This is a genomic window from Rufibacter ruber, from assembly GCF_001647275.1.
Taxonomy (GTDB): Bacteria; Bacteroidota; Bacteroidia; order Cytophagales; family Hymenobacteraceae; genus Nibribacter; species Nibribacter ruber_C.
In genome coordinates this window covers 1-57,671 of record NZ_LRMM01000006.1, presented here as the reverse complement: position 1 = coordinate 57,671, position 57,671 = coordinate 1, and the positions used below count along the sequence as shown (strand labels likewise).

46 protein-coding genes and 4 pseudogenes (1 of these 50 running past the window's edge) are annotated in these 57,671 nt (G+C 51.2%); 28 read left to right on the top strand and 22 right to left on the bottom strand.

The features are described from left to right. Positions 1-564: the final stretch of a voltage-gated chloride channel family protein gene (locus tag A8O25_RS03970; RefSeq protein WP_082893426.1), read on the top strand. Its footprint begins 744 nt before the window's first position; the window shows 564 of its 1,308 coding nt (coding positions 745-1,308); the start codon falls outside the window, past its left edge; it ends in the stop codon at positions 562-564. 207 nt (positions 565-771) lie between these two features. On the opposite strand, the gene A8O25_RS03965 is transcribed toward A8O25_RS03970, so the two are convergent. From A8O25_RS03965 to A8O25_RS03955, 4 genes are all read right to left on the bottom strand, one after another. Beyond that, complete coding sequence (locus tag A8O25_RS03965; RefSeq protein WP_074987933.1) at positions 772-1,398, bottom strand: OmpH/Skp family outer membrane protein; 627 nt, start codon at positions 1,396-1,398, stop codon at positions 772-774. Between the two features lie 146 nt (positions 1,399-1,544). Beyond that, positions 1,545-3,851 (bottom strand): outer membrane beta-barrel family protein, encoded by a 2,307-nt coding sequence (locus A8O25_RS03960; RefSeq protein WP_241498924.1) that lies wholly within the window; start codon positions 3,849-3,851, stop codon positions 1,545-1,547. A 205-nt stretch (positions 3,852-4,056) separates the two neighbouring features. Further along, positions 4,057-4,206 carry a hypothetical protein gene (locus A8O25_RS23175; protein ID WP_161947689.1) on the bottom strand — a complete coding sequence of 50 codons (150 nt, stop codon included), beginning with the start codon at positions 4,204-4,206 and terminating at the stop codon, positions 4,057-4,059. 333 nt (positions 4,207-4,539) lie between these two features. After that, positions 4,540-6,984, bottom strand: a complete 2,445-nt coding sequence (locus tag A8O25_RS03955; protein WP_066831158.1) for a TonB-dependent receptor — start codon at positions 6,982-6,984, stop codon at positions 4,540-4,542. A 538-nt stretch (positions 6,985-7,522) separates the two neighbouring features. Between A8O25_RS03955 and A8O25_RS03950 the strand changes: the two genes are divergently transcribed. Continuing rightward, entirely contained in the window at positions 7,523-8,578 is a 1,056-nt protein-coding gene (locus A8O25_RS03950; RefSeq protein ID WP_066831155.1) for a bile acid:sodium symporter family protein, read from the top strand. A gap of 101 nt (positions 8,579-8,679) precedes the next feature. Here the strand turns inward: A8O25_RS03950 and mtaB are convergent, their stop codons facing one another. Both mtaB and A8O25_RS03935 read right to left on the bottom strand, forming a co-directional pair. Then, a complete protein-coding gene (mtaB, locus tag A8O25_RS03945; RefSeq protein WP_066831153.1) occupies positions 8,680-9,999 on the bottom strand; it encodes a tRNA (N(6)-L-threonylcarbamoyladenosine(37)-C(2))-methylthiotransferase MtaB in 1,320 nt (439 codons plus the stop codon). Positions 10,000-10,502: 503 nt separating this feature from the next. Then, entirely contained in the window at positions 10,503-12,350 is a 1,848-nt protein-coding gene (locus A8O25_RS03935) for an LTA synthase family protein (RefSeq protein WP_074987938.1), read from the bottom strand. Between the two features lie 247 nt (positions 12,351-12,597). Here A8O25_RS03935 and A8O25_RS03930 point away from each other — a divergent pair, with 247 nt between their 5' ends. Next, positions 12,598-14,790: a glutamine synthetase III family protein gene (locus tag A8O25_RS03930; protein ID WP_066831147.1), complete on the top strand. Its 2,193-nt coding sequence runs from the start codon at positions 12,598-12,600 to the stop codon at positions 14,788-14,790. Between the two features lie 288 nt (positions 14,791-15,078). On the opposite strand, the gene A8O25_RS03925 is transcribed toward A8O25_RS03930, so the two are convergent. Next, positions 15,079-15,564: a hypothetical protein gene (locus tag A8O25_RS03925; protein ID WP_066831144.1), complete on the bottom strand. Its 486-nt coding sequence runs from the start codon at positions 15,562-15,564 to the stop codon at positions 15,079-15,081. Between the two features lie 145 nt (positions 15,565-15,709). Between A8O25_RS03925 and A8O25_RS03920 the strand changes: the two genes are divergently transcribed. Beyond that, entirely contained in the window at positions 15,710-16,102 is a 393-nt protein-coding gene (locus tag A8O25_RS03920) for a hypothetical protein (protein WP_066831141.1), read from the top strand. A gap of 85 nt (positions 16,103-16,187) precedes the next feature. Here A8O25_RS03920 and A8O25_RS03915 read toward each other — a convergent pair whose 3' ends face one another. Then, positions 16,188-16,682: a hypothetical protein gene (locus A8O25_RS03915; protein ID WP_153042575.1), complete on the bottom strand. Its 495-nt coding sequence runs from the start codon at positions 16,680-16,682 to the stop codon at positions 16,188-16,190. 303 nt (positions 16,683-16,985) lie between these two features. Here A8O25_RS03915 and ispG point away from each other — a divergent pair, with 303 nt between their 5' ends. From ispG to A8O25_RS03890, 8 genes are all read left to right on the top strand, one after another. After that, positions 16,986-19,001: a (E)-4-hydroxy-3-methylbut-2-enyl-diphosphate synthase gene (ispG, locus tag A8O25_RS03910; protein WP_066831131.1), complete on the top strand. Its 2,016-nt coding sequence runs from the start codon at positions 16,986-16,988 to the stop codon at positions 18,999-19,001. Positions 19,002-19,017: 16 nt separating this feature from the next. Beyond that, entirely contained in the window at positions 19,018-19,971 is a 954-nt protein-coding gene (locus A8O25_RS03905) for a DNA cytosine methyltransferase (RefSeq protein WP_066831123.1), read from the top strand. Beyond that, a complete protein-coding gene (locus A8O25_RS22395; RefSeq protein ID WP_206598642.1) occupies positions 19,955-20,557 on the top strand; it encodes an HNH endonuclease in 603 nt (200 codons plus the stop codon). Before A8O25_RS03905 ends, A8O25_RS22395 begins: the two co-directional genes overlap by 17 nt. Positions 20,558-20,564: 7 nt before the next feature. Beyond that, complete coding sequence (locus A8O25_RS23385) at positions 20,565-20,732, top strand: DUF6728 family protein (protein ID WP_169818133.1); 168 nt, start codon at positions 20,565-20,567, stop codon at positions 20,730-20,732. Positions 20,733-20,927: 195 nt separating this feature from the next. Further along, the gene (locus A8O25_RS03900) at positions 20,928-21,977 is read left to right on the top strand and encodes a DUF2167 domain-containing protein (protein ID WP_082893424.1); all 1,050 of its coding nucleotides are present in this window, start codon (positions 20,928-20,930) and stop codon (positions 21,975-21,977) included. Between the two features lie 80 nt (positions 21,978-22,057). Continuing rightward, positions 22,058-22,411 (top strand): MmcQ/YjbR family DNA-binding protein, encoded by a 354-nt coding sequence (locus A8O25_RS03895; RefSeq protein ID WP_066831310.1) that lies wholly within the window; start codon positions 22,058-22,060, stop codon positions 22,409-22,411. Between the two features lie 125 nt (positions 22,412-22,536). Then, positions 22,537-22,713 carry a hypothetical protein gene (locus A8O25_RS23470; protein ID WP_206598641.1) on the top strand — a complete coding sequence of 59 codons (177 nt, stop codon included), beginning with the start codon at positions 22,537-22,539 and terminating at the stop codon, positions 22,711-22,713. Further along, positions 22,698-23,024: a GNAT family N-acetyltransferase gene (locus A8O25_RS03890; RefSeq protein WP_206598644.1), complete on the top strand. Its 327-nt coding sequence runs from the start codon at positions 22,698-22,700 to the stop codon at positions 23,022-23,024. The genes A8O25_RS23470 and A8O25_RS03890 overlap by 16 nt, the downstream gene beginning before the upstream one ends. 30 nt (positions 23,025-23,054) lie before the next feature. Here the strand turns inward: A8O25_RS03890 and A8O25_RS03885 are convergent, their stop codons facing one another. The 4 genes and pseudogenes from A8O25_RS03885 to A8O25_RS03870 all read right to left on the bottom strand — a co-directional run bounded on the left by A8O25_RS03885 (position 23,055) and on the right by A8O25_RS03870 (position 28,424). After that, positions 23,055-23,504, bottom strand: a complete 450-nt coding sequence (locus A8O25_RS03885; protein ID WP_066831116.1) for a CPBP family glutamic-type intramembrane protease — start codon at positions 23,502-23,504, stop codon at positions 23,055-23,057. Positions 23,505-23,673: 169 nt separating this feature from the next. Next, positions 23,674-26,444 (bottom strand): annotated as a pseudogene (gene leuS / locus A8O25_RS03880) (leucine--tRNA ligase). A gap of 627 nt (positions 26,445-27,071) precedes the next feature. Further along, entirely contained in the window at positions 27,072-27,791 is a 720-nt protein-coding gene (locus A8O25_RS03875; RefSeq protein WP_153042574.1) for a spheroidene monooxygenase, read from the bottom strand. A gap of 129 nt (positions 27,792-27,920) precedes the next feature. Continuing rightward, positions 27,921-28,424 (bottom strand): pyridoxamine 5'-phosphate oxidase family protein, encoded by a 504-nt coding sequence (locus tag A8O25_RS03870; protein WP_066831110.1) that lies wholly within the window; start codon positions 28,422-28,424, stop codon positions 27,921-27,923. Positions 28,425-28,745: 321 nt separating this feature from the next. Here A8O25_RS03870 and A8O25_RS03865 point away from each other — a divergent pair, with 321 nt between their 5' ends. Next, the gene (locus tag A8O25_RS03865) at positions 28,746-29,336 is read left to right on the top strand and encodes an acyl carrier protein phosphodiesterase (RefSeq protein WP_066831106.1); all 591 of its coding nucleotides are present in this window, start codon (positions 28,746-28,748) and stop codon (positions 29,334-29,336) included. Between the two features lie 761 nt (positions 29,337-30,097). Here the strand turns inward: A8O25_RS03865 and A8O25_RS03860 are convergent. The 6 genes and pseudogenes from A8O25_RS03860 to A8O25_RS03835 all read right to left on the bottom strand — a co-directional run bounded on the left by A8O25_RS03860 (position 30,098) and on the right by A8O25_RS03835 (position 36,936). Then, a complete protein-coding gene (locus A8O25_RS03860) occupies positions 30,098-30,610 on the bottom strand; it encodes an FKBP-type peptidyl-prolyl cis-trans isomerase (RefSeq protein WP_066831104.1) in 513 nt (170 codons plus the stop codon). A 254-nt stretch (positions 30,611-30,864) separates the two neighbouring features. Beyond that, positions 30,865-32,252, bottom strand: a pseudogene (locus A8O25_RS03855) (AAA domain-containing protein). After that, positions 32,235-32,390 (bottom strand): annotated as a pseudogene (locus A8O25_RS24435) (hypothetical protein); the annotation flags it as partial. The pseudogenes A8O25_RS24435 and A8O25_RS03855, both read right to left, overlap by 18 nt. Positions 32,391-32,925: 535 nt before the next feature. Further along, positions 32,926-33,291, bottom strand: a complete 366-nt coding sequence (locus A8O25_RS03850) for a hypothetical protein (protein ID WP_066831101.1) — start codon at positions 33,289-33,291, stop codon at positions 32,926-32,928. Beyond that, positions 33,288-34,127, bottom strand: coding sequence for a hypothetical protein (locus A8O25_RS03845; RefSeq protein WP_153042573.1), 840 nt, complete (start codon positions 34,125-34,127; stop codon positions 33,288-33,290). Before A8O25_RS03845 ends, A8O25_RS03850 begins: the two co-directional genes overlap by 4 nt. Positions 34,128-35,139: 1,012 nt before the next feature. Continuing rightward, on the bottom strand, positions 35,140-36,936 hold the full coding sequence (locus A8O25_RS03835; protein WP_066831091.1) for a DUF885 domain-containing protein: 1,797 nt from the start codon (positions 36,934-36,936) through the stop codon (positions 35,140-35,142). Positions 36,937-37,376: 440 nt separating this feature from the next. Here A8O25_RS03835 and A8O25_RS03830 point away from each other — a divergent pair, with 440 nt between their 5' ends. From A8O25_RS03830 to A8O25_RS03775, 11 genes and pseudogenes are all read left to right on the top strand, one after another. Further along, positions 37,377-37,805, top strand: coding sequence for a GNAT family N-acetyltransferase (locus tag A8O25_RS03830; protein ID WP_066831090.1), 429 nt, complete (start codon positions 37,377-37,379; stop codon positions 37,803-37,805). 560 nt (positions 37,806-38,365) lie between these two features. Continuing rightward, positions 38,366-39,160, top strand: a complete 795-nt coding sequence (locus tag A8O25_RS03825) for a thymidylate synthase (RefSeq protein ID WP_066831309.1) — start codon at positions 38,366-38,368, stop codon at positions 39,158-39,160. A gap of 64 nt (positions 39,161-39,224) precedes the next feature. Further along, the gene (locus tag A8O25_RS03820) at positions 39,225-40,187 is read left to right on the top strand and encodes a GTP pyrophosphokinase (RefSeq protein ID WP_066831087.1); all 963 of its coding nucleotides are present in this window, start codon (positions 39,225-39,227) and stop codon (positions 40,185-40,187) included. Next, on the top strand, positions 40,181-41,407 hold the full coding sequence (locus A8O25_RS03815; RefSeq protein ID WP_420911788.1) for an MFS transporter: 1,227 nt from the start codon (positions 40,181-40,183) through the stop codon (positions 41,405-41,407). The genes A8O25_RS03820 and A8O25_RS03815 overlap by 7 nt, the downstream gene beginning before the upstream one ends. Before the next feature lie 292 nt (positions 41,408-41,699). Further along, positions 41,700-42,962: a cation:proton antiporter gene (locus tag A8O25_RS03805; RefSeq protein WP_066831079.1), complete on the top strand. Its 1,263-nt coding sequence runs from the start codon at positions 41,700-41,702 to the stop codon at positions 42,960-42,962. A 69-nt stretch (positions 42,963-43,031) separates the two neighbouring features. Continuing rightward, the gene (locus tag A8O25_RS03800) at positions 43,032-43,505 is read left to right on the top strand and encodes a DinB family protein (protein WP_066831307.1); all 474 of its coding nucleotides are present in this window, start codon (positions 43,032-43,034) and stop codon (positions 43,503-43,505) included. Positions 43,506-43,607: 102 nt separating this feature from the next. Continuing rightward, on the top strand, positions 43,608-44,699 hold the full coding sequence (gene proB / locus A8O25_RS03795) for a glutamate 5-kinase (protein ID WP_066831078.1): 1,092 nt from the start codon (positions 43,608-43,610) through the stop codon (positions 44,697-44,699). Between the two features lie 203 nt (positions 44,700-44,902). Next, a pseudogene (locus A8O25_RS03790) lies at positions 44,903-46,156 on the top strand (glutamate-5-semialdehyde dehydrogenase); the annotation flags it as partial. A gap of 262 nt (positions 46,157-46,418) precedes the next feature. Then, a complete protein-coding gene (locus A8O25_RS03785) occupies positions 46,419-47,042 on the top strand; it encodes a peptidoglycan recognition protein family protein (RefSeq protein WP_220483036.1) in 624 nt (207 codons plus the stop codon). Between the two features lie 48 nt (positions 47,043-47,090). Beyond that, a complete protein-coding gene (pncA, locus tag A8O25_RS03780; protein ID WP_066831073.1) occupies positions 47,091-47,699 on the top strand; it encodes a bifunctional nicotinamidase/pyrazinamidase in 609 nt (202 codons plus the stop codon). A gap of 575 nt (positions 47,700-48,274) precedes the next feature. Next, complete coding sequence (locus tag A8O25_RS03775) at positions 48,275-50,278, top strand: tetratricopeptide repeat-containing sensor histidine kinase (protein ID WP_066831071.1); 2,004 nt, start codon at positions 48,275-48,277, stop codon at positions 50,276-50,278. Between the two features lie 77 nt (positions 50,279-50,355). On the opposite strand, the gene A8O25_RS24190 is transcribed toward A8O25_RS03775, so the two are convergent. Both A8O25_RS24190 and A8O25_RS03770 read right to left on the bottom strand, forming a co-directional pair. Continuing rightward, positions 50,356-50,640 carry a hypothetical protein gene (locus tag A8O25_RS24190; protein WP_338152726.1) on the bottom strand — a complete coding sequence of 95 codons (285 nt, stop codon included), beginning with the start codon at positions 50,638-50,640 and terminating at the stop codon, positions 50,356-50,358. After that, positions 50,544-51,836, bottom strand: a complete 1,293-nt coding sequence (locus A8O25_RS03770; RefSeq protein ID WP_338152725.1) for a nicotinate phosphoribosyltransferase — start codon at positions 51,834-51,836, stop codon at positions 50,544-50,546. The genes A8O25_RS24190 and A8O25_RS03770 overlap by 97 nt, the downstream gene beginning before the upstream one ends. Before the next feature lie 299 nt (positions 51,837-52,135). Here A8O25_RS03770 and A8O25_RS03765 point away from each other — a divergent pair, with 299 nt between their 5' ends. From A8O25_RS03765 to A8O25_RS03750, 4 genes are all read left to right on the top strand, one after another. Beyond that, entirely contained in the window at positions 52,136-52,462 is a 327-nt protein-coding gene (locus tag A8O25_RS03765) for a hypothetical protein (RefSeq protein ID WP_153042571.1), read from the top strand. Between the two features lie 517 nt (positions 52,463-52,979). After that, on the top strand, positions 52,980-53,294 hold the full coding sequence (locus A8O25_RS03760; RefSeq protein ID WP_066831065.1) for a hypothetical protein: 315 nt from the start codon (positions 52,980-52,982) through the stop codon (positions 53,292-53,294). 270 nt (positions 53,295-53,564) lie between these two features. Further along, on the top strand, positions 53,565-53,924 hold the full coding sequence (locus A8O25_RS03755) for a cupin domain-containing protein (RefSeq protein ID WP_066831062.1): 360 nt from the start codon (positions 53,565-53,567) through the stop codon (positions 53,922-53,924). Between the two features lie 175 nt (positions 53,925-54,099). Next, on the top strand, positions 54,100-55,305 hold the full coding sequence (locus A8O25_RS03750; RefSeq protein ID WP_153042583.1) for a dipeptidase: 1,206 nt from the start codon (positions 54,100-54,102) through the stop codon (positions 55,303-55,305). Between the two features lie 246 nt (positions 55,306-55,551). On the opposite strand, the gene A8O25_RS03745 is transcribed toward A8O25_RS03750, so the two are convergent. Further along, entirely contained in the window at positions 55,552-56,370 is an 819-nt protein-coding gene (locus A8O25_RS03745) for an aminotransferase class IV (protein WP_066831056.1), read from the bottom strand. 30 nt (positions 56,371-56,400) lie between these two features. Continuing rightward, positions 56,401-57,552 (bottom strand): DNA-processing protein DprA, encoded by a 1,152-nt coding sequence (dprA, locus tag A8O25_RS03740; protein WP_066831054.1) that lies wholly within the window; start codon positions 57,550-57,552, stop codon positions 56,401-56,403. Positions 57,553-57,671: the final 119 nt, after the last annotated feature.

Genomic DNA, 57,671 nt, shown 5'->3' with positions numbered 1-57,671 from the left:
GCGAGAGGGTTTGCCGGTGCTTCTCATGCGGTGGCCGCTATTTTTAAAACCACCATTGCGTACCGCCCTTTGCGGCCTGCCATTGGCGGTGTCTTGCTGCTGCTGGTTCTATGGGCCCTGGGCACCACCAACTATGTGGGATTGGGCATTCCCACCATTGTCGCCTCGTTTGAAACCCCTTTGCCTGGGTATGATTTCGCCCTGAAACTGTTCTTAACGGCGTTGACCCTGGGTTGTGGTTTTAAGGGCGGTGAGGTGACGCCGCTGTTTTTTATTGGTGCCACCCTGGGCAATGCCTTGTTCCCGTGGCTTCCGCTGCCGTTGGAGATGTTGGCCGCCCTTGGCTTTGTGGCAGTTTTTGCCGGTGCCGCCAACACTCCGCTGGCGTGTACCTTTATGGCGGTTGAACTCTTTGGGAGTGGCTGCGGTATGTATGCCGGTTTGGCCTGCGTGGTTGCGTATCTGTTCTCTGGCCATAAAGGGATCTACGGCGGGCAGGTGGTAGGGAGCAGCAAACATTTACTCTGGGGGAGGGACACCGGGAAGTCATTAGAGGAACTGTAATACAAGTAGGGCACCATGTTTCTGCGCTGGGAAGGCAAAACAAGAACGGCCTCCAACCAAGGAAAGAGAGCCCCTTTCTGTTTTGGGGCTGTTTTCTTGAAAACAGCCCCAAAACAGAAAATCTGGATGAAATCACCACCCCACCCCCACAAAAAAAAGCCGACGGTGGCGTCGGCTTTTTTAGATTTAGGAAGAAGTAAGATAAGCTTATTTCTTTTTAGTTTTAGCGTATTCTTCGTTCAGGCCTTTGATTACTTCAGTGGTGATGTCTAATGATTTGTCACCGTATAGAATAGCGCTGTTGCCCCGGGTATAGGTTAAAACCATTTTATAGCCGCGGTCAGCACTTAACTTTTTAAGATAACTCTCTACTTTCTCATAGATCTTCTTCATCTCCTCGTTCTCGTCATTGGCCAACTGGTTGCCGGCACTTTGCTGCTGGGCTGCCAATTGCTGCTGTTTCTGGCCCAGACGCTGCTCGGTAGAGGCGCGTTGTTCCTGGGTCATGCCGGCTGCCTGCTGCTGAAACTGGCCTACCTCGCGCTGAAACGCCTCGCCTTTGCTTCTGAAATCGCTGTCCAGGCGTTTGGCTTTGGCCTCAAGGCGTGATTTCACATCTTTGAAAAACTGGTATTTGGTCAGGAGCGAATCAGAATTGATGTACACTATCTCTGGGTTTGCCTGGGCGGGGGAAAGAGTCTGGCCGGCAGGGTCAGCCGTGGCGGTTGAATCATCTGCGGCCGTTGTTTCTTGGGCAGCTGCTGACGCAGGTTTCTCTGCGGGCGTTTCATTTTTGCAGGCGGCAAAGGTGCTGGCGGCTACTAGAGCCAACATCAAATTTCTTGAAATACTCACTGTCAAGGTCTATAAGGGTTACAAATTAAGCCTGGGCAGCTACGTTGAGTACTGCCCAGGCCGCAGGTTTAGTGGGTCAATTTAAGAAAATATATTGTAAGCCTAAGCAATGTCAGGGGCGAAGGTTAATTTCCGCCGGCCCGGTTTAACTCCTCCAGGCTGGCGTTGCGGCGCTTCACCTCAAATTTCTCGCCTTTAAGAAAGCGGTAGCGCAGGTTCAGGCGCACGCTTTGGCTTGAGTGGTACATGTCAATCTTGTTAGTGTTCCCGTTCACCACAGAGATCCCCTTCATTCTCTGGGTCCGGAAGATATCTGTCACGGCCAGGTTCACATCCAGCTTATCTTTAAAGAAAGAGCGTTTTACAGCCACGTCTACCCAACCCGCCGGATCTGTTTTATACACGTTGAACGCCCCTTTGCCCCGGTACGAACCGTTGACTTCGGCTTTGAAACCTTTAGGCAACAAGATGTTGTGGTTGGTTTGGGCCATGAACATGGTTTGCGCATTCTCAATGACCTTCTCCTTTACCAACGTCTGAAATTTCTGGTATGCCACCGTTACGTTGTTGCTCATGTTCCATTTAGAGGTGACCGTAACCGGCACTGTCAGGGTGGCGTTGGTGGTGGCGCTCTCCACGTTGCTTTGCCGGAAGACCATCACGTTTTGCTCTGGGTAGAAATAAGGCACCTCTGAGATATCATCTTTGGTGTGGGCGTAGCCCAGGGTCAGGTTATAGTTCTTCCTATAGGTCTGGGTTACCTGGAACGAGTTGGTGTACTCCGGTTTCAGGTAGGGGTTGCCCTCTGCGTAGGTGTTGGCGTCAATGTAAAACCGGAACGGGTTCAGGTTGCTGTAGCGGGGCCGGAAGATGCGGCGGCTGTAGTTGTAGCTGACCATATAGTTTCCAGAGACTTTCTGCTGCACAAACACACTGGGGAACCAGTCCAGATAGGAGCGGGGAGTCACTTTATTATTAGGGATGGAATTTCCCTCAGAATTGGTGTATTCGGCCCGCAGACCGGCCTGAAGCGTGAATTTAGGGCTCAGGCTGGCGCTGAAGTTGGTGTACCCGGCCAGAATCTTCTCATCATAAATGAAATGGTCGCCTTTCCGGACACTGTGCTGCACCTGCTCGCCCTTGTCAAGGCTGTAAAAATCTATCTGGTTGTCAGACTCCACGTAGCTGGCCTTGGCGCCCAGTTCCAGTTTTCCTTTCATGGACGGCAGCGGACGTACAAAATCTACCTTGGCCGAATAAATCTGGTACGCAGTTGGGTTAAGCGTTTCAAAATATTCTTGTTCCGAGCCTGGTTTATAGCTGAAGGTTTGGAGGTTCAGGAAATCACTGGGGGTGCTGTCTTTGATGCGCACCACGTCAAGATCTGCCGAAAGGGTAGTGCCCAAAGTGTCGAGTTTGCCGGTATAGTGTGCATTGAAAGAGACGCTGTGGTACCGCTGCCTGTTGTGGGTGGTGGTCTGGTTGTACAGCCGTCCTGCTTGGGTTGGGTCGTCTAAAACTGAATTAGTGGCCACCCCAGAGGTGGAACGAATGCTGGAAAGGCTTACTGTGCCGCCCACGCTATGGTTTTTGTTCAGGTCATAGTCAGTCCCTACGCGCAGGGAAGGGGAGAAGGAACTGCCTTCTTCTTTCCCTGCCTGGGTAAGCAAAGCAGTAGTGCCTTCATTAGCAAAAACACGGTCCATGGTAAAGGTTCTCTTGCGCGGGCGCTGGGCCAGGTCTACGGTGGCAAATGAACTCCATTTACCCTGCTTCAGGTTGAGGTTGAGGCCGCCGTTGCCGCCACTTTTGGTATTGTTCTGGTAACCGCCGTACACGCTGCCGTTCAGCCCGTCCAGGTTGTTTTTCTTCAGGTTGAGGTTGATGATGCCCCCGGTTCCCTCCGCATCATATTTAGCCGATGGGTTGGCGATGATCTCCAAATTCTTCAGGTTGTCTGCGGGCATGCCCTGCAGCATGGTTTGGAGTTGCTTGCCGTCCAGGTAGGTGAGTTTGCCATCAATCATCACTTTTACGCCCTGCTTTCCGTTCAGCTGGATGTTCCCGTCCTGGTCTACAAATACGCCCGGCGACTTGGCCAGCACGTCATAAGCGGTATTGCCGGCAGCCATGGCTGTTCCCTCTACGCTCACCACCATCTTATCGGGCTGTACATCTATGCTGGGCCGAAGGTTCTGCACGGTCACCTCCTTGAGCATTTTGGAATCCTGTTTCAGTACTACTTTCCCAAAATCACGGGTAAAACCTGCCGCGGGAGCATCAAAGGGAGCCAGGTCATGATGGGCAAACCCCATGGCGCTGATGCGCAGCAGGTAAGTTCCTTTGCCGGGAGTTTTCAGAGAGAATGTCCCGTCCAGTTGAATGGACGTGCCGGTGAGAACAGTCTTGTCATCGGCTTTGAGTAAGGCCACGGTGCCGTAGCTGAGGGGTTCGCCTTTTTCATCTACTACCGGCCGGTGAGGGAACCCGTAGATTGGGCCATGGCAGCCTGGCCAGTGAAGGCCAGGGCGACCAGTAAGAAGAGGAATTGAGAAAGCTTTTTCATGTTAGAGAAATTAGTGTTTTTATTTTTCTATAGTACTATGTAATGCAAGGTACATTATCAAAAAAAAAGCCTTAACTAAACCGGAGCGGCTGATTTGATCCTGTACGCACTTTTTTACCCACGTGTGAAGACAGCAGCACATACCCCACCATACCTAAGGTGAAGGTGGCCAAAAAGAGGAATATCTGGGCGAAGAGGTGAAGGAGCTGGTAATTTTCCATAGTAGTAGGGGTTAGAGGAATTATTTCTGTTGATGGAGCAAATATATAATAAGGTACTATGCAACGCAAGGTACTGTACTGTTTTAATAAAAATATTTTCTCTGGAGGAAAGGGAGGGCCTGGTAGAGTAAGCGAGAATTTGCGTTTGGGGCTGTTTTATCAAATCAGCCCCAAAACGCAAATCATTAGTAGCTGCTCCCTCCATGGAGGGTGGCTATCTTAATTTCTGTTTTCGGCCTACTTTTTAAAAATCAGGCCAAAAACAGAAAATACCATTTGTCAGGCAGTAATAGGTATTCTAATGGCAAGGCCATTGCCAGCAGGAAATGACCTCTAGTTGCCTCCGGCGCGGTTGAGTTCCTCCAGGTTGGTGGAACGGCGCTGCATCTCAAACTTCTGGCCTTTGCTGAAGCGGTAGCGCAGGTTCACCCGAAAGCTCTGCGCCGCGAAGTACTGGTCAAAGGCGTTGATGTTGCCGTCAAAGTTGGCAGAGCCCACCACCTTGCGGGTTCTGAAGATATCGGTCACGGTGAGGCTCACGTCCAGGTTGTCTTTCAGGAAAGAACGCTTTACACCGGAGTCCAGCCACCAGGTACGCTCAATGGTGTAGAGCCCATAGGCCTGCGGCCCCTGTAGGCCCAGGTTCAGCTCCATCTTTATCTTGTGCGGCAACTGAAGGGTATGGTTGGAGTTGAGCATGTAGTAGATCTGCTCGTTCAAAATAGGCTGGTTCTCCTGCACATACGTGGTAAAAGACTGAAACCCGAAGCCCAGGTTGTTGCTCGCCTCCCATTTCTTCATGATGCGTACCGGCACCACCAATGTACCGTTCAGGTTCTTGAAGGCATCTACGTTGCGCTGGGAAAAGATAGTGGTGTTGGTTTCATTGTTCTGCACCGGAATCTCTGCAATGAAATCTTTGGTGTGCGCGTAACCTAGCGTGAGAATGTAGTCTTTCTTGAACGTCTGTGACACCTGGAACGAATGCGTGTACTGCGGCCGCAGGGCCGGGTTGCCTTGGGCCCAGGTGAGAGGGTCCAGGTAGAAAATGAACGGGTTCAGGTCATCGTACTGCGGCCGGTTGATGCGGCGGCTGTAGTTGTAGGTCAACTGGTAGTTGTCTGTCACTTTCTGCTGAACAAACAGGCTGGGGAAGAAATCAAGGTAACGGCGGGGCGTGGTATGCTTCAGGGTCACTGACCGGCCTTTAGACACCGTCTGCTCCGCCCGTAGCCCTGCCTGCACGCTCCAACGCTCGCCCAGGTTGGCACTGTAATTGGCGTAGCCCGCGTAAATGTTCTCTCTATATATAAAGTGGTTGCTGCGCTTGGAATCTGGCCGCCGGGAATTCCCCTCTACAAAATAGAACTGCAGCTCGTTGTCAGATTCCACGTAGCTGGCTTTGAGACCCGCCTCCAACTTGCTCTTGTTCTGGAATTTGCGGGTGAAATCGGCCTTGGCCGAGTAGATATGGAAAGTGGTAGGATTGTAGCTGCCCAACTGCTCCAGCCGGAGCTGCGGTGCCTGGTTCACGTACTGGCCGCTGTTGAAGAACCCGGCGTCATTGTTGTCGGTGATTTTCACGTAATCCACGTCGGCGGTGAGGGAACTGCCCAGGGTATCCAGTTTATAGGCGTAGTGCCCGTTTAGGGTGATGTTGAAGTAATCGGCGTCAATCAGGTTCCGGGCGCTGATGAGGGAGTCTTCCAAAGGATTGCTGTTGCGCAGGTACGTCTCCGTCACGAAGGAATTGTCATAGTCTACGGTCATTACATACGCCATCGCCCCAAAGCTGTGTTGGTCGTTCAGCTGGTAATCGGTGCCCAGCCTCACCGACGGAACATTTCTGAAAGTCTCCTCGCGCCCGCGCTGATCAAAGCTGGTGGGCTGGCCTTCGTTCAGGAAAAGCCGGGTCATGGTGTTGGTGCGCAGGTTGGGCCTGCGGCCGAAATCGGCATTCAAAAACGAATTCCATTTGCCGCTCTTATAGTTGATGTTGGTTCCCGCCGAGTAGCCGTGCAGTTTGTTGTACTGGTAGCCGGTGTACACGCTGCCGTTGAGTCCCGTCATCTGATTTTTCTTCAGGTTGATGTTGATGATGCCGGAGTTTCCCTCGGCATCGAATTTAGACGAAGGGTTGGTGATGATCTCCAGGTCCTTGATATTGTCGGCGGGCATGGACTGGAGCATGGTCTGCAGCTGTTTGCCGCTCATGTAGGTCAGCTTGCCGTCAATCATGACCCGTACGCCCGCCTTGCCGTTGAGCTGGATGTTGCCGTCCTGGTCTACCCACACGCCCGGCGATTTTGACAAAACTTCCATGGCGGTGCTGCCGGCGGCCATTACGGTGCCTTCCACGCTCACCACCATTTTGTCTGGGTGGTTGATGATGGTGGGGCGCATTGATTCTACGGTCACTTCCTGCAGCATCTTTGCATCCTGGGCCAGCGCCAGTTTCCCGAACTCTTTCTGAAAGCCCGCCTGGTTCACCACAAACGCCGGAGTCTCCAGCGTGCCATAGCCCATGGCGGTCACTTTCAGGAAATAAGTGCCGGGGGCGGGGCTCTTCAGCTTAAAATGGCCATTCACCTCCACGCCGGCCCCGTCTACCACGGCCGCATCGGCTTTCCGGATCAGGGCCACCGTTCCGTAGCTTAGCGGCTCGCCTTTGGAGTCTACCAACGTTCCGGTAATACCCGTTGAACTTTGGGCCAGGGCCTGAAAGAAACAACAGAGACTGAGACAAGCAAGGAGGAAGAGTTGATAGCTTTTTTTCATAAAGGGGAATGCTAAGGAGTTAGATCAGTTGTAGGAGTAAGGGGTCAAGCGCTTTGAAAGAAAAGATGTAGTTAGTTGGTGTTTGGTTGCTTCACTGAATCATTTTCTTTCTATAGGCTGCTTCCCGTGCTTCTATCGCACAGCAGCTGTATCCCGTTTGGCAAGATTCTGACCAAATGCTTTTAAACATGTCAATTATTTGATATACAATTGTTTGGGAAATTTATCAAAGGCTGCAAGTGTCCGGAATCGGACAGTAAGTGTGTGATAACCGGACAGGGTAAAAGCGGGAAAGAAAGTTTCTATGCGACAGCATAGACTGCTCTAAAAGGTTCGTGCCCTTTGCGTTTTTGACTGTTTTTGGAAAAACAGGCAAAAACAGCGTCTGCTTTTCCGGCCCTTCCTGATAAGGAATTCCCTCTTGTAAAAGAGTAACCTTTGCCCCTACGGGAGGGTATGGGTAGGCGAGGTTTAATTTATTTGACCTTTGTACCTTTGCCTCGCAAAACCATTCTTCGCCGTTCCCAACCAGCCGCACATGAAAGAAGTCACCTCCGCCAGCGCCACAAAGAAAAAAATTAGCCTGCCGGGGCTTTTGCAGCGCGTGGGGCTGGATACCTTTTTGCTGTTTCTGCTGGCCATGATTGTGCTGGCCTATCTGTGGCCGGAGTTGGGGGAAGAAAACGGACCTTTGCCGCTGGAGGAGGTTACCACCTACGGCGTGGCGCTCATCTTTGTCTTCTACGGCCTTCGGCTGAGCCCCGCCAAACTCAAAGCCGGCCTCAGCGACTGGCGACTGCATGTGGTGGTGCAATTGAGCACGTTTCTGCTGTTCCCCCTTTTGGTGTGGGGGAGCCACGCGGTAGCGCCCAACAGTGCCACACCTACGCTTTGGCTGGGCGCATTTTACGTGGCGGCCTTGCCGTCAACGGTGTCTTCGTCGGTGGTGATGGTGTCTATTGCGGGCGGCAACATTCCGGCGGCCATCTTCAACGCCAGCATTTCCAGCCTCATTGGCGTGTTCATGACGCCCGTCTGGATGAGTTTTTTCACCAGCACCAGCTCCGCCGCCGACATGGACCTGACCAGCGTGATCCTGAAACTCATGCTCCAGGTGGTGCTGCCCGTGACCTTGGGTATTCTGCTGAACCGGAAGTTCGGGGCCTTTGCCGAGGCGCAGAAAAGCCGCCTGAGACTCTTCGATCAGACCATTATCCTGCTCATCGTGTACTCGTCCTTCTGCGATTCCTTCGCCCGAAACATGTTTGCGGGGTTCAGCGCGCTGGACATCTTTCTGCTGGGCGGGGCCATGGTGGCGCTGTTCCTGTTGGTGACGGGGCTTACGTCTTTGATCAGTAACCTGCTGGGGTTCAGCCGGGAGAACCGCATCACGGCTATGTTCTGCGGCTCCAAGAAATCACTGGTGCACGGCACGGTCATGTCAAAGGTGCTGTTCCCAGATGCCAACACGGTGGGCATCATTCTGCTGCCACTCATGCTCTACCATGCCCTTCAACTCATCATTGCCAGTATGCTGGCGCAGCGCATGGCCCGGAAAGGAGCTTCGGCGCAGCCGGATACCAATGTTGGGTAGCTGGTTTTGCCCTGATTTCAGAAAAAGAGGCTATAAACGCAATGGCCCGGCCTTCAGAAGAAAGCCGGGCCATTACGTTAGGTAATTTTAGTAGGCGGAAATTAATGCGCCAGAAGTTCGTGATACGTTTCTTCGGCTTCCATGAGGCCGGCCGGGGTGATGTTGGTGAGGCGCACGTGCTTTTCCTCGTTCACCAGCACCGGGTCATATTTGGCCACCACGCGCACGTAGTTTTCGGTGAAGCCTTCCATATACCCATCGGTGATGTCAGCCTCGAAGAGGACTTTGCCTTCGTAACCGATCTGGCTCTCATAGTAAGCGCGCTTCTTCTTCTCTGACAGAATGCGGAGCATGTCGGCGCGGCGGTTGCGCTCTTTCTGGGGCACGGCACCGGGTAAATCAATGGCCAGCGTGTTGGCGCGCTCAGAGTACGGGAACACGTGCAGGTAGCTGATATTAAGTTCGTTCAGGAAGTTGTAGGTTTCCAGGAAATCTTCCTCGGTCTCGCCGGGGAAGCCCACAATCACGTCCACCCCAATGCAGGCGTGCGGCATGGCGGTTTTAATCCAGTCCACACGCTGGGCGTACAGTTCCCGCAGGTAACGGCGGCGCATGAGCTTCAGAATCTTGTTGCTCCCTGACTGCAAGGGCACGTGGAAGTGCGGCATAAACCGCTGAGAACCTGCCACGAACTGAATAATCTCTTCACTTAAAAGATTAGGTTCAATAGACGAAATCCGGAAGCGTTTCACGGTCTCTACCTGATCCAGCGCCTGCACCAATTGGAAGAAATTCTCCACGCGAACGCCTTCCTGCAACCCGAAATCACCGGTATTCACGCCAGTGAGCACAATCTCCTTCACCCCAGATAAACCAATTTCCTGCGCCTCTTTCACCACGTTGGCAATGGTGTTGCTCCGGGACTTGCCGCGGGCCTGCGGAATGGTGCAGAACGTGCAGGAGTAGTCGCAGCCGTCCTGCACTTTCAGGAAGGTGCGGGTACGGTCGCCAAAAGAATAGGCGTTCACGAAGGTATTGGCCTCAGACACCGCGCTAGCATGCACCTGCGGCGCGTCTTTTTTCTCAAAGGTCTCCAGAATGTCTACCAGCTGGAATTTCTCGGCGGCGCCTAGCACCGCGTCTACGCCAGGGATTTCGGAAATTTCCTTCGGCTTTAGCTGAGCGTAGCAGCCCACAATGGTAATAAACGCGTTGGGTGAATGCTTCAAGGCTTCCTTCACCACTTTCCGGCACTTCTTGTCGGCGTTGTCAGTGACGGAGCACGTGTTGATGACGTATATATCGGGCGTGTCGGTGAACTCCACCTTCTCAAACCCGCGCTCCTGGAAGATGCGCGACAGGGTAGAGGTCTCAGAGAAATTCAGCTTACAGCCTAGTGTATAGAAAGCTACCTTTTTCATAATCAGGGGGCAAAGGTACGGAGAATGTACATGAAATGCTTGCCTCAGCCATTGAGTTCCTGTTTTTGCCTGTTTTCAGAAAAACAGGCCAAAAACGCAGCCCAGCGCTAGAGCTTGTCAATGCCAAAGTAATAGGAGGCGGGGATTGGGAGAGGCAGAAACGCTCACACTTCACAACCCATGTTTCACTCAGCCTTTCAGGGAAAACGCCATCTATTTTTTAGCGGCGGCTCCGGCTAGTCCGGAGACCCGCAGCATCCGTTGTCACTGGACAAAGGTCTAGCGCCAGCGCTACTTCCCTTTCAATGTAAGCTAACCTGCTCCTTTAGAAGCCAGTGGGCCCCTCATAAAGCCCACAGAGGCGAGTTTTAACTTGTGACAACAGGTGGTCAGTGTCTCCAGACGGTAAGATTTATATTATACCATGCCTCTGAAGAGCAGGTATCAAAATTATTTGCGTTTTGGAGCTGTTTTTCTGAAAACAGCTCCAAAACGCAAACGGCTTACTTCTTCAGGAAATCAGCAAAGCTGGTTTGCATGTAGGCTTTTCCCTGTTCCACCTGCAGATCAGACACGGCGGAGTCTCTTTGAATGGGTTGTTTGGCCACATTGTCAAAGGTGACAGTGCCCTGCGGTGTGACCATGCCAAACCCATCATTGAAAACATAGAAGGCAAACGGGGTAGCTTTGGCGTCCAGCAGGTTCTTGCTCCAGGCGAAGTGGTCATGGGGTAACCCCAACTGTTGCAACAGGGTGGGCACCAGATCTGTCTGGGAGCCAATGTGCGTGACTACCGTATCTTTCACCGCCAAAGCCCCGCCGGCCAGAACCAACGGAACCCTGAATTTGCTGGGGGCGTCATTTTGATCCCGCCCAGGGAAGGGGTGTCCGTGGTCAGCGATCAAGACCACCAGTGTATTCTGCCACCACGGCTGCTTCTTTGCCTCAGCTATAAACTTGCCTAGCGCCCAATCTGTATAATAAAAGGAGTTTTTAAACTGGGTTTCCTCGTCCCTTCCCCTGAACTTGGCCGGGATGGGAATGTCATAGGGCTCATGGCTGCTGAGCGTGAAAACGGTGGTGAAAAAAGGCTGCCTGGGCTGCTGATGGTCCTGGAGCACCTTCTCAAACAGGATATGGTCATGCACGCCCCATTTTGAATTGTAACTTTCACGGGGGAAATCTGACTTCTCCATCAGGAAATCATACTGCCCGTTGATCAGGTAAGACTTGATGTTGGCAAACGCCAGCTCGCCGCCGTAGTAATAGCTGGTATGGTAGCCGACTTTCTTCAGTTCAGAGGCCAGCTGGGGCAGGCGCTCTGTCTTCTTGGGGGTCTTTATAATAGAAGTGGTAGTCTGCACGGGGTAGCCACTCAGAAGAGCCACCATGCCTTTTTCGCTGCGGTCCCCCGCTGCATAGATATTGGAGAAAAGCACCCCCTCTCTGGCCAGGGCATCTAAATTAGGGGTTACACCAACTGGCCCACCCAATGCGCCCACTAATTTGGCGGTGTAGCTTTCCATGATAATGAACAGGATGTTAGGCTTTTTCACCCGAAGCAGGGAAGGGACAGAATCTGCTTTTGGGGTGTACAGGTCCTGTACCAGCGCTGAAGCCTGGTTTTCCCCCAGGTAAAGGTACGGGTTCCTGGTGCTGTGGTTCTTCTTAATAAGGGAATGCATCACGTTCCAGGGAACATTGACCCCGGCGTGGTTGGCAAAAATCTTCTGGGAGAAATACACGTCGCTTTGGTTCAACGGAATCTGTTGCCAACCGCCCCTAATGGGTAACACCAGCAGCGCCAGCATCAGCAGGCTCAGCACGAGCTCCACCACCAGGTGTTGCCTTTTTTTAGGGGTAGAGAAAATCCAGCGGTTCCTGACAAACATAAAGGCAAAAGCGCCGGCGGCCCATAGCAAAACAAACAGGAGCAGTAAAATAAATACAGGGGCAGACGCCACAGAAGCGGCCATCTCTGCCGGGGTGTTCAGGTACTGCAACGGGGTAGAATCCAGCCTAAACCCCCAGGCCGAATACAGCTCCAGGTCAGAGATGACCAGGAGCACCATCACGGGCAGTAGTATAAGGGTGTAGGCAGAGACAACCTTTAAAAACACCGGCTTTTTAAAAGCTGCTTCGTTCAGGAAGAGCAGAAAGGGAATCACACTCAGGTAGGCCGCAAACGAGGCATCCATCCGGAGGCCATAGAGAAAGGTCTTGCTTAGTTCAGCGGCTGTTAATTCAGCGGCCCTGGCGTGTTGGTAGCTCAGGAACAACGCCCGGCAAATCAGAAAAAAGCCTGTCCAGAAGAGGAAGTAGGCCAAGGATCTGGCTATAATATTTTTCACAAAGCAAATATACTCTTTCTCCGTGTCCATTGGAGTGTCTCCCTGTAAAAGCTAACACCTGTTATTTTTACCCTCTGTGCAGGAAAAAACTATGAAAAATTGATAAAACACTGTCTGGAATAAGGGGTGTTAGTGATCAAACTGTTAATTTGGGTAAAAAACACCCTAAAAACAGAGGTTAATCTATTGTATGTTGTATTTCTTGTGCTACATTTGGTCATCTAAATAAAAAACTACAAACAAATCAATGGCCATTCTTCGTTTTAAGGCGCTTGAGTTGGTAAACCAACGGCCGCCAGTAGAGGTGAAGCAACCTTCTGAGAAAATCTCTGACTATTACGGGTGCAACGTTTTTGGACTGGAGGCCATGAGAGCCACCCTGTCTGGAGACTATTTCAAGCGCCTCCAGTTTGCCATTAGAACCGGCAGCAAAGTAGACCGCCATTTGGCTGATGCCGTGGCAGCTGCCATGAAAACCTGGGCGTTAAGCAAAGGGGCCACCCACTACACCCACTGGTTTCAGCCGTTAACCGGGGAGACCGCTGAAAAACACGATTCGTTCTTTGACCTCAGCTCAGACGGACGCGCTATTGAAAACTTCAAGGGCAGCGCCCTGGTGCAGCAGGAGCCAGATGCTTCCTCATTCCCCAACGGGGGCATTAGAAACACCTTTGAAGCCCGCGGCTATACCGCCTGGGACCCCACTTCGCCCGCCTTCATTATTGAGAGCACCGGTGCCAAGACCCTTTGTATCCCTACTATCTTTGTTTCTTACACCGGTGAGGCACTTGACTACAAGGCGCCCTTGTTGAAAAGCTTAACGCTGGTAGAGAAAGCCGCCGTAGATGTTTGCCAATATTTTGACAAAGACGTTTCTAGGGTAACCGCTACCCTGGGTATAGAGCAGGAGTATTTCCTGGTAGACCGTGCGCTGTATAACGCCCGTCCTGACCTGGTAATGGCCGGCAGAACCGTATTTGGCCATGCCCCGGCCAAAGGTCAGCAGCTGGAAGACCATTACTTTGGTGCTATCCCGTCACGGGTGCATGCCTTCATGGTTGAGTTTGAAGTTGAAGCCCATAAGTTGGGAATTCCGTTGAGAACGCGCCACAATGAAGTGGCTCCCAACCAGTTTGAGTGCGCCCCTACCTTTGAAGAGGCGAACCTGGCCGTAGACCACAATCAGATCCTGATGGATGTGATGGACCGCGTAGCCGAGAAGCACGACCTGAAAGTGTTGCTGCATGAAAAACCGTTTGCCGGCGTAAACGGCAGCGGGAAGCACAACAACTGGGCCCTGAGCACTGACACCGGGGTGAACTTGTTCGCGCCTGGCCGCAGACCAAAGGAGAACCTGCAATTCCTGACCTTCTTCATTACCACCATCAAAGCGGTTCACCGCTATGCAGATTTACTGCGCGCCAGCATTGCCTCTGCCAGCAACGACCACCGCTTAGGAGCCAATGAGGCCCCACCCGCCATCATGTCTGTTTTCATAGGTAAAAAGTTGACCGAGGTGCTAGATGAACTGGAGCGTACCGCCAAAGTTCCTTTAGACAAAGGCGACAACATGTACCTGAAGCTGGGCATTGACAAGATCCCTGAAATTCTGCTGGACAACACAGACCGTAACCGTACCTCCCCGTTTGCCTTCACCGGTAACAAGTTTGAGTTCAGAGCGGTTGGTTCCTCTGCGAACTGTTCTAACGCCATGACCATCCTGAACGCCATTGTAGCCGATCAGCTGATTGAGTTCCGGAACACGGTAGAGGCAGCCATTGCCAAAGGCAAGAAAAAAGAAGTGGCCATCATTGACGTGCTGCGCGAGTACGTCATCTCATCTAAAGACATCCGGTTTGAAGGAAACGGGTATTCTAAGGAGTGGGAGGAGGAAGCAGAGCGCCGCGGGCTGAGCAACATCCGGACTACCCCGTACGCCCTTGACAAACTGGTAGACGAGATGGCCGAGGAGCTGTTCACCAAGCACAACATCTTCAACAAGCGTGAGTTACACGCCCGTCACGAGATTTTATTGGAAGACTACATCAAGCGCGTACAGATTGAGGCCCGTGTGATGGGTGACCTGGCTGCCAACCACGTAATTCCAACTGCTGTGGCGTACCAGACCAAACTGGTGCAGAACATCAAAGGCCTGCGTGAGATTGGACTGGAAGATGATGAATACACCAAATCAACCCTTGACACCATCAAGAACATCTCCCGCCACCTCACCACCATCAAAACCAATGTAGAGGCCATGGTAGAGGCCCGTAAGGTAGCCAACAAGGTAGAAGATACCCGTGAGCGTGCCATTCAGTACAATGAGAACATCAAGAGCTACTTTGACACCATCCGGTACAGCGTAGACAAACTGGAGCTGATTGTAGATGATGAGCAGTGGCCACTGGTGAAATACCGCGAGATGCTTTTCAGCCACTAAGCGCTTGATCAAATTTGGTTTTTGCCGGCGAAATTGGGGGAAGGCTAGGTTCTGGTGAACCGGTTTATTGAGCAGCATAGCAGCGCTATGGTGCGAATAAATGGGGGTGTCAGTCTTTTGTAGTACCTTTTTTCTCAGCGCAAAAAACAAATAAAACATGCTTTAAGCCCTGATCACATTTCTGACAAACAAACAAAAAGGCCTCTACTACGGTAGAGGCCTTTGTTATGTATAGTGAAAGAGACAGCTGTTTTGGGGCTGTTTTCGAAAAAACAGCAAAACAGAACATTAGATAAACAGGGGCTGCTCCTCAGAAGTCCGGTTAGGGGAGAGACGCTGGCTAACCGTTTTGATTTTCTCTTTGATTGATTCTTGGGTGGGCACGTGCCGCTGCCAGCCCTGTTCCTGCCACCAGTTCTGCAGGGCAGGGTTCTGCCGGGTCAGCTCAAGTACCCGCTTCAATACAAACGGAAGCACCAGACCGGCAATAGACCCGGCCAGGGCATTTCTGATTCCTAGGTGAATGATCAGTTTTACCAGGAGTAATTCCTTCAGCTGGTCAAACAAAACTTGCGCGCCTTTCTCCTGCAGCTGTCCTTTCAGCACTTGCATTGCCTGTTGCACATTCCCTTTTTCCAACTCACGGGAGAGCCAGGTCTCTACAGTGGTGCGCGCCACCTCAATGGCCTGTGGTATCTGAGTGACAGTCAATCCCGCTTTGTGCAACAAACGGGCAGCGTACGCATGACTTTTCTGAAGGAAGGGGAGTGACATAAGGTGGGGGTTTAGTTAAAGGGTCGCCTTTTTTTTGGGGCTACGCGCAAAGCAATGACAGGGTTACGGGTTTCGGCAAAAACTAAGAAAAAAAATTTCCGTACGCTCATTTTTTACAGTCACCCCCTTATAACCTACTACCATTATGGATTTTGACATCAGTGACTTTAGACGGAAGCTGGACCAGCACCGGGCAAAAGGCGGCAGCGCCGCCGAATTTATACAACAAGAGATCAGGAAGGCCGAACAAGTAAAGGAAGGCATCTCAGAAGAAACAGACCATGCCGCCGACTTTGTGTCTGAAGCCATTAACCGGGTAGATACCTATGTTTTTCAGCTCCAGGAGATAGAGCAGCAATGCAATCCCGCTGAACTGGGTTTAGACCAGCAGACCAACCTACAGGACCAGGAAATGCGGGACCGGATAGGGGAACGCCTTGACCGCCTGCAAGAGAGGGGAGACGCCAACCTCAGCCTGGAAGATCCTAAGCTACGGGAGGGGAAACCGGAGAGCGGAATTTCGCCGGCCAGTTTTTAGCGCATCCGTTTATTCTAAACAGAAAAGCCACCCCGGGAAAGGTGGCTTTGGTTTTCGTTTTGGGGCTACTTTTCCAAAAACAGGCCTAAAACGCAAATTCAGGCAAAAGCCCGGTTGTCTGAGGAACTGTTGCCGGAGAAGGTCTGCCCAACCTCCTTATTTTGGTTTTAATGACTTCTTTGGTGGGCAGGTGTTTGCGCAGGTCTACATTTTCCCACCACTGTTTGAACTTGGGGTTCTTCTGCATCAGCTCCACCATCCTTTTTAAGATGAAGGGAAGAATCACCGTGGCCGTCTTAGCGGCAGTTTCATAATCCATCTCCTGCCGAATGATGAATTTGGCCACCACCAGGTCTTTCAGTTCATCAAAGAGCAACTGCGAGTCTTTCTCCAGTACATCTCCTTTGACCATCTGGAAAACCAACGGCAGATTTCCTTGCTCCATCTCCTGGTACAACCAGTTCTCAGCCGTTTCACGGGTGATCTGAATAGTATTCGTTATCTGTACGTTATCCATGCCTGCCTTACGCAGTAAAGCGGCCGCCTGACGTTTGCTTTGGGAAAGAAACAGTAATGACATAATGGGATGATGTTAAGGTATAGATAGTACGTAAATGGGAGGCAGGTGTTGCCGCTTTACCTATATCTATGGGCCTAAGGGGGCCTTTTAACCGTCTTTTCTGCCAATTATCGTAAGTTGAATCGTTAGATATCCCTCTAATAGAAGCAGTTATGATGTAAACCAGAGACAGTTGCTGGAGCATAAATTTTAACCTGCCTTAGAAAATCTTCAGGTAGCAACGGCTTGTGCCACCTCAAAAAAACCTCGTACTTTTACAAGCCGGGCGCTGAACAATCTGGTTTGGCCATTGGTTAACGTACTATGGAAACATCATTTCCCTTGAACAAAGATTCTTTTTCGCTGGAAGGCCTTTACTGCCCCAGCCTCACCAACTATACCCGCCGCCTCTCCCGTGAAGTAAAGATAGGCGACCTCGCCATGGGCGGAAACAACCCCATCCGGGTACAGTCCATGACCACCGTAGACACCATGGATACCTTGGGATCAGTGGAGCAGGTGATACGCATGGTGGAGGCCGGTTGCGAGTACGTACGCATCACGGCGCCCAGCGTGAAAGAGGCTGAAAACCTGGGTCTCATCAAGAAAGAACTCCGCGCCCGCGGCTATACCGTGCCTTTGATCGCAGATATCCATTTCACGCCCAACGCCGCCGAGCTGGCCGCCCGCCTGGTGGAGAAGGTGCGCTTGAACCCCGGCAACTACGCCGATAAAAAGAAGTTTCAGGTTATTGACTATACAGATGCCACCTACCAGGCCGAGCTGGACCGGATACGGGAACGCTTCACGCCGCTGGTGACCATCTGCAAGGAATACGGCACCGCCATGCGCATCGGCACGAACCACGGCTCCCTGTCTGACCGCATCCTGAGCCGCTATGGCGATACCCCGCTAGGCATGGTGGAAAGCGCCTTGGAGTTCCTGCGCATCTGCGAAGACCTGAACTACTATGACGTGGTGCTGTCCATGAAAGCCAGCAATACCCAGGTGATGGTGCAGGCCTACCGCTTGCTGGTGCAGAAACTGGAGGAGGAAGGATTACAACCATACCCGCTGCACCTGGGCGTAACCGAGGCCGGCGAAGGCGAAGACGGGCGCGTGAAATCTGCGGTGGGCATTGGCACCTTGCTGGAAGACGGACTAGGCGACACCGTGCGGGTTTCCCTCACCGAGGCTCCGGAACTGGAAGCGCCCGTGGCGAAAATGCTGATTGACCGTTACGCCACCCGCGCCGGCCATACGCCCATCAAACCCATCTGCCATCTGCCGTACAACCCGTTCCAGTACCACCGCCGTGAAACCCGCGAAGTGCTGAACCTGGGCGGCCACAACGTTCCGCGGGTAGTAGCAGACCTGAGCCGGTTGGAAGACATCACGTATGAAGACCTTCGGCCGGTAGGACATATCTATTCAGCTATGCTGGATAAATTCCACATGTCTGACCAGGGCGCAGATTACGTGTATACCGGCAGCTCGCCTATTTCTTTCATGCTACCCAACGGTTTAAAAGAAATTGTAGATTATACTGCTTGGCTGGAAGCCGAAAAAAGGGAGGAACGGTATCCGCTTTACACTGCGGTGCAATTTGAAACCGCCGATTCCTGGCACCCACAGCTCAACTTCGTGCAGGTGTCATTGGGGCAGCTCACCAATGACTTCATTGAAACGCTGCACAACCGCCCAGACGTGGTACTGATTCTGGAAACGGAGAACGAACACGCCATGCCCGAGCAGCGCAAAGCCTTCATCCGGCTCATGAACCAGGGACAGCCCGTGCCGGTCATCATCAAACGTTCCTACGAAGATCTCACCGATGAACAGGTGCAGCTCTACGCCGCCACCGACGTAGGAGGATTGCTTATTGACGGCTTCGGGGATGGTGTCATGCTCAGCACCCAGGACCTGAGCTACCGCAGCAAAGAGGAGTGGGGCTATACGCTGGAAGGGCTGAACAAACTGGCCTTCGGGATTTTGCAAGCCGCCCGCACGCGCATGAGCAAAACCGAATACATCAGCTGCCCCAGCTGCGGCCGTACCTTGTTTGATTTGCAGGAAACCACCGCCATGATCCGGAAACGCACCGACCACCTTAAAGGTGTGAAGATTGGCATCATGGGCTGCATTGTGAACGGTCCCGGTGAGATGGCCGATGCCGATTACGGGTACGTGGGCGTGGGCAAAGGCAAGATTGCGCTGTACCGCGGACAACAGGTGATCAAGAAATCGGTGCCTGAGGAAAGGGCCGTAGATGAACTGATTGAACTGATACGGGAAGACGGCAACTGGATAGAACCGGTGGGCGTGGAGGCGTATAATTAAATTATTTTAAATTAGCATGTCAGAATTTACATCATTAGAGATTTGTGCTGGGGCTGGTGGGCAAGCATTGGGTTTAGAACAAGCTGGATTTGATCATCTTGCTTTAGTTGAAATTGAGAGACTTGCCTGTGAAACTTTACGCCACAACAGGCCTAATTGGAATGTAATCAATTTAGATGTAAAAGAGTTTGATGCGTCCCTTTACAATGGAAAAGTAGATCTTCTTGCCGGGGGGGTCCCATGTCCACCGTTTTCAATTGCTGGAAAACAATTAGGGCACCTTGATGAGAGGGATTTGTTCCCAGAAGCCTTGCGCTTGATGGAGGAATGTAAGCCAAAGGCCATCATGTTAGAAAATGTTAAAGGAATTCTTAGTCCTAAGTTCAAAACTTATAGAAAAGAAATTTTGAGTACATTACGGGCTCATGGTTATAGTTTTGATTGGAAACTTGTAAATTCTTCAGATTATGGAGTATCACAGTTAAGGCCAAGGGCAATTTTGGTGGCTATGAAAGAAAAATATTTTCCATATTTTACATGGCCAAATAAAACTGAAAACAAACCTTTGACAGTTGGTGAATTGCTTTATGAAGAAATGTCACTATTAGGCTGGAGCAATGCTGATCAATGGAAAGAAAAAGCTAATGTAATTGCTCCAACCTTAGTTGGTGGTTCTAAAAAACATGGTGGGGCTGACTTAGGACCAACTAGAGCCAAAAAAGCTTGGGCAGAAATGGGGATTGATGGGCGCGGCCTAGCTGAATCTCCCCCCATCAATGGATTTGACGGTTTGCCAAGGCTTACGTTAAAAATGACCGCTTTAGTACAAGGTTTTCCTAAGGATTGGGAATTTATCGGAAAAAAAACTCCAGCCTATAGACAAGTAGGAAACGCATTTCCGCCACCAGTTGCCAGAGCTATCGGAAATTCAATAAAAGAAGCATTAGAAAAAGGTGAAAAAGAAATCTGAAAGTAAAGGCGCAAGAGCTCTTCTGCGAGAATTCTTCTTTAACCGTGTTGGTGAAGTAATAGATTCTGATACGTTAAGACAGGTAGCAGGCATAAGTGAGTGGGCAAGAAGAGTAAGGGAACTGCGGAATGAGGAAGGCCTAAATATAGTTACCCATAATGACAGGAGTGATTTAAAACCTGGTCAGTATGTTTTGATAAGCTTAAAGCCTTTACCTGCTTTTGAAAGAGGAATATCAAAAGAGACTCGGGCTTTTGTCTTAGATAGGAATGGTTTTACTTGTCAAATGTGCGGGGCTGCTGCTGGGGAACCACATCCAAATGACAATGGACGGAAAACCAGGTTACATATTGGTCATATCATTGATAAATCAATGGGAGGAACTGATGAACCTAACAATTTAAGAGCTATCTGCTCACTTTGTAATGAAGGTGCTTCAAACTTAACTCTAATCAGGCCGCAAGCAATAAAATTAATTGCGCAGATTAGAAGAGCTCCAGGAAAAGACCAGCTTGATGTATTACATTGGCTTATAAGTAAGTATCCTACACAAGCAAAGGTACTTATTGAAGAAGCGAACAGATAAAACTGATATGAAAGGACTATTTGATTTCACGGAAGTGGCCACTTACTTCTTCCGCAAAAAAGACCCCAACCGCAAGACTAATTTCAACTTGCGCACCATGCACACCATCAACAAAATCTCTATGCTGATGTTCCTGTGCGGCTTTATTTACCTAGTCTTAAGATGGCTTAGCTAGGCTCGGTGGTTTTGCCTGCGTTTCTGGCCTATTTTTCTGAAAAAATGCCAAAAGTGCTTCCCAATATTTTCTGCGTACAAAATATAAGAGGCCGGATTTTTCCGGCTTTTTTATTTCAACAGCTCCTGATTTTTTATTACTTTTCTTATCTTAGTAGACACTATTCCTTTATTTAATCTTTAATTAATTTATTACATGAGAAAAATTTACATTCTTGTCTTTCTTCTGTGTTATCTACCGTTCAGCTCATCTGCAGCCGAAACAGATTCGCTCAAAGTGTGGCGTGACAGCGTAAACGCCTCTTACCACTATCAAACAGGCACCATTGTCCTGAAAGAGGGGCTGGCTAAAATTACCGTACCCAAAGGGTACAAATTCTTAGATGGCAGACAAAGCTCCCAAGTCCTGACAGAGCTTTGGGGAAACCCGCCTAGCGAAAGCATGGGCATGCTGTTTCCGGTGGCCGCCGGCCCCGCAGATGCAGACACGTGGGCTATTGACGTGACGTATTCAGAAGATGGGTACATCAAAGACGATGACGCCAAAGACATTGATTATGATGAACTGCTGGAGGAAATGCAGGCAGATACGGAATCTGAAAATGAGGCACGTGAAGCAGAGGGGTACCAGCCTGTGAAGTTGATTGGTTGGGCGGTGCCGCCTTTTTATGATGCCGCCGCCCATAAATTGCATTGGGCAAAAGAACTTCAGTTTGGTGAAGAGCAAACGGGGGTGAACACTCTGAATTACAACATCAGAATATTGGGCCGCAAAGGGTATCTGCAGTTGAATGCCATTGGAGACATGAGTATGGTCAAAGGGATTCAGGCTGATGTTCCAGGCATTTTGGCCAGCGTGGAATTCAATGAAGGCAACCGGTATGCAGACTTTGACCCCGGGGTTGACAAAGTGGCCGCCTACGGCATAGGTGGGTTGATTGCTGGAAAAGTTCTGGCGAAAGTGGGTTTCTTTGCTGTTATCGCTAAATTTTTCAAAGTAATCTTGATAGGGGCTCTGAAATTCTGGAAGCTAATTGCACTGGCTATAGTGGGTTTGTTTTCTGGAATTAAGCGTTTCTTTGGGAAGAAGCGGCAAGAGGCTGCCTCAGAAGAACAAGACTTGGAGGCAGTGTCTATGGTTCAGGACACCAGTTATGAAGATGAAGTGTCAGTGCTGGAAGAAACCTATTCACCACCTGTAGCCGAAGTGGAAAGTGTAGAAAAATCAACCTCAGATGTAAAATAACATTTTTGATAACATTTTTCAATTAAAAGCGGCACCGGTCTTTCTTGGCGGGTGCCGCTTTTTTGATTAGTTTGGCCTTCATGAACATAGAGGAATTCAGAGACTACTGCCTGGCCAAGCCTCACGTAGAGGAAACCCTGCCTTTCGGCGAAGACACCCTGGTTTTTATAGTGGCCGGAAAGATGTTTGCCATGTGCAGCCTGAACAGCTACGCCGAGGGCGTGAACCTGAAATGTGACCCGGAAAGGGCGGTGGAGCTTCGGGAGCAGTACCCGGCCATCCAACCGGGCTACCACATGAACAAGAAATACTGGAACACTATTCTGCCTGAAGCTTTTCTGCCCATGGGATTGCTGCCAGAGCTCATTAACCATTCCTATGAACTGGTGGTGAAGTGCCTCCCGAAGAAAGTGCGGGTGGAGTTGGGGGTTTAGTTTCTGTCTGAAGCTAGCTCTATACAAGAATCAGTGTTTCCTTCCTCAAACTAACTCCTCCCTATAAGCCTAACACTGGGATATAGGGTGGAGGCTGCCTGTCTCTTTCCTCTAATTTTAGCGTCATGCCCATCAGCATCAAGATCTTAGACAACTCACATTCCAAAGAGATCATTGATATCATATTACCGATCCAGCAGCTTGAGTTTGGCGTACCCATCACGCTGGCAGACCAACCACATTTGCTTGATATAGAAGGCTTCTACATCCAAAAGGGAGGGGATTTCTGGGTGCAAGCGTAGAGGGAGAGCTTTGCGGGACCATTGCCCTTTTGCGTTTCAATGAAAAGGCCGGTGCCATCCGGAAAATGTTTGTCAAAAAAGAGTTTAGGGGAAAACATTATGGTGATGCGGCTCTCTTGTTAAAAGAATTGATCTGTTACTGCAAAGAAAATGGCATTGAGGACCTGTATCTTGGCACTGTTGATGTCCTGCAGGCGGCCATCAGGTATTATGAAAAGAAAGGATTTGTGCAGCTCCCTAAAGCGGAGTTACCTATTGATTTCCCGGTTATGGCCTCAGATAATGTCTTTTGTCACTTAGTTTTATACTAGGGGGTGAATTCATTAACAACTTCCTGAAAATCAAAACACCAACATCATCAGGTTCCACAGAAAATGCAGGAGAGCTATCCAGAGAAAAGGGTTGGCCTTTCTTTCCTGAAGCACTAAGAATCCCAGTGCATAGATAATGCCCATAGGGAATTCATAAAGAATATAAAGAGGGTTTTGAAAGTGAGCGAGGGCGAAAATGGCGGCAGAAAGCCAAATGGCCCGGGTTCTGTTGAGACCTATCCTTGGAGAATATTTCAGGACGAGGAACTGGCTGAAGAAAGTTTCAAAAAGAGCCGGAATCACCGCATGTCTCCAGACACTATAAGGACTTACCTCAAACGTGTTGAAATTGATTTTGCCCCCTAAGGCATAAAGGAGCAACCCCAGTAGAACAAAGACTGAGAATTTAATTAATAAAAGGAAACCAATGATGAAAGGAGTAGGCCAAGTGCTAAGCCTACAGATTGCTTTGTCAAACATAGGGGCCAATAAGCTATATTTTGAAATACATTCTCTTAGGTTCTTCCTCCTAATTAGCTCTTATCTCAATAAAAAACTGATTCTGATGTAAACTAAAAGAACAGCCTATAAGGCTGTTCTTTTAGTACATTCGTTTTTGACCTGTTTTCGAGAAAACAGGTCAAAAACGCTAAACTACTACGTTCACAATCTTGCCCGGCACCACAATCACCTTCTTCACCGGTTTACCTTCCAGCAGTTTCTGTACCTGATCAGACGCCAGTACGGCGGTCTCTACTTCCTCTTTAGGGGCTTTCAGGTCAAAGGTCATTTTACTTTTCACTTTCCCGTTGATGGAGATAGGATAGTCAAACGTACTTTCGGTGAGGAATTCCTCTTTCCAGGCGGGGTAGGCGGCGTACGTGATGCTCTCGGTATGACCCAAGCGGCTCCAGAGTTCCTCGGTGATGTGCGGGGTGTAGGAGGCCAGCACCACGGTCAACGGCTCCAGAATGGCGCGCTTCTTCATTTTCAAGGAAGACAACTCGTTCACGCAAATCATGAACTGGCTCACGCTCGTCCCGAAGGAGAAGCGTTCAATGTCTTCCTCTACCTTCTTGATAGTCTTGTGCAGCGACTTCAGCTCGGCGGGAGTGGGTTGCTCCTCAGTCACGGCCCAGTTGCCTTGCTCGTCAAAGAACAGTTTCCAGAAGCGGCGCAGGAACTTGTACACGCCGTCCATGCCGTTAGTGTTCCAGGGCTTGAACTGCTCCAGCGGCCCCAGGAACATCTCGTACATGCGCAGGGTATCGGCACCGTATTCCTCTACCAATTTGTCTGGGTTCACCACGTTGTGCTTGGACTTAGACATTTTCTCCACTTCCACGCCCACGTGATATTTGCCGTCTTCCAAGATAAATTCCGCATTAGCGAAGTCAGGTCTCCAGGCTTTGAACTGTTCTACATCCAGCACATCGTTCTCCACAATGTTCACGTCCACATGCAGAGCGGTGGTTTCGTACTGGTCTTTCAGGCCGAAGGAGACAAACGTGTTGGAGTCTTTGACACGGTACACAAAGTTCGACCGACCTTGGATCATCCCTTGGTTGATGAGCTTCTTGAACGGCTCATCTTGGTTCACCAGCCCGAGGTCAAACAGGAACTTGTTCCAGAAGCGGGAGTAGAGGAGGTGACCAGTAGCGTGCTCTGAGCCACCAATGTATAAGTCAACGGCTTGCCAGTAGTCAATGGCTTCCTTGCTGGCGAAGGCGGTATCATTCTGCGGATCCATGTAGCGGTACCAATACCAGCTGGAACCCGCCCAACCTGGCATGGTGCTCAACTCATACTCAAATTCGCCGCGGTATTTCCAGTCCTGCGCGCGGCCCAGCGGCGGTTCACCGGTCTCAGTAGGCAGGTAGGCATCTACCTCCGGCAACACCAATGGCAGTTCGCTCTCGTCCAGCAAGGCTGGAATTCCGTCTTTGTAGTACACCGGCACCGGCTCACCCCAATACCGCTGCCGACCGAAAACGGCATCACGCATTCTGAAGTTGATGCGGGCTTTGCCCACGCCCAGTTCTTCGGCGCGCTGAATACCGGCTTTGATGGCGTCTTTCACCTCTAGCCCGTTCAGGAAACCGGAGTTGATGATTTTTCCTTCCTTGGCGGCGTGCGCTTCTTTGGTCAAATCGCCACCGGCTACCACTTCCGGAATGGGCAGGTTGAATTTCTTCGCGAAGGCGTAGTCGCGGGTGTCGTGGCCTGGTACGGCCATCACAGCCCCGGTTCCGTAGCCTGCCAGCACGTAGTCGGCGATCCAAACGGGTACTTTTTCGCCGGAGATAGGGTTGATGGCGTAGGCACCCGTGAAAGTGCCGGTCACAGTTTTCACGTCAGACATACGGTCGCGCTCAGAGCGGTTTTTGGCCCAGGTCACGTATTCCTCTACCTCGGCACGTTGCTCCGGGGTGGTAATCTCAGTTACATATTCATGCTCGGGCGCCAGCACCACAAAACTTACCCCGAAGATGGTGTCAATGCGGGTGGTGAACACGGTGATGTGCTTGTGTTCGTGGCCGTCCAGTTGGAACCGCAGTTCCGCGCCCACCGACTTGCCAATCCAGTTGCGCTGCATTTCCTTCACCGGCTCGGGCCAGTCAATGGTATCCAGGCCCTGCAACAATCTTTCGGCGTAAGCGTGATGCGCATCATCCACTGCTTCATGAGCTTGCGCTCTACGGGGTAACCGCCGCGCTCCGATACGCCATCTTTTACCTCGTCATTTGCCAACACAGTCCCTAGCTGCGGACACCAGTTCACCACGGCTTCCGACAGGAACGTGAGGCGGTATTTCAGCAACAGGTCCTGCTGCTCTTTCTCAGAAAGGCGAGCCCAGGCATCAGCGGTCACGTGCGGTGTGTCTTCGTCGCAGGCGGCATTCACCTGGGTGTTGCCGCGCATGGCAAACTCGGCTACCAGCGTGTCAATGGGTTCGGCTTTGTCTGTATTGTAGTTGTACCAGCTGTTGAAGAGCTGCATGAAAATCCACTGGGTCCATTTGTAATAGCTGGGGTCTGAGGTGCGCACCTCGCGGTCCCAGTCGAAGGAGAAGCCCAGGTTGTTCAGCTGCTCAATGTAGCGCTCAATGTTCTGCTTAGTGGTCATGGCCGGGTGCTGCCCGGTCTGAATAGCATACTGCTCGGCCGGCAGGCCGAAGGAGTCAAAGCCCATGGGGTGCAGCACGTTGAAACCTTTGAGGCGCTTGTAGCGGCTCACAATGTCAGAGGCGATGTAGCCCAGCGGGTGCCCTACGTGCAGACCAGCCCCGCTCGGATACGGGAACATATCCAGCGAATAGAACTTGGGTTTGCTAGGGTCAATCTCGGTCTTGAACGTCTTGTTCTCACTCCAGAAGCGCTGCCACTTCTGCTCAATGGATCGGTAGTCGTACTCTGACATGGGTATGGTTTCGGTTGGAATGTGCTGTTACAATGGGCCGAACAAGGCCAAAAGCAAAAGTAAGGGAAATTCCGCAAAAAGGAGGAGTCTCACCTCATACAGGAGGATTGTTTCTGTGGCTGTTTTTGACCTGATTTCAGAAAAAGAGGCTCTAAACGCAATGGCGTAGACGCTCGCAGGTGCTGCGCACGCTACGAGGTCTTTTGAGTGGGCGGTATTGCGGTGGCAAACGGGTAGAATCCACCCCAACCCCTCCCTGGAGGGGAATTATCTGATATGCGTGCTCTTCTGTGTAAACGTACGCCCTAACCTGAGACGGAATCCTGTTTTCCCGTTTTCGGGCTGTTTTGAAAAAATGAGGCCAGAAACGGTATTCCATTTTCCCTAAATACTGGCGCGAGTCTCCAGACTCGTGCCTTGCGGTGGGTGGAGTCTCCAGACTCCTGTGTGTCTTTCCTGCTGATTAGTTAGTGGTTCCCGGCGAGTCTGGAGACTCGCATCATCCTTTGTCACGAGACTTTAGTCTCGCGCCAGCTTACCTCAACTTACTTTATAAACACATGACTCAGGACTCAGGACTCCCAAAGACCTCGTAGCGTCCGGAGGACCTGCGAGCGTCTGCGCCCATTACACCAGCCCCTGCAACGGATCCACACCATTCCAGGTGCCTTCGCTGTGCAGCGGTGTGAACCGGGCGAACAACTCCTCAGAATACCAGCCGCGGGTGCGGGTGTTTTTGATGACTTCGCGGTGGGCTTGCATGCGGTAGGCGTATTCCTTCATGCTGGCTTCGTCTTTCCAGAGGCTGAAGGTGGCTTGCCTCAAAAAAGGAGCTTCGCCTAGGCCAATGGAAGCCAACAATCCGTTCGCATTGTCCAAGCTGGCGCTGGCTTGCGGCACGTACTTCCAGAAATCCAAAGCTTTGGTGAGTTTGATGGAGGCGCGGGTGAGCACGGCAATGGGTTTATTTTCGGGAGCCGGGAGGGTTTGGGTGGTGAACGGGTTTTGTCCGCTCCAGAGGCCGTGCGCCTGCAACGGTTGTAAGGCCAGGTGATATTGCTCAAAGGTATGCTGGCGGTATTCTTCTAGAAGCGGGTGGCCCAGGAAAAAATCTTCGGCGGCGGCGGGGGAGGACCAGGTGGCCATGAGACCGTAGCGGTACCAGTTGGGGTTAAGGCTGAACCCTCGGCCCTGGCCGCTGCCCAACAGTTTGAAGAAGTTCAAGCCTTTCACCTTCTGCAACGGCCGCTGCGAAGTTCCCATTTGCGCCAAGCCCCAGCGCCAGTGACCGGGTTTTACACCAAACAAAGTAAGCGTGGTATGCGCAGGGGAAAGAGGAGTTGCCAAGGTTGATATGAAGTTTCTGTTTTTGAGCTGTTTTCTGAAAAGTAGCCCAAAAACACAAAACGGCCAAATGGCGGCTGCCTGCAAATGGGCAAGAAAAAAGGGAGCGTTAACTCCCTTTCTCTTGTATAACTACAGATTGATCTTTTTGTTTTCGCCGGGGTGGGGCGGCTCACCGGTGAGGGCGGCTTTCACCACGCCGTATAAATGTACTACGGCGCTGCTCGGTGAATCCCAGTACTCAGCCTGGTCAATGGTCACTTTCAGGATGGCGATGTTGGGGTCATCTTTCCCTTCGGGGAACCAGGCTTTCATGAACGGGTTCCAGAGGTCGTCAATCTGCTGCTGGTCGCGGTACACGCTGGCCGTACCGGATACTGACACATACAGTTGGTCACCTGGTTTGGCGTAGCTCAGGTTCACATGGCTTTCGTTCTTGATTTCATCGGCTTTGCCGGAGTGATGCCCGGTAAAGAAATAGATGTCGCCGCTCTCATCTACTTTCAAGTGCCGCATGGGACGTGAACGGATGGTGCCGTCCGGTTCCACGGTGCTGAGCATGGCGGTATTGATGTCGTCGATTTTCTCTATCAGGGCCTTCACATCACCCCGGTTTTGATTTTGTGCGTTTTCCATAGTTTGTGTTTGGATCTTTTTCTTACTGGAACAATACGAACATCTTGGGCCAGGGTTCCTGATGGGAATTAAGAATGGGGAATGGAGAATTAGGAATTGGTAAACGTACGTTTCAGGAGGAAACTGTAAATGGTAATCTGTTAATTTTTTAGGACACAAGCTTTTTCGGGTGTATGCGTTTTAAGGCTACTTTCCTGAAAACAGGCCAAAAACAGGAACTGCGTATGCCGCCAATAGCGCAACCATCAGCCTGAAACGAAGTACAACCCTATTTCCTATTTCCTATTTCCTATTTCCTATTTCCTATTTCCTATTTCCTAATTGAACTACCTGGCCCATTTATTTCTGTCTGGAGACGATGAAGACCTGCGTCTGGGCAACTTCATCGCTGATGGCGTGCGCGGCGCCAAACTGTTGCTGTATCCGGAGCGGGTGCAACAGGGCATTCGGCTGCACCGGCTCATTGACTCGTTCACAGATACGCACCCCATTGTGGCTGAAACCAAAGAACGGCTCCGCCCGAAGTACAGCAAGTACGCCGGGGTGGTGGCAGACATCTTCTATGACCATTTTCTGGCGGCTAATTTCCAGGCCTACAGTTCCATTTCCTTAGCGGCTTTCGCCGAACAGGCGTATGCTTTGGTATTGAGTAGGCCCGAGCTGCTGCCGGAGCGGGTGCAGGGATTTCTGCCGTACATGGTACAACAGAATTGGCTGGTGGGGTATGCGCAAGTGGCCGGTGCAGCCCGGGCATTACACGGTCTAAGCAGACGCACCACCTTCGTCTCAGGCATGGAAACGGCAGGTGAGGAGCTGCAGGTAAATTACACTTTTTATCAGCAGGAATTTGAACGGTTTTTCCCTGAGTTGCAAGCGTTTGTGGAGAAGCAAATTACTTTAATTGAGAATTAAGAATTGATCTACGCGTTGCGTCCCCCTTTGAAGGGGGTAGGGCGATGACAAAGGCCGTTGGAGAACCGTTTGCATTAGCTATAGAAACGGAAAAAATGATTCCCAGGAATGCGGATTCTGTATGCGTACATCTGCACGAGTAATCATCCCCCTACCCCCTTCAAAGGGGGACGGAATACGTAAAATTGCTCGGTGGTGTCAATTCTGTTTTTAACCTAATTTCCGGTAATCAGCCCAAAAACGGGTAAACCAACACCTTTCGCTGGCGTGAATCTCCAGACTCGTGCCATAGGATGCGGGGAGTCTCCAGACTCCCCTCGCTGCGCCGCAGCGACCGACGCATTCCAGAACTGGCTGATTTTTTGCAAATATTTCCCTTGCGAGTCTGGAGACTCGAAGCACTGCATGTCACGAGTCTGAGACTCGCGCCAGAATTGGTTAGAGTTAAAAACAAATAGCGGGATTTTTGAAATGCGTGTATCTACAGGCCTAAACATCTTCCTTTGTTCCCTTTCAATGGGGGAGTATCTGCTGGAATTATAAGTCACGGAAGTAACTTCAGCGCCATAGAAAGGATAAGAAAAGAACTAATGTAAAGGAAGCTGTTTCCTGAGCTTTCCGTTTTTGCCTACTTTCCAGAAAACAGGCCAAAAACGGAAAAAGGTGAGCGACACGGCCCCGCCTCTTTACCAAAAAAGAGAGCCAACCCCGCAGGATTGGCTCTTTCCATTCTGAATTCTTAATTCTGAATTCCCAATTAATTAATGATGGTGACCGCCGGCGCCGTGTACGTGGCCGTGCGCAATTTCCTCAGCAGAGGCGTCCCGCACGTCAATGATCTTGCCTTCAAAGTGCATGTCCATGCCGGCCAGCGGGTGGTTGAAGTCCATGAGCACATGATCAGACTCTACGCTTACAATGCGGCCCTGCATGTGGTTGCCTTCGTTGTCAGACATGGGAATGTAGTTGCCCACCTGCACCATTTCCTCATCAATCTTGCCGTCTACCTCAAACACGTTTTTAGGCACGGGTACAATGGCGCTTTCATCTAGGTCGCCGTAACCGTCTTCAGAAGAGACGGTGAATTTAAAGGTGTCACCGGCCGCCTTGCCAGCCAACTCCTCCTCAAATTTCTCAGGCAGACCGCTCACACCATATAAAAAGACCATGGGGTTTTCTTCTTCGGCGGTCTCTACCAACGTTGCTTCGCCTTCTTCATCTGTTACGCGCAGCTCGTAGGTGAGCGACACCACTTTGTTTTCTTCAATTTTCATCAGGTGTGGTTTTAATTGGTTTAGATGTACAAGTGGTTATGAAAGCTGAACTTCCAATCAAGCGCCTCTTCCCGTCTTAAACACTCTCATTTTTTATGAAAGTAGACAAATTTTTCATGTTTCTAAACCGGCACTTCAATTTTAAGGCTCCTGAAGCCCCCGCGCCGGGTAGAATTGGGAAAGGAAAAAGGCACGGCAGGAAGTAAACTTTACTGCCCTACCATGCCTCTAACGCAGTTTTAAAACGAAAGGATTTATTGAGGGGCTTCAGAAATCAGCTCCCAGGCGCTTCGGTAGGCCTCAATCTGTTCAGCGTATGCTAAGAACTTCTGGTAAAACGCATGCTGCCCCAGGGTGGCGCTGTCACCTACTATCACCATCTTTTTCTTGGCCCTGGTCATGGCCACGTTCATACGGCGCATGTCTGCCAGAAAGCCTATTTCACCCTCTGGGTTGCTGCGTACCATGCTGATGTAAATGATATCCCGCTCCTGCCCCTGAAAGGAATCTACGGTACCTACGCTCAGCTGCCGCCGCGCCATGAGCTGTGACAACTTGGGCTGGTGCTCTACCTGGTCTGTGAGGTAGTTGATCTGGGCCCGGTAGGGGGAGATGACGCCAATTCTGAGTGGCTTTCCGTTCAAAGGCTGGTCTTTGGGGGCAGGCTCATACGGCGTGAGTAGCGTTACCAGGTGCTTGATCAGAATATCGGCTTCCTCAGGGTTGGCGGTACTGCTGCCCTCGCCAATGGTCTGTTCATTGAACCCGCACCCGGCGGTGTCAATAAACTCCACCACCGGCCCCGGCTCAAACGCAGGAAAGGCGTCTGTGAGTGTAGCAGTTTTCACGCTCTCATGGGCCTGTAGTCCCCCCCCATAAAACTGCCCGTTGGAGAAGCCCATGATGTGCTCATGCATGCGGTACTGGGTCTTCAGCATCACAGCCGTCTCTGGTTGCCGCTCAATACATTTTTCAAACAGGGTACGGGAAAAGCCTCCGCGCTCGGCTACAATTGACTTCACCGTTGGTGGTAACTGGTAGTGGTCACCGGCCAGCACCACGCGGTTTGCCCGGGTGATGGGAATCCAGCAGGCGGGTTCCAGCGCCTGGGCGGCCTCATCAATAAACACCGTGTCATACTGCAGGTGCCTAATGGTGCGGTTGGCCGAACCCACCAACGTACAGGTAATCACCTGCACGTTCTCCAGCAGGTCATCTGTGATATAATCTTCAATGTCATCTGCCTGGTTCAGCGCCCGCTTGCTTTCCTCTTTGAGCTGCTGCCGTTGTGCCCGTTCCTGCGGCCCAAAGTTCCGCTTGAACTGGTGCGCCATAGACTTGTATTCCTCAGCGGTTTTGCGCAATTTCTTGAGCATCTTGTAGTCGCGGTGGTGCATAATCTGGGCGTCAAGGGTGTGCTCCAGCAAAACCTCAGACACCCTTGACGGATTCCCGATTCTGATGACATTCACACCCTGCTCGGCCAGTTTCTCAGTGAGCAGATCCACGGCCGTGTTGCTGGGGGCGGTAACCAGTAACCGTTTCTCACCGGCTGCAACGTCTGTAGAATAGCCTGCACCAGCGTAGTGGTTTTCCCGGTTCCCGGAGGACCGTGAATGATGGCCACGTCTTTGGCCTGCATGATGTTGCGCACCGCCTCGTTCTGCGAGTTGTTCAGCACCGGAACCGGGGCATACGGCTTCTCCCTTCTGAAAATAGCGGGTTCAGCGCCCAGCAGAATGTCCCGCAACTGGCCAAGGCGGGTTTTATCGGCCTCCATCACTTTCATGAGGGCAAACTCCATTTCGCGGTAGCTCACCTCATCAAAGGTAAGCTCCACGCCCAGGCGGGAACCGCCTTCCAGCCAATCAGGCAGGTCTTCTTTGGTGGTGGCCAGGCGCAGCTTGTTGCGTTTCACCTCCAGCACCACGCCGTTGAGCGTGCCGCCGTCGCCGTTGGTGAAGAGCGCCGCCGAGGAGCCGGCCTGGAACATGTGCAGCTGGTCACGGCCAGAGGTTCGCTCCAGCTCCACCACCATCTTATTCCCGAAACCCACTTCCTGCTTAGTCACATTCACCGGATACCAGCAGATGCCCAGGCGTTTGCGCTCGGTGATGCTGGTCTGTGCGTTGCGGAGTTGGTATTGTTTGCGTTCTTCTTCCTGCTCCAGCTTGAGCAGCGCCCGAACGTCTAGTAATTCATCTAAGATTTTGTTCATTCTAAATATAGTATCGCGTAACGCGTATCTCGTAGCAAGATTTTTAATTATAAAAGTAAGTCTTGATGCGTGATACGTGCTACGTGATACAATCTTGCTATGCAAAAAATGAATGGTTACAACCGGCACAGCCGTACACGGTGGTGCCAGCATACAGAACCTTTTTCCACCAGGATAAATTCCGGGAAGGAAGCACCTGTACAGACCCGCACCGCGGGCACGTCTGCGCCCGGTGGCTGTTTCCGGCTTGTTTTTCAGAAAACAGGTCTAAAACGGTCTGGGCCGCCGGCAGGTTCTCAGCGGCAATCAGCAACTGGAAATATAAACCCTCGCCAAACGGAAGGCTGGGGGGACCGCTGGACTTGACCAACGCCACCACACCTGCCTCCTTCAGTGCCTGGTAAAGCCCTATGGCTTCTGAATAGGAGAGGTATTGGGCAACCGCGGTCAGACGCTGGTTCATGCGTTGGCATGCTGCTTCTGCTTCTTCAGCTCACTGACCTGTGACCGCAGCCTAACAATAAGCCCAATCAGCACCAGGGAAAACATACCCAGAAATGCCGCAATGCCGTCATGCTCAAACTTGGCATCATTGGCAGCCTCCAGGCGCTCCTCCAGGTCTTTGATCTGCCGGTCGCGCCGGCGGTTCAGGTTTTGGGCATTGGCCAGTGAGGCTTTCAGTTCATAGATATTGTCAGTGACCACCCGTTTGTCGCCCTGCACCTGGCTGTTGAGCTTGCGCGCTTCGGCCTCCAGTTCAGCAGCCCGTTTGGCCACACTGCGGCGGGTTTCCAGGTTGGCCTGCTCCACGGCGTGAATAATCTGCTCGTCTTTCTGCAGCACTTCTTTGAGCGCCTCAATCACCGCCCGCATGTCTTCTTTAGAGGCTTTGCCCCAGAAGTTATTCCCCTGGGTTTTGAGGTAGTCATACTTGAGCACCAGCTGTTCCCGCTCTGTGATCAGGTTGTCAATCTTCACTGCCGAGGCCGACGGGGCCGGTAACTTAGGCGCCTCAGCGGCAGGAGCCTGAGAAGCCGCCGGTTGGGCCGTAGCCTGAACCGGCGGTGCCGCTGCGGCGGAAGCAGGGGAGGCTACAGGTTTGGGACTAGCCGCCGAGGCGGTGGGTTGCCCTTTGATGAGCGCGTTCACTTTGGCCGCCAAGGCAGGTTCGGCCTGCTTCTTTGGGGCTGCCGTTGCCGCTTTGGCCGCGCCTGGTGGCGGGGAGGCCAAGGTTTGGGCAGAAACAGCCAAAGGGAAAGACAAACTCAACACCATTATTCCTGAAACGAACCTCTTCATATGCTCTGTACGCTACTCGTTACTACTGAACTTGACCCAAGCCGCACCTCCTGTTTCCGGCTTGTTTTGGTAAAAATAAGCGAAAAACAGCAAACCTCTTCCTTGCATCCTGATCTTCTTTTTCTTTCTTAGGTCTCTCCATGTAGGCGGAAGGCATTCCCCACCCATGTTCAGCAGGGAAAGGAAACAGAGCACATCGCATAGAAATTAACTGGCTCTTTTCACGCAGGGGCTGCGTTTCTGGGCTGTTTTTCCAAAAACAGCCCAGAAACAGACGAATGGCCAGCGAAAAGACAGGTAAGCTTTTGTCTGGCGGAGCGACGGAAAAACGAGGCGTTTAACGGATAGGCAAAGACCTGGTGGCGTTAGTAGGCACGGAAGTAACTTCCGCGCCATAGTGGGGCAGAAGAAGGAGCCATAGAGGGCAGAGGTAGTGTGAGGCTGCCGCCCCATGTAAGCTTAAAGCTTCCGCCACCATAGGTCCAGGTTGGAAACTTGAACCAGAGAAAGCGACACACCAGCAGCAATAAATAAGTAAGCAAACAAACAACAATGAACACTTCTGCTAGTGGCACCTCTGTTAGATTAGCACTTCTGCCCCTGGCTGATGTGCGCAGCACGGGCTCGTCTCAGGCTAGCGGGACTACAGCACTAACCTGCAAACAATCTACATCAAGAAAAGCAATAGCAGCAAAGGAACCTAAACCAGTCCTGGGGGTGAGCGCCTCTGTTAATACGGTGCCGCACCAGCGGCAAGGCCGGAGGGCCTAGTTTTAACAGCAGTGCTCACCGCCAGGACGGAGCCCCGCGGCCGTGAGCGCTTACCGGAAAACATGAAACAATGCAGCTAGTAAACCAACGCATCAAGCGCCAAAGCCAGGGGAAACAGCAGACTACGCATTGCCCTGCAGTATTAAACAGCACCGCCAAGGGAACAGCAAACCAGGCCTTTCTATCTCCCAACATTAAAAAAGGAGCGCCTGCCGCATAAACGGCAGCGCTACACCCAAAATTATTTCTTCTGCTGCTTCGCCCAGCCCTCCATTTTCTTCTCCAGTAGCTGCAACGGCATATTCCCGTCCTTCAGCACTTCATCATGAAAAGCCGCCAGGTTAAACTGCTGGCCCAGATCCTTCTGGTACTTCTCCCGAAGTTCCTTGATCTTCAGCTGGCCCACCTTATAAGACAGCGCTTGCCCGGGAATAGCCATGTAGCGTTCAATCTCAGCAACGGCGCCGTCCTCTGTGATGGCCTCGTTGGCCATCATGTAGGCAATGGCCTCTTCGCGGGTCATGCCTTTGGTGTGCATGCCCACGTCTACCACCAACCGGATGGCGCGGTGCATCTCATCGCCCAGGGCGCCCATGTACTGGTACGGATCAGTGTAGAGCCCCAGCTGCTTGCCAAGGGACTCAGTGTAGAGCGCCCAGCCTTCGCCGTAGGCGCCGTACCAGCTGAACCTTCTGAACTTGGGCAACTGCTCGTTTTCCTGCTGCAGGGAGATCTGGTAGTGGTGCCCGGGAATGGCCTCATGCAGGAACAGCGACTCCATGCCCGAGGTGATGTTGAACTGGGTGGCGTCTAAGATGGGCACGTAGAAAATGCCGGGGCGGGAGCCGTCGGGGGAGCCCTGGTTGTATTCGGCAGAGGCCGAGGCGGCCCGGAAGGCTTCGGTTTGCCGAATTTCAAACGGGGTCTTGGGTGTTTTCCCAAACATCCTGTCCAAGTTGGGCTCTATCTTCGCCTGAATGGCCCGGAAAGCGTTGAGTACCTCCTCCGGCGTTTTGTAAGGCGTGAACCTGGGGTTGGAGCGCAGGTGTGTGAAGAACTGGTCCATGGTGCCTTTGAACCCTACCTGCTCCTTTACCTTCTGCATTTCGCCCTGAATGCGTTTCACCTCGCGCTGACCGGTTTCATAGATGTCGCCCGGGCTTTTGTCAGTGGTGGTCCAGTATTTCACGTAGTAGTTGTACAGGTCTTTGCCGCCGGGAATTTCACTGATGCCGGTGCTGGTGCGGGCTTTGGGCAGGTATTCGTTCTGGAGAAACACCGCCAGCTTCTGGTACGTGGGCACCAGCACGGTACTGATGGCCTGCTGGTATTCCTGCGTCAGGCGGGTACGGTCAGCGGCGGGAACCTCAGCGGGGAAATTCAGGATGGGGCCGTAGAACAGGCTTTTGGTAGGGTCAGTGACGACCATGCTCTTCAACTGTGGCACCATTTTCAGCACCAGTGTTTTAGGGAGTACCACGCCTTCGGCCATGCCTTGGCGGAAGTTGGCAATGGCGCTGTCTGCCCACACGCTGAAGCCTTTCACGCGGCCCAGCCAGTTCTCGTAGTCCTTGGTAGTCTTGAACGGCTGGTTGCCGGTGCCCGCGCCCAACTGGCCCATGCTCAGCGGCAGCCCCCAGAACTGCTGGAACGGGATAAACCAGGTCTTGTGCTTGAGAACGTCCAGCCGGGTTTGCATCTCATACTGGAAGATGTCATAGCTGATCTGGTCATTGGGGTTGAGGTCTTGCCGCTCAAACTGCTGCAACTTGTTTAGGTACGTCTGGTAGTACTGCTGTAGGCTGTCTCTGAATGATTTGGTGTTGTCATTGGGCAGCAGGTGGTTGTAGCGGTTGTCGCCCTGGGCGGTGGCCTCCAGCGGGAAATAGCGCGCGTTTTCGTCCCAGTATTTCTCAAAAAGCGTGGCCAGCTGTTGGTTATCTGGCGCCTGGGCGTTGGCCTGGCCCGTCTCTGATTTCTTCTGGCAGGACCACAGGAGGGTGCCCGCTACCAGCGCCATTAGCAATAGTTTCTTCATAGTTTTTCTTTGCAAGGTTTGGTGACTCAAGATACCTAAAAATAGAGCACCCACAGCTTCTCTCCAACGCGAGGCGCAAAACAGAGGTTGACCGGGTAAGTACTGAATTTTACCCTTTTACCCAGAGATGTCAGACGAAGCGGGGGTATCAAAAAGGCCTTGAGAGAATCTCTGTAACCTGTTTTCGGTCTGTTTTCAGAAAAACAGCCCGAAAACACATTTCTGATGTACTGACGGCGCCTTCTGGGAAAATGGTTCTTTCAGCAAGGACCTGCGTGTTCAACTTAAAAACAGGAGAAATACGGACCAACTTCTTCGGGAGCCGGGCGTACACCATTGTCCTGTTCAGGCTATCAGGAGCCAGGTGTGGAGCCGTTGGCAGAGGGGAAAGGCTCCTGCCTGTATGGGATTCTCAGAAACGAAGAATGGAGGGTAGCGCAATGAATTACAAATTGAACCCGGATTACAATACCATTGACTGGAAGAAGATGGATGACATTTTTGCCAAGGTGGGGTGGTCTGTGCGTCAGCCTGAAGACATCAGGGCTTCGTTTGAAAAGAGCTCCTACTCGGTATTTATCTATGACGAGGCAGGTGAAGTGGTGGCTTTCGGGCGGACGGTAGACGACGGAAAATACTACGCCCAACTGGCCGATATTGTGGTGGACCCGGATTACCAGGGCGAAGGCGTGGGCAGTTTTATTGTGGAGACGCTGGTAGACCAGCTCCAGGGCTACCATTTCATCACCCTCACCGCCGCCCCCGGCAAATCAGATTTCTACGAAGCCATCGGCTGGAAGAAACAGACCTCGGCCTACATCTGGCCCCTCACTGACAAGCAGAAACGCCAGCACACGGAAGAGAATTAAGAATTAGGAATTAAGAATTATAAAGCGACTTTGCTAGATGAAGATAAAGTCGTTTTAAGGTTTACCAGAAGAAAGTCTAATCACACATTAAGGTAATCTAGTGACGGTACTCCCCAATCGTCCCCCTTTGAAGGGGGTAGGGGGATGATTACTCGTGCAGATGTAAGCATTTCCGAGAATCATCTCTTTCATTTCTCATTGCTAAAGCTGCTGGTACTTCTTCCGCTTTTGTCATCCCCCTACCCCCTTCAAAGGGGGACGGAAGGCGTTAAAAACTCACAACCTAATATTGGTTTAGAAGGGGGAATCAGCTCTTGGCAAACGGTAAACCTAAAAAAACATTGTCTAGAAATACTCCCTGTTTTGGGGCTGTTTTCGAGAAGACAGCAAAACAGGAAATGATTTTCTCCAGACAACAGCGGCGTGCGGGGCTTGTAGGGGGGCTGTTGATAATTTCCGCCAAAAGAAGAACCAACCTGCAACGGGTTTTCCCTATCTTCATGCTTCCAATGGGCCCGCGCTCATTCCTAATTCTAAATTCCCAATTCCTAATTATTACAATGCAGGCTTACCTAGACTTGATGCGCCATATTCTGGACAACGGCGTGAAGAAAGAAGACCGTACCGGCACCGGTACCATCAGTGTGTTTGGCTACCAGATGCGGTTTAATTTGCAGGAAGGCTTCCCGCTGGTGACCACCAAGAAGGTACACCTCAAGTCTATCATCTATGAGCTGCTGTGGTTTTTGCGCGGCGAAACCAATGTGAGGTGGCTGCAGGAGCGGGGCGTGACCATTTGGGACGAATGGGCCGATGCCGACGGAAACCTGGGGCCGGTGTACGGCTCGCAGTGGCGCTCCTGGCCCACGCCCGACGGCGGACACATTGACCAGATTCAGCAGGTGATCAACCAAATCAAGAACAACCCAGATTCGCGCCGGTTGATTGTGAGCGCCTGGAACGTGGCCGAGGTGAACAACATGAAGCTTCCGCCGTGCCATGCGTTCTTCCAGTTCTACGTAGCCGAGGGCAAACTCTCCTGCCAGCTCTACCAACGAAGCGCAGATGTTTTCTTAGGCGTGCCGTTCAACATTGCCTCTTACGCGCTGCTCACTATGATGGTGGCCCAAGTCTGCGGGTTAGAATATGGCGAGTTCATCTGGACCGGCGGTGATACCCACCTCTACACGAACCACCTGGAGCAAACCCAGCTGCAACTGAGCCGTGAACCGCGCCCGCTGCCCAAGATGAAACTGAACCCGGAGGTGAAGGATATTTTTGGGTTTGAGTTTGAGGATTTTACGCTGGAGGAGTATACCTCGTGGCCGGGAATTAAGGCGCCGGTGGCGGTGTAAAAAAAATGTTATTAAGGATTTATTTAAAAATCCTATAGATAATTCATGTATAAAAAATCTACTAATGAAAATTAAAGGAAAAAATTTATTGTCTCAGTTTGATGAACAATTTATTTTATTAAATAACCTTAGAGTTAGCACTGAACAATTAATAAGGGTTTTATTGAATAAAAGAAATATTAATCCTCATCAAATCATATCAAGAGTTAAGGATAGAAAAAGTTTAGAACATAAAATTATAAACAAAAATTATAAATATGATTCAATTGAAGAAATAACAGATATAGTAGGTATTAGAATAATAACTTACTTAGAAGATGAGATTGATTTAGTTGCTAGCATCATTAAAGACGAATTTGATATTGATATTGAGAATTCAGTTGATAAAAGATTGTTAGATGCAGATAGGTTTGGTTATAGAAGTTTACATTTTGTAGCCTTTTATAATAATAGTCGATTAAAATTATCAGAGTATTCAAATTTTAAAAAAATAAAATTTGAAATACAAATAAGAAGCATACTTCAACACTCTTGGGCAGAAATAGAACATGATATCGGCTATAAAGGAGAATTTGAAATTCCGGATTCTGCAAAGCGAACATTTTTTAGAGTTGCAGCTTTATTAGAGCAGGCTGATATAGAGTTTGTAAAATTAAAAAATGAAATTGCAGAATATGAGTCTACTGTAGGAGAAAAAATTAAAAGTGTGCCATCCACAGTAGAAATAAATAAAGCATCGGTTATATCTTACTTAACAAATAGTAAAATTGTAACTGAAGTAGAAGATCGAATTATAAATGCTCGAAAAGATTTAGAATTAGACCCTATAGAAGAGCTTGATTACATTTTAGATGACATTCTAATAAAATTAAATGATAAAGGATTAAATACTATTTCTGATATTGAAAAATTATATATAGATAATAAAGATAAATTTATAGAGGAACAAATTGAAAGATTTAAAAATAATTATGACCTTATTGGTTTCATACAAGGTGCAACGCTATTATGGCTACTTAAATCTTAATTGATTATTTTGAAAACCAAATTCAACATAATTTAAAAATCATAATTATTGCAGTCATAAATTTTAATCTAAAAATTATTGTCCTGGCCCAATTTGCCTGCACCTCTTTGTGGTTTGCAGGCAATGCGGTGCTGCCTAACCTCATCCCGCAGTTTCACTTAGAAGCCAGCTCCGTGAGCCACCTCACCTCAGCGGTGCAGTTGGGCTTTATCTTGGGTACGCTAGTCTTTGCGGTGTTCACCATTTCAGACCGGTTCTCGCCGTCTAAGGTGTTTCTGGTGTGCGCGGTGGCGGGGGCAGTCTGTAACGCTAGCATACTGGCCGCCGATGGGCTTTCTACGCTGGTGCTGTCCCGGTTTCTGACGGGCTTTTGTTTAGCGGGTATTTACCCGGTGGGCATGAAGATAGCGGCAGATTACCACCGGCAGGGGCTGGGGAAGGCGCTGGGGTTTCTGGTGGGGGCGCTGGTGGTGGGCACGGCGTTTCCGCATTTGCTCAAAAGCCTTACCGAGGGGCTGCCGTGGCGGTACGTGATCTGGGCTACTTCGGGGTTGGCGGTGGCGGGAGGCGTGGCGTTGTTCTTGTTGGTGCCAGACGGACCTTACAGAGCCAAAAGCAGTCAGCCAGATTTTACCGCCTTTTTCCAGATTTTCCGGCAGAAAGACTTTAGAGCCGCCGCCTTTGGGTACTTCGGGCACATGTGGGAACTGTACACGTTCTGGGCGTTTGTGCCGGTCATGCTGGCTATGTACGCCGAGGCCAATCCGGAGCTTAGGCTGAACAATCCGCTGTGGTCTTTTAGCATTATTGCCGTGGGGGCGGTGGCCTGCGTGGCAGGAGGGTACCTGTCCCGGAGCATGGGGAGCGCCCGTACTGCTTTTTCGGCCTTGGCCGTTTCATTTGTCTGTTGCCTGCTGTCGCCGTGGCTATTTGCATTGCCGTTGGGGCTGTTTCTGGGGCTGCTATTGGTGTGGGGGTTTGCCGCGCCCATGGATTCGCCGCAGTTCTCTACGCTGGTGGCGCAGAATGCCCCGGCGCAGGCCAAAGGAACTGCGCTCACCATTGTCAACTCCCTCGGCTTTGCGCTTACTATTGTCAGCATTCAGTTTCTGCGGTTCATTCAAAGCTCTATTGATTCCCGCTATTGGTTTCTGTTCCTGGCCCTCGGTCCGCTGCTGGGGCTGCTGGCCATGCGCCGGCTGGTGCAGAAGAAAGCGTAGGGCAGGGTAAGCAACGAAAAAGAATGAAATCTCTCTTCCTCTTTGGCATCCTGAATGAATCTTAGGGAACAGGCGGCAAACGGCAGCAGCTACTGCCATTCCTTTTATTTTGCCGACTGTTCCCTCAAGTTGTATCATTTAATTTTCTATGTTTTTCTGCTCTGTTTTCGGCCTGTTTTCAGAAAAACAGCTCCAAAACAGAACCCCACGTATGAGGAAAATATCGGTTTTAAGGGTTGCGCCGTAGACATGGGTGACTTGAGAATCATTACCAGAACCTAACGCACTCTCTGTGGAATCACTTAAACTCTTCGCGCTTCTCATTGCCCTGTCGGCGGTGCTGGCGTTTATCAATATCCGTTTCGTGAAACTGCCCGGCACAATTGGCGTCATGGTGTTGGCCCTGCTGCTGTCATTGGGCATTCTACTGGCGGGGAGCTTTGCCGCCCCGTTGGTGGAATTTCTCCGCAATGCCCTGGTGGCCATAGATTTCTCTGATTTCCTGCTGGATTTTATGCTGGGGTTCCTGCTGTTTGCCGGGGCGCTGCACACAGATGTGAAGAAACTGCGCACGTCTACGCGGCCCATTCTGGCCTTCGCCACGTTTGGCACGCTGCTGTCAACGTTTCTGGTGGGCTACCTGCTGTACTGGCTGCTGCCGTTTCTGTACCAGCCGGTAGAATTGATCCATTGCCTCCTGTTTGGCGCTCTCATTTCGCCCACCGACCCTATTGCTGTTTTGTCTATCCTGAAGAAAACCGGTGTCTCAGAATCGGTGGAGACCAATATCACCGGTGAGTCCCTGTTCAATGACGGCGTGGGTGTAGTGATCTTCCTGACACTGTTTAACATTGCCCGGGAGGGCACCGGTGACATTGAGGCCGGGGAGATTGGGCTGTTGCTGCTGGAGGAAGTGGCGGGCGGCATTTTCCTGGGCGTGGCGCTGGGCTACGTGGCGTTTCTCATGATGCGCTCCATTGACCATTACCAAACCGAAGTGCTTATTACGCTGGCCCTGGTGGTGGGCGGTATGGTGCTGGCGCCCATGTTCCACTTTTCGGCCCCGCTGGCCATGGTGGCGGCCGGTTTATTCATTGGCAACCGCGGCCCCGAGTACGCCATGTCAAAAGTCACCACAGATTACGTGCACAAGTTCTGGGAAATGGTAGATGAGATCATGAACGCTATTTTGTTCGTGCTCATCGGGCTGGAGCTGATTATCATTCCCATTCACCACGCGTTCATTTACGTGGGGCTGGTGGCTATCTTCCTCATTCTGCTGGCGCGCATGGTGTCACTGTTTGTGCCCGCGCTGCTGTTCCGGTTTAAGAGCCGGTTCCCAGACCGTACGCTGGCCATCATGACCTGGGGCGGCCTGCGGGGCGGCATTTCCATTGCCCTGGCACTTTCCCTCACTGAGGCAATGGAACGCAACCTGCTGGTGGCGGTGACCTACATTGTGGTGCTGTTCTCCATCATAGTGCAGGGGCTCACGCTGGGCGGGCTGGTGAAACGCCTGAACCGGAAACAGCCGCTGGAAACCATGGATGTGTAAAGCAGCCGGTGATTTACAGGATTCCTGTTTTTGAGCTACTTTTCTGAAAACAGACCCAAAATAGAACGCATGAATGAACTCCTGCACACCCAGTACCAACTGGTGCAGAGCTCCCGCCAGGTGCTGTTCCAGTACTGCCAGCAGCTTTCGCCCGCAGAATTGGTGGGCTCGGTGGCCGGTTTCGGGCGGGGCAGCATATGCAACCTGCTGGTACACAACGCCAGAACCTACGCCTATTGGCTGGGAAAAATTGGCTTAGGGAAAGCCGAAGATATACCCGCGGAGGAGGCGTTCAGCACGTTGCCAGAAATAGAGCATTACTACCGCCACATAGATGAACTGGTGCTTGCATTCCTGGCATGCTACCGGGAGAAGTGGCAGGAGCAGAAGCCGTTCCCGCTGTACGGAAATGAAGTGATGGTAACGCCGCTCCAATTGTTCACCCACGTCATCACCCATGAATTTCACCACAAAGGGCAAGTCCTGAGCATGGGCCGGCAGTGGGGGTATGTGCCCGTTGACACAGATGTGATCCGGGTATAACTTTTATCATTTTCACAGCCCTGCTCATGAATTGTTAAAAATATTTAGGCTTTTCACCCCTAATCCTTTAAAATTAGGCTTTCTTTTCCTGAATCTTAAAGAATGCCGCTTCCTTACCACCGAATCATTGTCAAGATTGGCTCCAACGTGCTCACCCAGGAGAACGGCATGCCTGACCTTGCCCGCATGCAGCACCTGGTGCACCAGATTGCCTCCCTGAAACAACAGGGCAAAGAAGTCATTGTGGTGTCCTCGGGGGCGGTGGCCTCCGGCCGAAGCCTGATCTCCGTCTCAGAAAAAGCAGATGCCGTAAGCAGCCGCCAGCTGTTGGCTTCTATTGGGCAGGTCAAGCTGATTAACACGTACTCTGAGCTGTTCCAGCAGCACCAGTTGCTCTGCGCGCAGGTGCTGGTGACCAAAGAAGACTTCCGGGACCGTGGCCACTACCTCAACATGCAGAACTGCTTTAGGGTGCTGCTCCAGAACAACGTAATTCCCATTGTGAACGAGAACGACGTGATCTCGGTCACTGAACTCATGTTCACTGACAATGACGAGCTGGCCGGGCTCATTGCCTCCATGTTAAACGCTGATGCGCTCCTGATTCTCAGCAACGTGAACGGCATTTACAACGGCGACCCCAAAGACCCGGCTTCTGAGGTGATCAGAGAGATTGACGCCAGCACCACCGGCTTCTCCAGCTTTGTCACCACGCAGCGGTCGCAGTTTGGGCGTGGCGGCATGATCACCAAGTGCCACATGGCGCAGAAGGTGGCGCAGCTGGGCATTGCGGTGCACATAGCCAACGGCAAAACCGAAAACGTGCTGCTGGACCTGCTGGAAGAGAATGTGTTGAACACGCGCTTCCGGCCCGACAAAACCGCCTCTGGCAAGAAAAAATGGATTGCCCATTCCGGCACCTATGCCAAAGGTGTGGTGCAGGTGAACGCCGGCGCAAAAGCCGCCTTGAGTTCAACGGGGAAAGCCGTGAGTCTCCTACCGGTGGGCATTCTCCAAATCTCCGGTGATTTCAAAAAAGGCGACATACTGAAGCTGGTAGACGAGCAGGAGAAACCCCTGGGCGTTGGCATTGCCGAATACGGCTCAGATAAAGCGCAGGAGCGGCTGGGCCAGAAAAACCAGAAGCCCCTGGTGCACTATGATTACCTGTTCCTGAACCCTGAGCTGAATTAAATTTTCCGTTTTTGGCCTGTTTTGGCGAAAATAGATCAAAAACGGACTTCCAGAGGAAACTTAAAATTTAAATAGCACAGTGCTCACCTTCTTTTGTCCTCCTGAAAGGATCTTGTGGGCGAACGGTAGTAGCATTTGCCTTTCTAGTTTGCCACCAAGATTCTTTTAGAATGACAATACTATATTAAAGAGTTCAAGAATGTAACCCCATGCCGTACCAAGATATCTTTACCCAAACCCAAGCCGCCAGCCGAACATTCACCTCGCTCAGCGCAGAACAAATCAACTCCGTCCTGCGGGACGTGGCCGCAGCCGCCCTGGAGAACACGCCGTTCCTGCTGCAGGAAAATCAGAAAGACCTGGACCGCATGTCTCCGGCAGACCCCAAGTATGACCGTCTCAAACTAACCGAGGCGCGCCTGCAGGACATTGCCAAAGACATAGAGAATGTGACCACTCTTCCTTCGCCCTTGGGCGAAGTGATTTTTCAGAAAGAACTACCTAACGGTTTAAATATTAGCAAAATACGGGTGCCGCTAGGCGTGGTGGGCGTGATTTACGAAGCCCGACCCAACGTGACGTTTGACGTATTTTCGCTCTGTTTCAAAACCGGCAACGCCTGCATATTGAAAGGCGGCAGTGATGCCGAATTTTCCAACAATGCCATCATCAAAGTCATTCATGCGGTGCTGGAAAAACACGGCATTACTCCACACGTAGCCACGCTGTTGCCCGTGGAGCGCGAAGCCACGCAAAGCCTGCTGGAAGCGGTGGGGTATGTAGACGTCTTGATTCCGCGCGGCAGCCAAGGCCTGATAGATTTTGTACGGCAAAATGCTAAAGTTCCCGTTATTGAAACTGGGGCGGGCATTGTGCACACCTTCTTTGATGAAACCGCTGATCTGGAGAAAGGCACCGCCATCTTATTCAATGCCAAGACCCGCCGCGTGAGCGTCTGCAACGCCCTGGACTGCCTGTTGCTGCACCAGAAAAGATTGACAGACCTTCCGGCACTGGTGGCCCCAATGGCTCAGGCCGGCGTAGAGCTTTTTGCCGATGCCGCCGCCTACCAAGCCCTACGCGCACATTATCCTGCCCACCTGCTGCATCCGGCGCAGGAAGAGCACTTCGGCACAGAGTTCCTCTCTTTGAAACTGGCGGTGAAAACGGTGGGGGATTTGCCAGAGGCCTTGGATCATATTGCCCGCTACAGCTCCAAACACAGCGAGGCAATCCTAAGTGAAGACGCTGCCAACATAGAGGTATTCTTAAACGCCGTAGACGCCGCCGCCGTGTATGCCAACACCTCCACCGGGTTCACAGACGGGGCCCAGTTCGGCCTGGGGGCCGAAATAGGAATCAGTACCCAAAAGTTGCACGCCCGCGGCCCCATGGGGCTGGAGGAGCTCACCAGCTACAAATGGATAGTGCGCGGCAACGGGCAGGTAAGAGGGTGATTTTCTGTTTCCGGGCTGTTTTTGGTAAAATAGCCCGGAAACAGAAGCAATATAATCATCCCCTTTCTTCCTGGAACATAAGAGCTTGCTTACATTTGTCCTGGGTGCTGTAAAAGGGCGTCAACAGAAGTGACCTTTGCAGCGGCACTCCCTGGAATGCTGCTTGGCCCATCACATAACAATAGAAGAACCTTTTGTTTCGAAATTAAAAAAGGCAAACCATAGCCTGAAAAAGCTCAAAATTCAATTCCATCCCCGCCTCATGAAGTCTCTTTCCTCCTCTCTAATTGTTGTTCTCATTACCCTGCTGCTGGTGAGCGCCTGCCGCACCTCCCAGACAGTTTCTATTCCCAAGGGAGTACCGGTCGTGACCCGGAGTCAGTGGGGGGCTGCCACGCCCGTGCTGGAGATGAAGCAGCACGTACCCAACCGGATTACCATTCACCACACCGCCACCAACCAGAATGCCAGCCGTACGCTTGAGCAAAAACTGAAGGCGCTGCAGAAATTCTCCATGGAACGCAGCCCTCTCTCTGACGGGCGCATCAAGGAGCCATGGGCAGATATTCCGTACCACTTCTATATTTCAGTAGACGGGCGCATTGGCGAAGGGCGGGCGCTTCAGTACGTAGGCGACTCCAACACCCCGTATGACCCCACCGGCCACGCTCTTATTGTGCTGGAGGGCAATTTTAACAAAGAACAGGTCACAGAAGCCCAATACCAAAGCCTGCTGCTGCTCACCAAAGCCATAGCCAAACGTTGGAAAATACCGGCCGCCACCATTTCCGGGCATAAAGACAATGCCACTACCGCCTGCCCGGGAGAAGCTCTCTACAACCTGTTGCCCAAACTCAGAGAAGACGTGGCCAGTATAGAAAAATAAGAAGGGAAAGCCTGACTTAAACCGTTGCCGAACGCACAAACACTTCATATGAAAGCACTTATCTTAGTTGATATACAGAATGACTTTATTCCGGGCGGAGCGCTGGCCGTACCCGGCGGAGAGGAAATTATTGCGCTGGCCAACCAGCTGCAACCGAAGTTTGATCTGGTGGTAGCCACCCAGGACTGGCACCCCGCCCACCATAAAAGCTTTGCCTCCCAGCATGAAGGCAAGCAGGTCTTTGAAACCACCCAGCTGCAGGGGCTGGAGCAGGTGCTGTGGCCAGACCACTGTATTCAGGGAACCCCGGGGGCAGAGTTTTCCCCGGCTTTAGACATGACCAAAGTAGAAGCTATTTTCAGAAAAGGGACAAACCCTGAGATTGATTCGTACAGTGGTTTCTATGACAACGGGCACCTGAAATCTACAGCGCTTGCCCAGTACTTAACGGGAAAAGGCGTAACTTCTGTGTTTCTGGCTGGTCTGGCCGCCGACTATTGTGTGTATTTCACGGCGTTAGATGCGCTGCAGGAGGGCTTTACCACTTCCATTATTGAAGATGCCACCCGGGCCATTTCAGCAGACGGTTTTGCCCAGGCCCGGGAAGAGATTCTACAAAGGGGCGGGCATGTGATTTCCGGTAGCAGTATCTTATAACCTGAAGCTGGTTAGTGTCCTTGGTTTGCTGCATTGATGAAGTTTTGGCGGGTGCAGGCGTCTAAGGGGAGCCACGTTTTGGGCCTACTTTCCTAAAAACAGCCCAGAAACAGAAGCCTACTACCGTAAAATCCTAACAAAGCCGCTTGCGCCAGATATAAATGCCCTCCACAATTTTGCCTGACCGGGTTCTGATTTATCAGGAATAGCGGCAAGAGAGAAGTAGCGCTGAGGCGTTGCTGTTAGCTTACAGGCAGCACCAGGTGGGCAAGGAAGGGGCGATGGCGGCAATGCCAGTGCAGGCAAATTCAGGTATTCTTAAAACCTTCACTAATATAAAGCCCTTGCCGCCGCTTAATGAGGGGGAGCGTCAGGCTTGACAGCGGGCATGGTTCTTTTGATGAGTTATAGAACTCCTCTTACCCTTGGAAAGCAACTCCCTGTAAATGTGTTACAAAAGTTTTATTCAACGTGTGCAACCGCAGATACGCACCTGGCTCAGGTTCTATTTTCTCAATTTTTATTGTACCTTTAGACTAAGCAGCCCTCTGCCCGACAGACAACAACATTTTCCCATGAGATTTTTCCCCATTCTCGTCCTACTCTTCTTTTTAGCAGGGCAGGCTGTGGCCCAGCAGTCAGTGGTTGACAGTTTGCAGACCTTGGTGCAGAAAACCCCCTCAGATTCCTTAAAAGTAGTGTTACTGAACAAAATCAGTGAACAGTACACCAAGTTTGACCCTGAAAAAGCAGTTGCAACGGGCCAGCAGGCTGAAAAGCTGGCGACCAGGCTCCACTTCCTTTCTGGCCAAGCCGCTGCCCTTAATTACCAGGGGGTGGGGTACATGAACCTGTCTGAGTACGGGAAAGCCATGCGGTGCCACCAGCGGGCGTTACAAATTCGCCGCGAGCTGAAAGATTCACTGGGCATGGTGAGTTCTCTGGTGAACCTGGGGAATGTGAATTTCAGGAACAATGATTTTGACAAATCAATGGTTCGCTACCAGGAGGGACTGGTGATTGCTGAAAAGATTGGGGACAAACTGGGCATGAGCCGCCTTTATAACAACATGGGCAGCATCTATGAAGACCGGGGAGACAATGAAGGGGCGCTGGCCCACTTCCTGAAAGCCGCCAAAATGAAAGAGGAACTGGGAGACCGCCGGGGGCTTTCAGTGAGCCTTTACCATTTGGGAGTGGTCAATGCCAATTTAGGAAACATAGACAAGGCCTTCTCGTACCTGCACCAAGCCCTGAAAATTGATGATGAGCTACAGAACACGGCCGCCAAAGTGAGCAACCTGCGCAAGCTCGCGGAGCTTCACCAGCAGCAGAAGGATTACCCCGCCGCCATCAAAGTGGCGAAGCAGAGCCTTGAGCTGGCCAGTAACATGCACTCCACGCTAGATGTAGCCTTGTCGGCTGATTTGTTGCAGGATCTCTACGCGGCGCAGAAACAGTACAAAGACGCTTATGACCATCTGCTGATCAGAACTTTGGCCACTGATACGCTCCACTCAGAAAGAAGGCGCGAAATGGCGGCAGAGGCAGAGGCTGCCTTTGAGAACGAGAAAAAAGAACTGGAAAACCAAAAGCTCAAGCTGGAGCAGACCCGGCAGCAGCAGGAGCTGGCGCACCAGAAACAGGTGAAGTGGCTGGTTCTGCTGGCCCTGGGTGCCTCTCTGGGCTTAGCGGGGGTTTTGTTCTTTAGCAGACGCCGCTCCAAGATTCAGAACAGGGCGCTGAGGGAAATCAATGCCCGGGTTCAGGCGCAGAACTATGAGATTACGCTCCAGAAAGAAGCCATGGCTGAACAGGCCGCTGTCATGAAAAAGCAGCGGGATGAACTGGAGAAGCTGAATACCTTTAAGAACAAGATCTTCTCTATCATCTCCCATGACCTGCGCAGCCCGTTTGCCTCAGTGCAGGCACTTTTCTACCTGGCAGATGCCAATGCCATGAACGACCAGGAATTCAAACGCCTCTTCAAGATGCTGGGCAAAGATTATGAGAACGCCTCTAATTTGCTGGACAACCTGCTGATCTGGGCTAAAAATCAAATAACTGGCGCCTCTGTCCAGTATGAAAAGTTAAACCTGCATTATCTGGCCGGGGAGAATGTTTCGCTGCTGGCGCATAACGCTGAAATGAAGCAGATAGAACTGGTCAATGAAATTCCGGAAGGGCTACAGCTTTCCTCTGACCGGGAACGTCTCAACTTTGTCATCAGAAACCTGGTGATGAATGCCATTAAGTTTACCCAACCGGGAGGGACTGTCTGTCTACAGGCGAAAGAAGCAGACCAGAAGATTGTGCTTCAGGTAAAAGACACCGGTACCGGCATTTCACCCAAGGTAGTAGACAAACTGTTCTCTGAGCAGCGCTTCTCCTCTAAAGGCACCTACAATGAGAAGGGGACCGGGCTGGGGCTCATGCTCTGCAAGGAGCTCCTGGAAGGCATTGGCGGCACCATTTCGGTAGAGAGCCAGGAGGGAAGCGGCAGTACTTTCAGCGTGGCTCTGCCTAAAAAAAGCATGGCACCAGAAGAGCCGCTTTTGGTGGCAGCCACTAATTCCTGATTTCTGTTTTCGCTGTTTTCTGAAAAACAGGCCGAAAACAGAAAACCCGGCACCAGGTTACCCTCTATTAACGGGCATCATTCCTTGTGAGAGGCACCTTCTTCCCTAAGTTTCACAATAAGCGCCATCTTCTTCTCATGGAGTTGAGCCTCCAGCCCCACCTTGTAGATATGCGGGTTCAGAAACCTCCTGTACGTTTCATGCAGCAATGCCACCTGCCGGGCAGCCCGCTCCTGAATTTCCAGCAATGACGGAGAGGTGTAGGTTAATTTCCCTTTCTGGAAGACAGGGACCAGCAGGTCTTCAAAAGTGCAGTCATCCTGAAAGGTTTTGCGTTGGGTAGGGTCATTGGGGTGCACCATGGTAGAGGCGCCTGCACCTGTTGGGGTTCTGAGAAAATCATATCGCCAATGGGGCTGTTGTTCCGGTAGAACCTTCGCACCTGCAGAATTCCGGGCGTAGAGATTTTTACCAGCTGCTCAGAGAGCTTGAGTTTGTATTCCCAGTCTTGATCATCCTTTTTTAAAGCCGCCAGTTTATACACCCCTCCCAGCGCCGGTTGATCATATGCCGTCACCAGCTTGGTGCCAATCCCCCAGGTGTCAATCTTAGCCCCCTGTAGCTTCAGGCTTTGAATCAGGTGCTCATCCAGGTCATTGCTGGCCAGAATGGCCACCTTCTCAAAACCGGCGGCATCCAGCAGCTTCCGGGTTTCAATGCTTAGGTAAGCCAGGTCCCCGGAGTCCAGCCTGATGCCTCTCAACTCTCCGCCCTGCGCGCGCATCTTGCTGGCTACGGCAATGGCTTTCTTCACACCTTCCAGGGTGTTGTAGGTGTCTACCAGAAAAACAGAATCATGGGGGAACACGTCACCGTAGGCAGAGAACGCCTCTGACTCCCGTTCAAAGGACATGACCCAGCTATGGGCGTGGGTTCCTTTTACCGGAATAGCAAACAGCTTGCCCGCCAGCATATTGGAAGTGGCCTTTACGCCGCCTATAAAGGCCGCCCTGGCAGCACTTATTGCCCCGTCTGGCCCCTGAGCCCGCCGCATGCCAAATTCAATCACGGTGTCTCCCTGCGCCGCGTCTACCACCCGGGCGGCTTTGGTGGCCACCAGTGTCTGGAAGTTCAAGATGGTGAGCAGCGGGGTTTCCAGCAGTTGGCATTGCAGAATGGGTCCTTTTATGCGCAGGAGCGGCTCATTGGGGAAAACGGCCGTGCCCTCAGGAATGGCTTCCACGTCACAGGTAAACTGCAGCTCCCGCAGGTGCTGCAGAAACCCCTCTTCAAACAGAACCTGCCCTTGGCTTCCCTTCAACGAGCCCAGGTAGGCCACATCTTCTTCAGTGAACCCGAAATTCTGGAGCAAGTCAATGGCATCTTCCAGGCCAGCACAAAGGGTATAGCCGCCTTTGAACGGGTTCTTCCTGAAATAAAGATGGAAAACCGCCTCCTGGTCTGCCATGCCTTTCTTCCAGTAGCCCTGGGCCATGGTCAGCTGGTACATATCGGTTAACAGCGCGAGGGAGGTTCTGAAGCGTTGGGTAAGGCTCATACAGGTTGTCTTTTCTGTTTTCCCTCCCTTACGAGAAACGCTGGGGAAGGGCCACAAAGGTAGAAAACCTGTGCTCCCCAGAAAAGATGGGCAAAACTACTGGGCCCTGTGAAATCAAAACACCAAAACCCTTTTATTTTCAATTTTAACAACGAATGCAAATAAATAGGGTTAGCTATTTTGTATTTAAAAAATAAAATAATAACTTTTTATTATAATTTCAGTATAAAGAGAAGGCGCAGTTTTTTGGCTGCGGCATTCTTGAAGATGAAGGTGGAACAATTTAATTATAGATGATTATGAAAAAGAACTATTATCCAACGCTGATTTCATTAACCTTCTTCGCCGGAACATTTTTGATAGTGTTTACCTCCAGCGACAGCGATGTAGCTGCCTTCAGGTTCATCACCTATTTGTTCGTGTCTTGCTTCTTAGCGGTTTCTTATATCTACAAAGACGTTTTATTTAAAGCCAAGGAAAAACCTGCTGTCACCAAAATGGAGCATGTTCTGAATGACGCTGAAAAATTCTCCCAGGAATTTGGCGAGGTATATGTTTTAGCAGATAAACTGAAACAACAGCGTAAACAGAAAAAAGGCGCCATTGCTGCCAACAGGCCTGCCTGATCCAGCACATAAGGCTTGAGCAGTTATTGCAACTTCTGATTTCAATATTGCATTCCGGTAAATGCCTCCTCTCACAGGGAGGCATTTTTGTTTCTGAGTGACATCTTCTGCTGCCGTCTTTTTCATAGGCCTGGCCTTGACAATAGTTGTTGCCGTACATTAGTTCTTGTTGAAAGTGTCCTCCCCATTTAAAAAATTCTAATTATTTTTCATCAGTTGTATCTTCATTAAAGGCAATTTGCTTTTCGCCAGTCTTTGGGCTACCCCTACTTCTGACAGTAAATTCCTTCCTGTTTATGGCGCACCCATAAGTTCTAAAAAAGTTGCGTCTTCTGAAATAAATATTTTCCTCTGAAAAGTTATAATTCTAATAATAGAACTATGATCTAGCACAGAAAGCATTAAACATTTCAGGGAACTGTTTTCCAGCGGAAAGAATTATATAGGTATCCTGAGAGTTTAGGACTCCACTGCTTCAGGTACTGGAGACATTGTTTAAACTTAATGATCAGACGTCATGAAAAAGAGTTTTAGATCTTCTTTAGTAGCTATCGGTTTCTTTGTGGGCATTTTTGCCTTGACCTTGATTAGCCAAGACAGTGATATGGCTGTTTTAACTGTACTGACCTACATTGGCATTGCCAGTTTTTCGGCCATTGCTATTTATTCCCCTTTGGTGAATAATGAGGAGCCGGCCAGAGGTGTTTCCAAACTAGACCATCTGTTGCAGAATGCAGAGAAATTCTCTCAGGAATACGGAGAGGTGTATGTCCTGGCAGATAAATTGAAACAACAACGTAAAGCCAAACAAGGCACCGCTGCTGCCCATTAGTATTTGTTCACCATGAAGTAATCAGTTAGATGAAGCCTTTCCCGTTATGCCTACCCTAGAAGCCTCTCCTAATATGAGAGGCTTCTTTTATTATAGACAGATCTGTATTTAAAAAGGGGAAAGGTTTCTGTTTTTGGGCTGTTTTTCAGAAATCAGGCCCAAAACGCATTTCCTTTCCCCTTTTATTAATTCCTTTATTACTTTTAGCAGTACCTTCTCGGGTACCAAATGCAGAAGAAAGTAGCGTAACCGTACCTAAAAAGAAAGAAGATGGACAAGGTCAACCTGGCAGAGAAATTGAGCCTGTTCTCAGACCACTGGAACCCCAGAATAGTGGGGGAACTGAATGGGCAACACATAAAGCTGGCTAAATTTAAAGGGCCTTTTGTCTGGCACCACCATGAACACGAAGATGAGTTGTTTCTGGTGGTGCAGGGAACGTTGAAAATAGAGTTCAGAGACAAAACCCTTGAGCTGCAGGAGGGCGAATTTCTGATAGTGCCCAAAGGGGTGGAACATAGGCCGGTGGCCGAGGAAGAGGTAAGTGTGCTGCTCTTTGAACCTGCCTCTACGCTGAACACAGGCAATGAGCAAAACAGGCTCACCAGGCCTTCCCTGGAAAGCATTTGACACAGACGGGCTAGGGTGTTTCTGGCCTTCTTTTTGAAAAACAGGCAGAAAACAAAACCGCAGGTACGTTCCCGCGCAAATTTTACTTGGCAGTGGGTTTTGGCAATTGGCAGGTTTTAACTAAAATGAGGACCCAAACGCTTTATGAACTGCTAATTCCCTCATGATGTACCCTATGCTCCACCGTAACTTCACCAAGCCGTTTCTTGTAGGTTTGTCAGGTTTGCTCTTTTCCTGCTCTACCCCTTACCAAACCCTTCACCAGAAGGCGGTGCTGGTAGATACCCACAATGACGTCCTGTCGCAAGTAGTCTTTGAGGGGCACTCGGTTGAAACCGACCTCACCGGAAAGGCACACACTGACCTGGCGCGCATGAAGAAGGGCGGGGTAGATGTGCAGGTCTTTGCCGTGTTCTGTGATGAAACCTACGGCCCCGGCCGCGCCTTTCAATATGCCAATGACCAGATAGACACGCTGGAGGCCATAGTGCGGCGCAACCCAGATAAGTTGCAGCTGGTTTCTTCCCCTGCCCAGGCGCGCGCCGCGGTGAAAGCCGGTAAAATTGCCTCGCTTACCGGGGTAGAGGGCGGCCACATGATAGAAGACAACCTGGACAACCTGGACCACCTGTACCGCCGCGGCGTTCGCTACCTCACCCTCACCTGGAACAACAGCACGGCCTGGGCCTCTTCTGCCGCCGATGAAACCAAAGGAACCGGGTACAACGGCAAAAAAGGCCTGAATGACTTTGGCAAGCAGGTAGTGCGCCGCATGAACGACCTGGGCATGCTCGTAGATTTGTCACACGTGGGGGAACAGACGTTCTGGGACGCCCTGAACACTTCCGCCAAACCCGTGCTGGTGTCACACAGCTGCGCCGCAAAATTCAGTCCGCACCCCCGTAATTTGAATGATGCCCAGATACAGGCGGTAGGCAAGAACGGCGGCGTGATCCACATCAATTTCTTCTCTGAGTTTTTAGACAGCGCCTACACCAGAAGAATAAAGGCCTTCATGAGCAAACATGAGGCAGAAATCAAGTCACTGCGGGCGCAGGGAACCACTGGCATGGCGTTGAAAGACCTCCTTTTCAACAAGTACCCAGATGAGTCAAAGCACATCAACCCGCCCATTTCGCTGCTCATTGACCACATTGACCACGTGGTGAAGCTAGCCGGGATAGATCACGTGGGCCTGGGATCTGACTATGACGGCATTGGGGCCGCCCCCGTGGGCTTAGACGATGTAAGCACCTATCCGCTCATCACCAAAGCGCTGCTGGAGCGCGGCTACAAAAAGAAAGACATTGAGAAAATTCTGGGCGGTAACTTCCTGCGGGTCTGGGAAGCCAACCAGCCGCAGCCGGTGGCGAAGAAGTAAAATCTCTGTTTTCGACCTGTTTTCTAAAAAACAGGCCGAAAAACAGAAGTTCAACCAACTGCATTTCCTGCACTATATATGGCGCAAGCGTACCGTTGTGACCAGAGGAGCCTGTAAGAATTGATTGGGCAGGGCAGATGAAGCCGGCTAAAGAAGCCCCGCTAATTTTCTGCTTTGATTAGGTACAAGCCGTCTGCTTCTGTTTTTGGGCTCCTTTTAAAAAAACAGCCCGAAAACAGGACGTGCCTACCCTAGAAATACTTTTTCCAGTTTCGCCAAATGTTCCTCTGCTTGGGGTAAAGCCTGATGCTCTAGTGAAGCTATTGCACGCAATCCGGTTACATTTCCTGCAAACACTAGCTCAGCCTTCAGAAGGTCTTCCATGGGAAACAAGCCTTCCTGCGTCTGCCACTGGTTTTTCAGGGCCCAGGCCAGGAGCGACCGGCGCAGGACCCCGTTGAGGCAGCCGGTTGCAAGGGCGGGCGTAAACAGGGTGTTTTCTTTCACCCAGAAAAGGTTGGAAAAGGTCAGCTCGGACAGATTTCCGTGCGGGTCCAGTAACAACAGATCATCATACCCCTTGTGAGTTTTCTCCCGGCTCGCCAATATATATACGGGCGCGTTGATTCCTTTGAAAGATGAAAACGGGGAGGGAACCGTGCGCACGGTTTGGCATAGGCCCACCTGTAACGCTGAGGCAGCGGACAGGGGAGCCGGTTGGGCAGTGAGCAGCCAGTCAGCGGCATCTGTTGGGGGGGTATAGAGCCCTTCTCCGGAACGCCAGATTTTCAGCTTCACCCGGGCCAGATACCCGCATTGGTTCTCTTGGGCAAGAAAGAGAATCTGCCGGGCCAGGTTTTCCGCAGTGAGGTCTAAAGGCAAAGCAATCTGCAGAACCTGTGCCGCTTCCTGTATCCTTTCCCAATGCGCCGCCCAAAACCGAACCTTTCCCTGAGCCACCATAATGGTTTCAAAGAACCCGTCATTGTACTGAAACGCGCGGTTGCTGAGCGGCAGGCGCAGTTCATTTTCTGGAAGTAATTGGCCGTTGTAGAGCAGGAACACCTTCTTTAATTAGAAATTGAGAATTAGGGATTAAAGGAGCGCGTACAATTTACCGGGCATGGCTTTGATGAAGCCGCTCATCTCCAGCGTGAACAGCACAGATGAAAGCTGCCCCATGGTCAGGGACGTATTGCGGTTCAGGACGTCAATGTGGGTGGGGCCGGCCTGGTGTAAAATGCGCAGCACCTGCTGTTCATCTTCCGGAAAGCCCGTAAGGTCCAGGTTTCTGGCCGCTTTGGGCGCCGCAAAGGGAGCCAGGGCCTTGTCCCAGTTCAGCAGTTCCTCTAAGTCTTTGGGCTTGGTATAAGGAACCGCTTTCAGGCTTTTGATGAGTTGGTTGCAGCCCTGCGAAGTCTCTGAGGTGATAGGTCCCGGCACCGCCATCACTTCGCGGTCATAGCTGTGGGCAATGTCAGCTGAAATCAACGAACCGCCTTTGCTGGTAGATTCCACCACAATGGTGCAGTCGGCCATGCCGGCAATAATACGGTTGCGGGAGGGGAACCTAGGCGCATCTGGTTTCGTGCCGAAGGGAAACTCAGAGAGAATGCCCCCGTTCTGTACCATTCTTTCGGCATCGCGCTGGTGGGCGGTGGGGTAGACGGTCTCCAGGCTGTTGGCCATGACCCCCACGGTGGGCAGGCCCGCGTATAGGGCGGCGCGGTGCGCGAGAATGTCAATGCCGTACGCGAGCCCACTGACCACCAGGGCCTCATGCTGCACCAGGCTTTGCACAATCTGTTCAGTCACCACCCGCCCATACTCTGTGCATTGACGGGTGCCCACAATGCTAATGACTTTCTGCGCATTCAAATCTGCGGTGCCCTTGTAGTAGAGCAGGAGCGGGGCGTCTGGTACGTTCCGGAGGCGTTCAGGGTACGCCGGATTGGTGAAATACAGAAGTTGCACCTGTTCGGCCTCTGCCCGCAGAATGGTGGCCTCGGCTTCGCGCAAAGCTGCTGCTTTTTTTTCCAGGATATTTTTCAGCAGAATTTTCCCAATGCCAGGCACCGCGCTCAACTGCTCAGGCAGGGCAGTGAACACTTCTTCGGCAGAGCCGAAATACTTCACCAAAGTACGCGCCGTCCCGCCACCCACCTGCGGAATGATGGGGAGGGCCACCTGGTAGAGTAAATCCGAAGGATTTGAGTCCTGAATTCTGTGTCTAGAGTCCTGGGTCATGCCATTGGAAAGTTCTGAGTCCTGAGTCTTAGGTCCTAAGTCAGGAAATACGTAAGATTATGAAGAACCAGATGGGGTTGATTAACCGTTTCGGGCCTGTTTTTATGCAAACAGGCCCG

Coding starts and splice junctions, on each gene's coding strand:
- A8O25_RS03965 (WP_074987933.1), bottom strand. CDS start 1,398: ATGTTGGCTCTAGTAGCCGCCAGCACCTTTGCCGCCTGCAAAAATGAA.
- A8O25_RS23175 (WP_161947689.1), bottom strand. CDS start 4,206: ATGGAAAATTACCAGCTCCTTCACCTCTTCGCCCAGATATTCCTCTTT.
- A8O25_RS03955 (WP_066831158.1), bottom strand. CDS start 6,984: ATGAAAAAAAGCTATCAACTCTTCCTCCTTGCTTGTCTCAGTCTCTGT.
- A8O25_RS03950 (WP_066831155.1), top strand. CDS start 7,523: ATGAAAGAAGTCACCTCCGCCAGCGCCACAAAGAAAAAAATTAGCCTG.
- mtaB (WP_066831153.1), bottom strand. CDS start 9,999: ATGAAAAAGGTAGCTTTCTATACACTAGGCTGTAAGCTGAATTTCTCT.
- A8O25_RS03930 (WP_066831147.1), top strand. CDS start 12,598: ATGGCCATTCTTCGTTTTAAGGCGCTTGAGTTGGTAAACCAACGGCCG.
- A8O25_RS03925 (WP_066831144.1), bottom strand. CDS start 15,564: ATGTCACTCCCCTTCCTTCAGAAAAGTCATGCGTACGCTGCCCGTTTG.
- A8O25_RS03920 (WP_066831141.1), top strand. CDS start 15,710: ATGGATTTTGACATCAGTGACTTTAGACGGAAGCTGGACCAGCACCGG.
- A8O25_RS03915 (WP_153042575.1), bottom strand. CDS start 16,682: ATGTCATTACTGTTTCTTTCCCAAAGCAAACGTCAGGCGGCCGCTTTA.
- ispG (WP_066831131.1), top strand. CDS start 16,986: ATGGAAACATCATTTCCCTTGAACAAAGATTCTTTTTCGCTGGAAGGC.
- A8O25_RS03905 (WP_066831123.1), top strand. CDS start 19,018: ATGTCAGAATTTACATCATTAGAGATTTGTGCTGGGGCTGGTGGGCAA.
- A8O25_RS23385 (WP_169818133.1), top strand. CDS start 20,565: ATGAAAGGACTATTTGATTTCACGGAAGTGGCCACTTACTTCTTCCGC.
- A8O25_RS03900 (WP_082893424.1), top strand. CDS start 20,928: ATGAGAAAAATTTACATTCTTGTCTTTCTTCTGTGTTATCTACCGTTC.
- A8O25_RS03895 (WP_066831310.1), top strand. CDS start 22,058: ATGAACATAGAGGAATTCAGAGACTACTGCCTGGCCAAGCCTCACGTA.
- A8O25_RS23470 (WP_206598641.1), top strand. CDS start 22,537: ATGCCCATCAGCATCAAGATCTTAGACAACTCACATTCCAAAGAGATC.
- A8O25_RS03885 (WP_066831116.1), bottom strand. CDS start 23,504: ATGTTTGACAAAGCAATCTGTAGGCTTAGCACTTGGCCTACTCCTTTC.
- A8O25_RS03870 (WP_066831110.1), bottom strand. CDS start 28,424: ATGGAAAACGCACAAAATCAAAACCGGGGTGATGTGAAGGCCCTGATA.
- A8O25_RS03860 (WP_066831104.1), bottom strand. CDS start 30,610: ATGAAAATTGAAGAAAACAAAGTGGTGTCGCTCACCTACGAGCTGCGC.
- A8O25_RS03850 (WP_066831101.1), bottom strand. CDS start 33,291: ATGAACCAGCGTCTGACCGCGGTTGCCCAATACCTCTCCTATTCAGAA.
- A8O25_RS03845 (WP_153042573.1), bottom strand. CDS start 34,127: ATGAAGAGGTTCGTTTCAGGAATAATGGTGTTGAGTTTGTCTTTCCCT.
- A8O25_RS03835 (WP_066831091.1), bottom strand. CDS start 36,936: ATGAAGAAACTATTGCTAATGGCGCTGGTAGCGGGCACCCTCCTGTGG.
- A8O25_RS03830 (WP_066831090.1), top strand. CDS start 37,377: ATGAATTACAAATTGAACCCGGATTACAATACCATTGACTGGAAGAAG.
- A8O25_RS03825 (WP_066831309.1), top strand. CDS start 38,366: ATGCAGGCTTACCTAGACTTGATGCGCCATATTCTGGACAACGGCGTG.
- A8O25_RS03820 (WP_066831087.1), top strand. CDS start 39,225: ATGAAAATTAAAGGAAAAAATTTATTGTCTCAGTTTGATGAACAATTT.
- A8O25_RS03800 (WP_066831307.1), top strand. CDS start 43,032: ATGAATGAACTCCTGCACACCCAGTACCAACTGGTGCAGAGCTCCCGC.
- proB (WP_066831078.1), top strand. CDS start 43,608: ATGCCGCTTCCTTACCACCGAATCATTGTCAAGATTGGCTCCAACGTG.
- A8O25_RS03785 (WP_220483036.1), top strand. CDS start 46,419: ATGAAGTCTCTTTCCTCCTCTCTAATTGTTGTTCTCATTACCCTGCTG.
- pncA (WP_066831073.1), top strand. CDS start 47,091: ATGAAAGCACTTATCTTAGTTGATATACAGAATGACTTTATTCCGGGC.
- A8O25_RS03775 (WP_066831071.1), top strand. CDS start 48,275: ATGAGATTTTTCCCCATTCTCGTCCTACTCTTCTTTTTAGCAGGGCAG.
- A8O25_RS24190 (WP_338152726.1), bottom strand. CDS start 50,640: ATGGTGCACCCCAATGACCCTACCCAACGCAAAACCTTTCAGGATGAC.
- A8O25_RS03770 (WP_338152725.1), bottom strand. CDS start 51,836: ATGAGCCTTACCCAACGCTTCAGAACCTCCCTCGCGCTGTTAACCGAT.
- A8O25_RS03765 (WP_153042571.1), top strand. CDS start 52,136: ATGAAAAAGAACTATTATCCAACGCTGATTTCATTAACCTTCTTCGCC.
- A8O25_RS03760 (WP_066831065.1), top strand. CDS start 52,980: ATGAAAAAGAGTTTTAGATCTTCTTTAGTAGCTATCGGTTTCTTTGTG.
- A8O25_RS03755 (WP_066831062.1), top strand. CDS start 53,565: ATGGACAAGGTCAACCTGGCAGAGAAATTGAGCCTGTTCTCAGACCAC.
- A8O25_RS03750 (WP_153042583.1), top strand. CDS start 54,100: ATGCTCCACCGTAACTTCACCAAGCCGTTTCTTGTAGGTTTGTCAGGT.
- dprA (WP_066831054.1), bottom strand. CDS start 57,552: ATGACCCAGGACTCTAGACACAGAATTCAGGACTCAAATCCTTCGGAT.